At 30.8% G+C, this 57,084-nt stretch carries 60 protein-coding genes and 3 pseudogenes; 46 read left to right on the forward strand and 17 right to left on the reverse strand.

Annotated features, from left to right (window positions below; translation table 11 throughout):
• Window positions 1–553 precede the first annotated feature (553 nt).
• From rpsF to B5E79_RS07100, 4 genes are all read left to right on the forward strand, one after another.
• Window positions 554–841, forward strand: coding sequence for a 30S ribosomal protein S6 (gene rpsF, locus B5E79_RS07085; RefSeq protein ID WP_087244235.1), 288 nt, complete (start codon window positions 554–556; stop codon window positions 839–841).
• Window positions 842–855: 14 nt separating this feature from the next.
• On the forward strand, window positions 856–1,311 hold the full coding sequence (gene ssb / locus B5E79_RS07090) for a single-stranded DNA-binding protein (RefSeq protein WP_087297482.1): 456 nt from the start codon (window positions 856–858) through the stop codon (window positions 1,309–1,311).
• Between the two features lie 14 nt (window positions 1,312–1,325).
• A complete protein-coding gene (rpsR, locus tag B5E79_RS07095; RefSeq protein ID WP_087244237.1) occupies window positions 1,326–1,553 on the forward strand; it encodes a 30S ribosomal protein S18 in 228 nt (75 codons plus the stop codon).
• A gap of 338 nt (window positions 1,554–1,891) precedes the next feature.
• Window positions 1,892–3,535, forward strand: a complete 1,644-nt coding sequence (locus tag B5E79_RS07100; protein WP_087297483.1) for an RNA-binding domain-containing protein — start codon at window positions 1,892–1,894, stop codon at window positions 3,533–3,535.
• Between the two features lie 49 nt (window positions 3,536–3,584).
• Here B5E79_RS07100 and B5E79_RS07105 read toward each other — a convergent pair whose 3' ends face one another.
• Entirely contained in the window at window positions 3,585–4,670 is a 1,086-nt protein-coding gene (locus B5E79_RS07105; RefSeq protein ID WP_087297484.1) for a tyrosine-type recombinase/integrase, read from the reverse strand.
• A 106-nt stretch (window positions 4,671–4,776) separates the two neighbouring features.
• Window positions 4,777–5,463 carry a helix-turn-helix domain-containing protein gene (locus B5E79_RS07110; protein ID WP_087297485.1) on the reverse strand — a complete coding sequence of 229 codons (687 nt, stop codon included), beginning with the start codon at window positions 5,461–5,463 and terminating at the stop codon, window positions 4,777–4,779.
• A 189-nt stretch (window positions 5,464–5,652) separates the two neighbouring features.
• Here B5E79_RS07110 and B5E79_RS07115 point away from each other — a divergent pair, with 189 nt between their 5' ends.
• The 9 genes from B5E79_RS07115 (at window position 5,653) to B5E79_RS07155 (ending at window position 12,576) form a co-directional block, all read left to right on the forward strand.
• Window positions 5,653–5,856 (forward strand): helix-turn-helix domain-containing protein, encoded by a 204-nt coding sequence (locus B5E79_RS07115; protein WP_087297486.1) that lies wholly within the window; start codon window positions 5,653–5,655, stop codon window positions 5,854–5,856.
• 5 nt (window positions 5,857–5,861) lie between these two features.
• Complete coding sequence (locus B5E79_RS07120; RefSeq protein WP_029482170.1) at window positions 5,862–6,050, forward strand: hypothetical protein; 189 nt, start codon at window positions 5,862–5,864, stop codon at window positions 6,048–6,050.
• Window positions 6,043–7,749, forward strand: a complete 1,707-nt coding sequence (locus tag B5E79_RS07125) for a bifunctional DNA primase/polymerase (protein ID WP_087297487.1) — start codon at window positions 6,043–6,045, stop codon at window positions 7,747–7,749. Before B5E79_RS07120 ends, B5E79_RS07125 begins: the two co-directional genes overlap by 8 nt.
• A gap of 156 nt (window positions 7,750–7,905) precedes the next feature.
• Window positions 7,906–8,217 carry a plasmid mobilization protein gene (locus B5E79_RS07130; protein ID WP_087297488.1) on the forward strand — a complete coding sequence of 104 codons (312 nt, stop codon included), beginning with the start codon at window positions 7,906–7,908 and terminating at the stop codon, window positions 8,215–8,217.
• Complete coding sequence (locus B5E79_RS07135; protein ID WP_241147468.1) at window positions 8,214–9,485, forward strand: relaxase/mobilization nuclease domain-containing protein; 1,272 nt, start codon at window positions 8,214–8,216, stop codon at window positions 9,483–9,485. Before B5E79_RS07130 ends, B5E79_RS07135 begins: the two co-directional genes overlap by 4 nt.
• A 12-nt stretch (window positions 9,486–9,497) precedes the next feature.
• Window positions 9,498–9,842 carry a TnpV protein gene (locus B5E79_RS07140; protein ID WP_087297489.1) on the forward strand — a complete coding sequence of 115 codons (345 nt, stop codon included), beginning with the start codon at window positions 9,498–9,500 and terminating at the stop codon, window positions 9,840–9,842.
• A gap of 195 nt (window positions 9,843–10,037) precedes the next feature.
• Window positions 10,038–10,253, forward strand: coding sequence for a helix-turn-helix domain-containing protein (locus B5E79_RS07145; protein ID WP_002606573.1), 216 nt, complete (start codon window positions 10,038–10,040; stop codon window positions 10,251–10,253).
• A 2-nt stretch (window positions 10,254–10,255) separates the two neighbouring features.
• Entirely contained in the window at window positions 10,256–11,761 is a 1,506-nt protein-coding gene (locus B5E79_RS07150) for a type I restriction-modification system subunit M (protein ID WP_206393144.1), read from the forward strand.
• 257 nt (window positions 11,762–12,018) lie between these two features.
• Window positions 12,019–12,576 (forward strand): restriction endonuclease subunit S, encoded by a 558-nt coding sequence (locus tag B5E79_RS07155; RefSeq protein WP_087297491.1) that lies wholly within the window; start codon window positions 12,019–12,021, stop codon window positions 12,574–12,576.
• On the opposite strand, the gene B5E79_RS07160 is transcribed toward B5E79_RS07155, so the two are convergent.
• The gene (locus B5E79_RS07160) at window positions 12,573–13,205 is read right to left on the reverse strand and encodes a restriction endonuclease subunit S (protein WP_087297492.1); all 633 of its coding nucleotides are present in this window, start codon (window positions 13,203–13,205) and stop codon (window positions 12,573–12,575) included. The two genes, B5E79_RS07155 and B5E79_RS07160, sit on opposite strands and share 4 nt — an antisense overlap.
• Before the next feature lie 120 nt (window positions 13,206–13,325).
• Here B5E79_RS07160 and xerA point away from each other — a divergent pair, with 120 nt between their 5' ends.
• From xerA to B5E79_RS07210, 10 genes are all read left to right on the forward strand, one after another.
• Window positions 13,326–14,309, forward strand: a complete 984-nt coding sequence (gene xerA, locus B5E79_RS07165) for a site-specific tyrosine recombinase/integron integrase (protein WP_087297493.1) — start codon at window positions 13,326–13,328, stop codon at window positions 14,307–14,309.
• 13 nt (window positions 14,310–14,322) lie between these two features.
• Window positions 14,323–15,498 (forward strand): restriction endonuclease subunit S, encoded by a 1,176-nt coding sequence (locus B5E79_RS13830; RefSeq protein ID WP_241147469.1) that lies wholly within the window; start codon window positions 14,323–14,325, stop codon window positions 15,496–15,498.
• Window positions 15,499–15,538: 40 nt separating this feature from the next.
• Entirely contained in the window at window positions 15,539–16,420 is an 882-nt protein-coding gene (locus B5E79_RS07175) for a hypothetical protein (RefSeq protein ID WP_087297494.1), read from the forward strand.
• An 85-nt stretch (window positions 16,421–16,505) separates the two neighbouring features.
• Entirely contained in the window at window positions 16,506–17,324 is an 819-nt protein-coding gene (locus tag B5E79_RS07180) for a hypothetical protein (RefSeq protein ID WP_143746771.1), read from the forward strand.
• 5 nt (window positions 17,325–17,329) lie between these two features.
• Window positions 17,330–20,392, forward strand: a complete 3,063-nt coding sequence (locus B5E79_RS07185) for a type I restriction endonuclease subunit R (RefSeq protein WP_087297496.1) — start codon at window positions 17,330–17,332, stop codon at window positions 20,390–20,392.
• 19 nt (window positions 20,393–20,411) lie between these two features.
• Complete coding sequence (locus tag B5E79_RS07190) at window positions 20,412–21,251, forward strand: GIY-YIG nuclease family protein (RefSeq protein ID WP_087297497.1); 840 nt, start codon at window positions 20,412–20,414, stop codon at window positions 21,249–21,251.
• A 351-nt stretch (window positions 21,252–21,602) separates the two neighbouring features.
• The gene (locus tag B5E79_RS07195; RefSeq protein WP_143746772.1) at window positions 21,603–24,074 is read left to right on the forward strand and encodes a hypothetical protein; all 2,472 of its coding nucleotides are present in this window, start codon (window positions 21,603–21,605) and stop codon (window positions 24,072–24,074) included.
• On the forward strand, window positions 24,064–24,318 hold the full coding sequence (locus B5E79_RS07200; RefSeq protein ID WP_087297499.1) for a hypothetical protein: 255 nt from the start codon (window positions 24,064–24,066) through the stop codon (window positions 24,316–24,318). Before B5E79_RS07195 ends, B5E79_RS07200 begins: the two co-directional genes overlap by 11 nt.
• Before the next feature lie 573 nt (window positions 24,319–24,891).
• Window positions 24,892–26,211, forward strand: a complete 1,320-nt coding sequence (locus B5E79_RS07205; protein WP_087297500.1) for an AAA family ATPase — start codon at window positions 24,892–24,894, stop codon at window positions 26,209–26,211.
• Window positions 26,212–27,045, forward strand: a complete 834-nt coding sequence (locus tag B5E79_RS07210; protein ID WP_087297501.1) for a hypothetical protein — start codon at window positions 26,212–26,214, stop codon at window positions 27,043–27,045. It begins immediately after the preceding gene.
• Window positions 27,046–28,017: 972 nt separating this feature from the next.
• Here B5E79_RS07210 and B5E79_RS07215 read toward each other — a convergent pair.
• Both B5E79_RS07215 and B5E79_RS07220 read right to left on the reverse strand, forming a co-directional pair.
• Complete coding sequence (locus tag B5E79_RS07215) at window positions 28,018–28,290, reverse strand: type II toxin-antitoxin system YafQ family toxin (RefSeq protein ID WP_087297502.1); 273 nt, start codon at window positions 28,288–28,290, stop codon at window positions 28,018–28,020.
• Window positions 28,283–28,537: a type II toxin-antitoxin system RelB/DinJ family antitoxin gene (locus B5E79_RS07220; RefSeq protein WP_087244239.1), complete on the reverse strand. Its 255-nt coding sequence runs from the start codon at window positions 28,535–28,537 to the stop codon at window positions 28,283–28,285. The genes B5E79_RS07215 and B5E79_RS07220 overlap by 8 nt, the downstream gene beginning before the upstream one ends.
• A 405-nt stretch (window positions 28,538–28,942) precedes the next feature.
• Here B5E79_RS07220 and B5E79_RS13665 point away from each other — a divergent pair, with 405 nt between their 5' ends.
• Together B5E79_RS13665 and B5E79_RS07225 are read left to right on the forward strand one after the other, a co-directional pair.
• The gene (locus B5E79_RS13665) at window positions 28,943–29,614 is read left to right on the forward strand and encodes a hypothetical protein (protein ID WP_206393146.1); all 672 of its coding nucleotides are present in this window, start codon (window positions 28,943–28,945) and stop codon (window positions 29,612–29,614) included.
• 12 nt (window positions 29,615–29,626) lie between these two features.
• Window positions 29,627–30,364: pseudogene (locus tag B5E79_RS07225) on the forward strand (aldo/keto reductase); the annotation flags it as partial.
• Between the two features lie 636 nt (window positions 30,365–31,000).
• Here the strand turns inward: B5E79_RS07225 and B5E79_RS07235 are convergent.
• From B5E79_RS07235 to B5E79_RS13925, 6 genes and pseudogenes are all read right to left on the reverse strand, one after another.
• Complete coding sequence (locus tag B5E79_RS07235; RefSeq protein ID WP_087297504.1) at window positions 31,001–31,426, reverse strand: HEPN domain-containing protein; 426 nt, start codon at window positions 31,424–31,426, stop codon at window positions 31,001–31,003.
• Complete coding sequence (locus B5E79_RS07240) at window positions 31,416–31,733, reverse strand: nucleotidyltransferase family protein (protein WP_158093979.1); 318 nt, start codon at window positions 31,731–31,733, stop codon at window positions 31,416–31,418. Before B5E79_RS07240 ends, B5E79_RS07235 begins: the two co-directional genes overlap by 11 nt.
• Window positions 31,734–32,396: 663 nt before the next feature.
• Window positions 32,397–33,017 (reverse strand): annotated as a pseudogene (locus B5E79_RS07250) (alpha/beta hydrolase family protein); the annotation flags it as partial.
• Window positions 33,018–33,032: 15 nt separating this feature from the next.
• A complete protein-coding gene (locus tag B5E79_RS07255) occupies window positions 33,033–33,302 on the reverse strand; it encodes a hypothetical protein (protein ID WP_087297507.1) in 270 nt (89 codons plus the stop codon).
• An 8-nt stretch (window positions 33,303–33,310) separates the two neighbouring features.
• Complete coding sequence (locus tag B5E79_RS07260; RefSeq protein ID WP_087297527.1) at window positions 33,311–34,279, reverse strand: alpha/beta hydrolase fold domain-containing protein; 969 nt, start codon at window positions 34,277–34,279, stop codon at window positions 33,311–33,313.
• Window positions 34,280–34,302: 23 nt separating this feature from the next.
• Window positions 34,303–34,437 (reverse strand): hypothetical protein, encoded by a 135-nt coding sequence (locus tag B5E79_RS13925; protein ID WP_255374748.1) that lies wholly within the window; start codon window positions 34,435–34,437, stop codon window positions 34,303–34,305.
• Window positions 34,438–34,594: 157 nt separating this feature from the next.
• On the opposite strand from B5E79_RS13925, the gene B5E79_RS07265 reads away from it, so the two are divergent.
• Complete coding sequence (locus B5E79_RS07265) at window positions 34,595–35,101, forward strand: TetR/AcrR family transcriptional regulator (protein ID WP_158093978.1); 507 nt, start codon at window positions 34,595–34,597, stop codon at window positions 35,099–35,101.
• A gap of 42 nt (window positions 35,102–35,143) precedes the next feature.
• Here B5E79_RS07265 and B5E79_RS07270 read toward each other — a convergent pair whose 3' ends face one another.
• Window positions 35,144–35,473 carry a winged helix-turn-helix transcriptional regulator gene (locus B5E79_RS07270; protein WP_087244251.1) on the reverse strand — a complete coding sequence of 110 codons (330 nt, stop codon included), beginning with the start codon at window positions 35,471–35,473 and terminating at the stop codon, window positions 35,144–35,146.
• 318 nt (window positions 35,474–35,791) lie between these two features.
• Here B5E79_RS07270 and B5E79_RS07275 point away from each other — a divergent pair, with 318 nt between their 5' ends.
• Window positions 35,792–36,292 (forward strand): family 16 glycoside hydrolase, encoded by a 501-nt coding sequence (locus tag B5E79_RS07275; protein ID WP_241147470.1) that lies wholly within the window; start codon window positions 35,792–35,794, stop codon window positions 36,290–36,292.
• Between the two features lie 31 nt (window positions 36,293–36,323).
• Here B5E79_RS07275 and B5E79_RS07280 read toward each other — a convergent pair whose 3' ends face one another.
• Window positions 36,324–37,154: a histidinol-phosphatase HisJ family protein gene (locus tag B5E79_RS07280; protein WP_087297510.1), complete on the reverse strand. Its 831-nt coding sequence runs from the start codon at window positions 37,152–37,154 to the stop codon at window positions 36,324–36,326.
• A 250-nt stretch (window positions 37,155–37,404) separates the two neighbouring features.
• Between B5E79_RS07280 and B5E79_RS07285 the strand changes: the two genes are divergently transcribed.
• Window positions 37,405–38,586, forward strand: a complete 1,182-nt coding sequence (locus B5E79_RS07285; RefSeq protein WP_087297511.1) for an MFS transporter — start codon at window positions 37,405–37,407, stop codon at window positions 38,584–38,586.
• A gap of 10 nt (window positions 38,587–38,596) precedes the next feature.
• The gene (locus B5E79_RS07290) at window positions 38,597–39,310 is read left to right on the forward strand and encodes an SDR family NAD(P)-dependent oxidoreductase (RefSeq protein WP_087297512.1); all 714 of its coding nucleotides are present in this window, start codon (window positions 38,597–38,599) and stop codon (window positions 39,308–39,310) included.
• 30 nt (window positions 39,311–39,340) lie between these two features.
• Here the strand turns inward: B5E79_RS07290 and B5E79_RS07295 are convergent, their stop codons facing one another.
• The gene (locus B5E79_RS07295) at window positions 39,341–40,225 is read right to left on the reverse strand and encodes a MurR/RpiR family transcriptional regulator (protein WP_087297513.1); all 885 of its coding nucleotides are present in this window, start codon (window positions 40,223–40,225) and stop codon (window positions 39,341–39,343) included.
• Between the two features lie 199 nt (window positions 40,226–40,424).
• Here B5E79_RS07295 and B5E79_RS07300 point away from each other — a divergent pair, with 199 nt between their 5' ends.
• The 7 genes from B5E79_RS07300 (at window position 40,425) to B5E79_RS07330 (ending at window position 48,148) form a co-directional block, all read left to right on the forward strand.
• Window positions 40,425–41,531: an aldo/keto reductase gene (locus B5E79_RS07300; RefSeq protein ID WP_087297514.1), complete on the forward strand. Its 1,107-nt coding sequence runs from the start codon at window positions 40,425–40,427 to the stop codon at window positions 41,529–41,531.
• A 16-nt stretch (window positions 41,532–41,547) separates the two neighbouring features.
• Window positions 41,548–42,129 (forward strand): PTS sugar transporter subunit IIB, encoded by a 582-nt coding sequence (locus B5E79_RS07305; RefSeq protein WP_087297515.1) that lies wholly within the window; start codon window positions 41,548–41,550, stop codon window positions 42,127–42,129.
• Between the two features lie 221 nt (window positions 42,130–42,350).
• Window positions 42,351–43,787, forward strand: coding sequence for a 6-phospho-beta-glucosidase (locus B5E79_RS07310; protein ID WP_087297516.1), 1,437 nt, complete (start codon window positions 42,351–42,353; stop codon window positions 43,785–43,787).
• Between the two features lie 144 nt (window positions 43,788–43,931).
• Window positions 43,932–44,885, forward strand: a complete 954-nt coding sequence (locus tag B5E79_RS07315; protein WP_087244260.1) for a sugar ABC transporter substrate-binding protein — start codon at window positions 43,932–43,934, stop codon at window positions 44,883–44,885.
• Window positions 44,885–46,174, forward strand: coding sequence for a sensor histidine kinase (locus B5E79_RS07320; RefSeq protein WP_087244261.1), 1,290 nt, complete (start codon window positions 44,885–44,887; stop codon window positions 46,172–46,174). The genes B5E79_RS07315 and B5E79_RS07320 overlap by 1 nt, the downstream gene beginning before the upstream one ends.
• Window positions 46,175–46,194: 20 nt before the next feature.
• The gene (locus B5E79_RS07325) at window positions 46,195–46,869 is read left to right on the forward strand and encodes a response regulator transcription factor (protein ID WP_087297517.1); all 675 of its coding nucleotides are present in this window, start codon (window positions 46,195–46,197) and stop codon (window positions 46,867–46,869) included.
• On the forward strand, window positions 46,862–48,148 hold the full coding sequence (locus tag B5E79_RS07330; RefSeq protein ID WP_206393149.1) for an ABC transporter substrate-binding protein: 1,287 nt from the start codon (window positions 46,862–46,864) through the stop codon (window positions 48,146–48,148). Before B5E79_RS07325 ends, B5E79_RS07330 begins: the two co-directional genes overlap by 8 nt.
• Before the next feature lie 194 nt (window positions 48,149–48,342).
• Here the strand turns inward: B5E79_RS07330 and B5E79_RS07335 are convergent, their stop codons facing one another.
• Window positions 48,343–48,777 carry an NADAR family protein gene (locus B5E79_RS07335; RefSeq protein WP_087297518.1) on the reverse strand — a complete coding sequence of 145 codons (435 nt, stop codon included), beginning with the start codon at window positions 48,775–48,777 and terminating at the stop codon, window positions 48,343–48,345.
• Between the two features lie 45 nt (window positions 48,778–48,822).
• Complete coding sequence (locus B5E79_RS13345; protein ID WP_143746597.1) at window positions 48,823–48,927, reverse strand: DUF3990 domain-containing protein; 105 nt, start codon at window positions 48,925–48,927, stop codon at window positions 48,823–48,825.
• Between the two features lie 410 nt (window positions 48,928–49,337).
• Here B5E79_RS13345 and B5E79_RS07340 point away from each other — a divergent pair, with 410 nt between their 5' ends.
• The 8 genes and pseudogenes from B5E79_RS07340 to B5E79_RS13835 all read left to right on the forward strand — a co-directional run bounded on the left by B5E79_RS07340 (window position 49,338) and on the right by B5E79_RS13835 (window position 54,978).
• The gene (locus B5E79_RS07340; RefSeq protein ID WP_087244266.1) at window positions 49,338–49,760 is read left to right on the forward strand and encodes a PTS sugar transporter subunit IIA; all 423 of its coding nucleotides are present in this window, start codon (window positions 49,338–49,340) and stop codon (window positions 49,758–49,760) included.
• Between the two features lie 14 nt (window positions 49,761–49,774).
• Entirely contained in the window at window positions 49,775–50,266 is a 492-nt protein-coding gene (locus B5E79_RS07345; protein ID WP_087244267.1) for a PTS sugar transporter subunit IIB, read from the forward strand.
• Between the two features lie 25 nt (window positions 50,267–50,291).
• Window positions 50,292–51,134: a PTS mannose/fructose/sorbose/N-acetylgalactosamine transporter subunit IIC gene (locus B5E79_RS07350; protein WP_087297519.1), complete on the forward strand. Its 843-nt coding sequence runs from the start codon at window positions 50,292–50,294 to the stop codon at window positions 51,132–51,134.
• 1 nt (window position 51,135) lies between these two features.
• Entirely contained in the window at window positions 51,136–51,969 is an 834-nt protein-coding gene (locus tag B5E79_RS07355) for a PTS system mannose/fructose/sorbose family transporter subunit IID (protein WP_087297520.1), read from the forward strand.
• A 17-nt stretch (window positions 51,970–51,986) separates the two neighbouring features.
• Window positions 51,987–52,253 carry a hypothetical protein gene (locus B5E79_RS07360; protein ID WP_087297521.1) on the forward strand — a complete coding sequence of 89 codons (267 nt, stop codon included), beginning with the start codon at window positions 51,987–51,989 and terminating at the stop codon, window positions 52,251–52,253.
• 45 nt (window positions 52,254–52,298) lie between these two features.
• Entirely contained in the window at window positions 52,299–53,105 is an 807-nt protein-coding gene (locus B5E79_RS07365) for a Cof-type HAD-IIB family hydrolase (protein ID WP_087297522.1), read from the forward strand.
• Window positions 53,106–53,234: 129 nt separating this feature from the next.
• The gene (locus B5E79_RS07370; RefSeq protein ID WP_087297523.1) at window positions 53,235–53,864 is read left to right on the forward strand and encodes an NAD(P)-dependent oxidoreductase; all 630 of its coding nucleotides are present in this window, start codon (window positions 53,235–53,237) and stop codon (window positions 53,862–53,864) included.
• A gap of 112 nt (window positions 53,865–53,976) precedes the next feature.
• Window positions 53,977–54,978: pseudogene (locus tag B5E79_RS13835) on the forward strand (DUF362 domain-containing protein).
• Window positions 54,979–55,011: 33 nt separating this feature from the next.
• Here B5E79_RS13835 and B5E79_RS07380 read toward each other — a convergent pair.
• A complete protein-coding gene (locus B5E79_RS07380; protein ID WP_087244274.1) occupies window positions 55,012–55,305 on the reverse strand; it encodes a hypothetical protein in 294 nt (97 codons plus the stop codon).
• Window positions 55,306–55,491: 186 nt separating this feature from the next.
• Between B5E79_RS07380 and B5E79_RS07385 the strand changes: the two genes are divergently transcribed.
• Window positions 55,492–56,517, forward strand: coding sequence for an amidase domain-containing protein (locus tag B5E79_RS07385; protein WP_087297524.1), 1,026 nt, complete (start codon window positions 55,492–55,494; stop codon window positions 56,515–56,517).
• A 1-nt stretch (window position 56,518) separates the two neighbouring features.
• Complete coding sequence (locus B5E79_RS07390; protein ID WP_087297525.1) at window positions 56,519–56,926, forward strand: hypothetical protein; 408 nt, start codon at window positions 56,519–56,521, stop codon at window positions 56,924–56,926.
• The last annotated feature ends 158 nt before the right edge of the window (window positions 56,927–57,084 follow it).

The following is a 57,084-nucleotide window of genomic DNA, read 5'->3' on the forward strand; positions in this document are numbered from 1 at the left end:
TGACAAAACCCCACTCTTTGTCTTCGCTTTGCTGTTTTCCAAAGAAGTTGCAAGCTACTTTGGAATCGAACATATTGACCCAGATAAGATCAATCTGACTCAGTCGCTCTTATCTCAAAAATAAAGCATAAACAAAACACAGGGATACCCATAATGTACAGATAAATAAGACCATCAGGGGGTGGAATTTTGCTTTGCAAAAAAAACAGAAAATTTGACCCTGGCTTTACTATACTCTCAAAAACAAGTCAAATTGCTTCTTACAAGTTCATTTTAAGACCTGATGTGTCAAAAATCAATATCTGAAGGTGATTTTTATAATACAAAAAATCACTTTGCAATTTGAAATTCAACTCTCACAAGAAGAGTTGAATTTAAATATACAAAGTGGAATTTAGTTTTTCATTTCACCAGTATTGATTTTATGAGGTTTTTATATATGTCTGGATTGACAAAAGGGCGTATATGTGGTATATTACGTGAGCATGTAATAAATTTACTGCCTGTCTATATTTAAGATATAGACCATTAGACCATAGGAGGAGGTAAAAAGATGAATAAGTACGAAATCATGTTTATTGTAAAACCTGATGTTGAAGAAGAAACAAGAAATGCATTAATCGAAAACTTCAAAAACATTTTAACAAATGGTGAAGGAACTGTAGATAATGTTAATGAATGGGGATTACGTGATTTTGCTTATGAAATTCAGGATTACAAAAAAGGATATTATGTTGTCGTAGATACAACAACTACTCCTGAAAATATTTCTGAATTTGAACGTATTTCACGTATCAATGCAAACGTTATCCGTCATATGACTCTTAGAAGATCTAAATAAGAAGGTGAATTCTGATGATTAATCGTGTTGTATTAGTTGGAAGAATGACGAGAGATCCTGAGTTAAGAAGAACAAATAGTGGTGCTGCAGTTACAAGCTTTACTTTAGCATTAAATCGTAACTATAATTCAGCAGATGGACAACAGGCTGATTATATCAATTGTGTTGTTTGGAATAAAGTTGCTGAAAATGTAGAAAAATATTGTTCAAAAGGTTCATTGGTAGGTGTCGAAGGAAGACTTCGTTCACGTAGCTATGATAATGCTCAGGGACAAAAAGTGTATGTTGTTGAAGTTGTTTGTGATAGTGTACAGTTCTTAGAAACAAGAGCTGCTAGAGAAAGAGCACAGCAACAACAACCACAAGTATCACAAGATAACTTCTATGATATGAAAACAGTAGAATTAGAAAAGGATTTTGATAATTCTTTTGATTCATTTGATATCATGGAAGATGATATTCAATTTTAAGGAGGAAAAGGTTTATGGCATTCAAAAGACAAAGACCAAGAAAAAAAGTTTGCTATTTTACAAAAAACAAGATTGATTACATCGATTACAAAGATGTTGAATTATTAAAAAGATTTGTTTCTGCTAACGGTAAAATCATTCCTAGACGTGTAACTGGAACAAGTGCTAAATATCAAAGACAATTAGCAGTTGCTATTAAACGTGCTAGACAAATGGCTTTATTACCATACGTTGGTGAATAATAATGATTAAAAAACCTTGATAAAATCAAGGTTTTTTTATTTCTTGAGGAGTTTCTGGTACTAATTTGGTACTATTAGGAAATAGAACTTAATATTAAATAAATTGAATAATCTAGCAAGAAGCGATAATACTAACGTTAATTAATTAAAAAATTTTTATAGTTTAAGCAAATATTTTATATTGAGCATCTGTTAAAAGCGTTCCGTGGAACGCTTCTGGAACGCCTTTGAAACGCTTTTTAAATATTATCTTAAATTATAACTTAAGTAATATATATGATAATGTTTTAACTGACTTCATAGTTTGATATAATAGAATAATCGAGGGAGTGATTATAATGAGAATGGAAGAATTACAAGATTTAATTAATGGTGGAGAAAATTTAAAAGTTGAGTTTAAATCTTGGATTGAAACTCCTAATTTTAAAAGTCTTATTAAGTTATGTGTAAAAGAAGTAGTGGCACTCGCTAATTCAGACGGGGGATATTTATTATTAGGAGTAGAGGATGATGGAACTATTACTGGATGTGAAAAATATGATTTACAGAATATAATAGAAAGTATTTATGATAGAACAGTTCCAAAATTATTTACACGAGTAGAGAGTCAAAAAATCGAAGATAAAGATGTTATTATTATATATGTAGATAAAAGCAAAAGACTTTGTGGAACTTCTTCAGGTGAATATTATAAACGATTAGGTAAAAATTCTAAACCATACACTCCTGAAAAAATGAAAGCTGTGTTTGATGAAGATACTGATTATTCATCTCAGATAATTGATTCGACTTCGGAAGATGATATAAATTTGTTGGAAGTATATAAATTAAAAGAGAAATTAAAAACTAGAGATAGAGAATCAACTCTGGCAGAATTAGATGACATGTCTTTTTTGAAAAATCTTTCTTTAATCAAGGAAACTGATGAAGGAATTAAGCTTACTGTTGCAGGATTGCTTTTTGTTGGAAAAGAATTATCTATTCAAAAATTAATGCCTCAAGCTGAATGTATTTATTTACATTATAGTGATAATAATACAGAAGAATATGACAGTAGATTAGATTTAAAGTTGCCTATTATTTCTGTTTTAGATCGTCTAACAGAGAAAATTCAAAATTTTAATCACCTCATTAATATTCAAGTTGGATTATTTAGATTAGAAATTTATGATTTTTCTGAAAAAGTTTTTCAAGAAGCATTACTAAATGCATATACACATCGTCGTTATGATAGCCCTGGATCGATTTATGTTAAACATTATTCAGATAAATTAGTAATTGAAAGTCCTGGTGGTTTTTTGGCTGATATTAATGAAAATAATATTATTACTCACCCTTCTTTACCAAGAAATAAATTGATTGCAGAAACATTGCAAAGATTAAGGTATGTACAAAGGTCTGGACAAGGTATCGATATTATATTTAAAGAAATGTTGTCAATGGGAAAACCATATCCTGAGTATACGGTATATAACGATGCAATACGTTTAACGTTATATAGTGCGACTGAGGATACGGAATTTGTAAAGTTTATTGCTGAAACACAAGATAAGCGTTTGCAACAATTCAGTTTGTCAGAATTAATGATAATGCGTTATTTATATGAGAATAAAGAAATTTCTTTATCGCAGGCAGCTAAACTAACTCAATTATCTATAAATGATGTAAGGCATAGTTTAAGAACTTTGGAAAATGAAACTTTGATTGAAGTGTCAGGAAAAGTTTATATGTTAACAGCGCAAACATACGATAGGGTAAAATCTGATGTTAAATATGTACAGGATAAAGCTATTACATATTTGAAAGCTAAAAGTTTAATACTAGATTATTTAGAAACACATGAAAGTATCAATAATGAAAAGATACGTATGTTATGTCGTTGTTCAAAAAAACAAGCTAGCACATATACAAAAAAAATGCGTGATGAGAATATTCTTGAAATGATTGGGAAGAGTATAAACACGAAATATGTAAAAAAATAAATTGCGTTCCAAAAAGCGTTCCTGGAACGCTTTTAATTTTAAGAGTATTTTATTTATTATCTATTAATGGTACTAATTTGGTACTATTGTTTAATTCATCAAGCTTGTTTACAAGCTGAATTTGCTTATCAGGGTATAAATGACTGTAAGTTTTTAATGTTGTTTCAACGGTATCACCTATACGTTCTGCTATCATGAGTGCACTATAACCCAATTCAATAAGCATAGAAACATGACTATGTCTAAAGGAATGGAGAGTAAACTCAGGATTAAGATTGGCTCTGCTTTGTGCGTATTTCAATCGCCCTCTTGCTTTTGTGTAATGATTCATAAAAATATAATCATCATCTTTTGGCTTATAGAGATTATCGATATATTTCTTAATAATTTCTACAAGGAATTGAGGAATACCAACATCCCTATAGCTATTGTGTGTTTTCGGAGATGTAATGACATCCTTTTTATTAATACGTTGATATGATTTTGTAATGTGAATAACTCCTTTATCTAAATCTATATCCTTTTTTTGTAATGCAAATAATTCACCTTTTCTCATACCTGTGTAAAAAAGAGTAGAGAATATAGTGTAATCATTATAGTCCTGTACGTTTTCTAATAAAGTTTTCATCTCATCAATAGTATAAATTTGCATCTTTTTGCTTTTATGGCTACCAATACTTCCGGCTTTAGTACAAGGATTCGTTTTTAGATCATAATATTTTGTAGCGTGATTAAAAATAGCATTTAGTATTCCATTCACCTTTTTTAAATATGCTTCAGAATAGTTTTGGCTTATAAGCACATTTTGCCATCGTCTTATTATTATGGCAGTAATCTCATTCATTTGATATTGTTTAAAAAAAGGAAGAATCCTTTTCTCGATAATATTGTTTTTAACAAGTAATGTCTTTGGTTTTAGTCGAGGTGACATATCATCTTGATAAAGTTTAACAAAGTTTTCAAATGACATATTAAGATCTGTACTTTGTTGTTCTAGAAAATGTCGTTCAAACTCTTTAGCTTCACGTTGTAATTTGAATCCTCTTTTTTTCTTTTGTTTCTTCTCACCTTTATAATCAGTATAATAAAACTTACAAAACCAAGTTTTGGTTTTCTTATCATAATATGTTGGCATTGTATTTCGCTCCTTTTCATGTTAAAATTGGAGCATGAAAAATGATTGCTGTGGTAGGTAATTCTTTTTCATGCTGTGCACTCTAGTTGGCGCTGGAGTGCTTTTTTTATTTATTGTAATATTTTTTTAATGCGACACGATACATCGTATCAATTGATTGATCATCTTCAAAATCAAGGTCTAATTCTTTGTTTGTAAAGAGAACTTTGTAAATAATATCTTTCTTATAATTTGGATTATTTGCTTTATATTGATTAATTGTTTCTTCATTCATAAATTGAGATTCATATACAACTTTTTGATATTGGTATTGAGCATCTTGTAAACTTCTATTAATGAGAAGATAAGCATCATTACGCAATTGTTCAAATTGAGACTGATCAACAGAAACAAAGAAAAGTTTACGAAAAGCCTTTAGTAATGTATAGAATTCATCGAAAAGTGTATAAATTTTTATTTCATAATTTCCAAACTTTTCATGTTCCTTATCAAAGTTTTCTTTCATATCAAAGAACTTACCAGAATCATATAATAAAATATCTTTTAATTCATCGTGTTGTACAGGATAGTAGTTATGATCAAAAAGAAAATCTTCGTTATCTAAGTCAAAAAACACGCTTGGGCAAATAGAGAGTTCATCAGATATTTGTTTGATGACATCTATTTTAGGTTCACGACCATTTTCGTAATTTTGATAAGTTGTATATGGGATATTGAGCCGTCTGGCTAACTCGGCTTTAGATAGACCTTTTTTCTTACGTTCTCTTGCTAATATTTCTGAAAAAGTAGCCATATATATGTATTTAACCTCCTTTCTTGAGTTAATTATATCAAATTTGTACAACTTGTAAATAAATATAACTCATTTTGAATAAAAATATATGAAAATTATTTAAAATGAGTTATTTATATTGACAACAACCTAATATATGCTATTATTTAATTGAAAATAACTCAAATTGAGTATAAAGGAGGTGGAAATATGAAGGTTGACTCAACAAAAATTAAAATCTTACTGATAGAACGTCAATTATCAGTAAAGGAGTTTTGTAAAATCAACAACTTGTCTTATAGTACAATCTCTGCAATATTAAGAGGTCAAAGGATTGGGCAACTCAAAACTATCGGACAAATTGCTGATGCGTTAGATGTAAGTATTGATAGTATATTAAAAGAAGGAGAATAGAAATTATGGAAATTGAAAAAAGTTATTATGATGTATACGATGTAATTAAATTATTAGGAGTTAGTAAAAGTAAAGCTTATGCAGTGATGAGAGAGATGAATGATTATTTAGAAGAACAAGGATATTTAGTTATTTCTGGTAAAGTCCCTGCAAGATATTTTAATGAAAAGTGGTATGGTGGAACACATGCCTAGTTTAAAAGAAAGTGCACTAGCCTATGCTAAAGAAGGGCTACGAGTCTTTCCACTGGCACCAAACAGTAAAGGAAAGCAAGTTCTTCATTCATGGATAAAAGAAGCAACCACGAATCCAGATACTATTGAATATTGGTGGGATACAAATCCACAATATAATATTGGTATCGTAACGGGCGAAAAACTATTTGTTATAGATGTTGATATAAAAAATCAACATAATGGAATTGAATCTTTAAAACAATATGGAAAAGAATTACCTACCACAAAAATGGTGAAATCTCCCTCAAGGGGATTTCATCTTTACTATTATGATGATCGCCAAGAAGTTAAAACATGTACAGGATTGTATGATGGTATTGATATACGAGGAAAAGGTGGCTACATTGTAGCACCACCTAGTATGATAAATGGCAATAAATATCAGTTTATTAATAAAGAACCGGTTGCTAAAATAAATGATGCAGTACGAAACTTTTTAAATAGACATAAAGAAAATCGAGAGAGTTCATTTACAAGTCAAGATATCGTTAATGAAGGATATAGGAACGATTATCTATTTCGTATGGCGTGTTTCTTGCAACAAAAAGGATTTAGTGATGTGGCTATCAATGAATGTATTAAAAAAGAGAATGAAGAAAAATGCCAGCCACCATTAGAAATTCAAGAAATTGAACGTATTGTTCAAAGTACACTAAAATATAAAAAAGGTTCAGTTCAATTACGAAACGAAATTGAGTATGAAAGATCGTTTACTTTAACACAACTTTATGCTTCTAAAGATGATGATGAAGATGATATTGTTGAAAATATGATATCGGTAGGCCTAACTCTTTTAGGTGCACCACAAAAATCAGGAAAAACTTTTTTTGGATTGCAGCTATGTGATGCTATTGTAGAAGGTAAAAATTTCTTAGGAAGGAAAGTACAAAAAGGAACAGCGGTCTATCTTGCTTTTGAAGATAAAAAGACAAAAATCAAAAAAAGATTGCAAAGAATGCAAGTAGACCCCAATGATAAATTTGTTATTGATATTCTTAAGCCGAATCATTTGTATGATTTAGAATTAAGAATTGAACAAGAGCTTCAAAGAAATGCAGATTTAAAACTTGTAGTGGTTGATACATTCCATAAGATAAGAAAATCAAAAGATCGAGATTATGATAGTGAGTATGCCGAAGCGACAATGTATCATGAATTAGCTTGTAAATATCATATTGCGATTATCTTAATAACACATGTAAAAAAAGAGATAGATGTCAATCATCCATTTGATTCAATCTATGGAAGTAGAGGTTTAACAGCTGGGTCTGATTCAATCCTTGTTATGTATAAGAAGAACCATTTATCCAAGACACGACAGTTAGCAATACAAGGGAAAGATATACCGGATGATGAAATGACACTATTACAAAATGATAGTATGAATTTAGAAATTACTGAAAATGAGGATGATGGTGATGTTGATGAAAATGTTATGAAAGTTATTAATTTTATCATTCGAAAAAAAGAATTTATTGGTTCTCATGAAGATTTGTCATCCATTCTTTCACTTTCACTGACAGGAAGACAGCTTCAAGCTTTACTAGCAAAAAACAGTAATATCCTAGAGTCAACATTTATCTCTTACGAGAAGCAACCACGACAAAATAAAGCAAGACCTATTTGTTTAATATATCATGGAAATGAGGAAATTTAGTGACAGTGTGACAGTTATAAGGCAATACTTTTTGACCGTCACACCGTCACTCCTTAAATAAGTTAAATTTAAGATTTTATGTATTAGCAAGCAACGTATTTTGTCCCCAAAATACAAAATCAAAAGCTGGTACGACCAGCAAGATTGGAGGTTCATATGAAAAGAAATCATGAAATTAAGATACGATTTAATGATGATGAATTTAAAATCTTAAACAATAAATTAGAAAGAACGAGCTTAAGTAGAGAAGCATTTTCTAGAGCTTGTATATTAGGTAAAGAGATAAAAGTACCACCTGATCTAGATTATTATAAGTTAAAAAATGAGTTCAATCATATTGGTAATAACCTAAATCAGATAGCAAGAGCATTGAATAATAGACAAGACATATCACTAAAAACCATCATGGAAACCATCAAAGAATTACGACAAATGATTAAAAATCTTGATGAAAAAGTAAGGGGTTGATTAAAGCAGTAACGTCAATTTGGGCTATCCGAGATCGTTTGGATAATGTCATCAAATATGTCGAAGATGAAAAAAAGACGATGCAAACGGTCTTGGATTACATCAGCCAAGATAATAAAGTCAAACAAAAAAAGTATGTAACTTGTCTTAATTGTGATGCATTTGCCCCATTAAAATCGATGCAGATGACTAAAAAATTGTTCCATGATCATAAAAAAATCGTAGCATTTCATGGTTATCAGTCATTTAAAATCGGTGAGGTCGATGCAAATATTGCACATGAAATTGGTGTAAAGTTTGCACAAAAAGTGTTTGGAAATCGTTATGAAGTTGTCGTTAGCACACACCTAGACAAAGATCATATCCATAATCATATCTTGATAAATTCAACTTCATTCATTGATGGAAAACGATTCTGTAATACAAAAAAAGATTACTGGAACATGAGAAATACGTCTGATGAATTATGCAAAGAATATGGATTATCTATCATTGAAGATCCATCATACGATTCAAAAAAGTTGAATTATCATATCATGAAAACCTATATGAATGACATAAAAAAGGATATAGATGCTCTTGTAAAAGAGAGTAATTGTATTAAAGATTTAAAGGGTAATATGAAAAAGAAAGGGTATGAGTTCGAAAGAATCGATGGAGAAGATGTCGTTTATCATCCATATTGTAATGAACCAATCTATCTAAAATTGTTAGGAGAAAAGTATCATCTTGATGAAATTGAAGAAAGATTGACTGACAAATGGATCCTTCCTCAAAACGTTGAACATACACAAAGTTATTATCGTTGTAAGGAATATTATCAACTTTATAAAAGAAAACAGTTACCTAAGCTAGCAGGAATCCATGTTGCTTATCTTATTTCAATTAATATCTTACCTACAAGAAAGCAACATATCTCTAAAGAAGCAAGACAAGCACTCAAGAAAATGGATCAATACTCTAGAGAAATCGAACTTCTTGCCAAGAACAAGATAGAAGATATTGATCAATTAAATAATTATCAACAACAAAAACAAGATGAACTCAATGACTTATTAAAACAAAGACAAGGTTGTTATTATCAACGACAACGATCAAGAACGATGGGTGAAAAAGAAGAATGGTCAGCAAAAGCAAAGTTATTTACACCAGAAATAAAGAAACTAAGGCTTCAAATCAAAGCGTGTGAGAACATCAGGAATCGTAGTTTTGATAAAGATATCGAAAGAATAGCACAAAAGAAAATTAAACAAAGAGGTGCAAGATAGGAGGATAAAATCATGAAAGAAATCAAGTATAACACAGTAGGGGATTATGAATTTCCGTCATTAAAAGAAGAAAGACCTTTACCAAATTTATCTAGATTTGGAAGAGAATATTTAAGAATATTAAAGGAAAAACATCCAGGGCATTACCTAGCCTTACGAGCAAGAGATGAGCTAAATGAAGAACTGATTCGTATGGATAAAGAGTTAAACCAGCGATATGAAACCCTTGTTGAACAATACAAAGTATCAAAAAACATAACTGAAGAATTGAAAGAACAAGACCAAATGAAATGGGTTCAAGAGATGAATAATATCAAAAATTGTGTGGAAGAAATTATCTGGAATGAAATGGATTGAAGTAGGGGAACCTACTTCTTTTAATTTAATCATTTTGGTCTTCAATTTAGTCATTTGTCTCAGAATTGACTAAATTAAAGTGTAGTAATGGTAATTATATTATCGAAATTGATAAAAAACTTGTAAAAGTGCAAGAAAACTATATAAATGATTGCAAATAAAATATATAATTATAAATAGTATGGAGGATAGTCTATGAAAGTATGTTACAACAAATTTTTTAAATTATTGATTGATAGAGGAATTAGAAAAATGGAATTTGCTAAGATGGCAGGTATTAGTCAAAATACGATGGCGAGACTTTCTCGAAATCAGAATGTTTCATTAGATGTACTAGGAAAAATATGTTGTACTTTAGATTGTAAGATAGATGATATTCTTGAATTTATATCAGAAGATAAGGAGAAATAGTGATGGCAAAAGACAATACAAAAATAGGATTTGAAAAACAAATATGGGATGCAGCCTGTGTTCTTTGGGGGCATATTCCAGCAGCAGATTATCGTAAAGTGATTGTTGGCTTGATATTTTTAAGATACATTTCTAGTGCATTTGAAAAACGATACAATGAACTAGTAGAAGAAGGTTATGGTTTTGAAAATGATAAAGATGCATATATAGAAGAAAATATATTTTATGTACCTGAAAAAGCACGTTGGAATGTAATTGCTTCTGCAGCACATACGCCTGAAATTGGAACTGTATTAGATGATGCAATGAGAGCAATCGAAGATGAAAATAAGAGCCTTAAAAATGTATTACCAAAGATATATGGTAGCCCTGATTTAGATAAACGAGTATTAGGCGAAGTTGTTGATTTATTCACAAACGAAGTTAATATGGAAGATATTGATGGAGATCGAGATATATTAGGTCGTACATATGAATATTGCATAGCACAGTTTGCAGCATATGAAGGAACAAAAGGTGGAGAGTTCTATACACCTTCTAGTATTGTTAAAACAATTGTTGAAATATTGAAACCTTTTGAAGATTGTCGAGTGTATGATCCATGTTGTGGGTCTGGAGGAATGTTTGTACAAAGTGTAAAATTTCTACAAGCACATTCTGGCAATAGAAATAGAATATCTGTTTATGGTCAAGAATCAAATGCTGATACATGGAAAATGGCTAAGATGAATATGGCAATTAGAGGCATTGATGCAGATTTTGGACCATATCAAGCAGATACATTCTTTAATGATTTACACAAAACATTAAAAGCAGACTTTATCATGGCAAATCCACCATTCAATTTAAAAAACTGGGGGCAGGATAAATTAAAGGATGATGTTCGTTGGAAATATGGGTTACCACCTGAAGGAAATGCGAACTTTGCATGGATTCAGCACATGATTCACCATTTGGCACCAAATGGAAAAATAGGTTTAGTATTAGCTAATGGTGCATTATCATCTCAAACATCAGGAGAAGGAGAAATTCGAAAAAATATTATAGAAGCAGATCTAATCGAAGGAATTGTAGCATTACCAACACAATTATTCTATAGTGTTACAATCCCTGTAACATTATGGTTTATTAGTAAAAATAAAAAACAAAAAGGAAGAACTCTCTTCATTGATGCACGCAAAATGGGATATATGGTAGATCGTAAACATAGAGACTTTACTACTGAAGATATTAAAAAGCTAGCTGACACGTTTGAATTATTTCAAAGTGGTACCTTAGAAGAGGTAAAAGGATTTTGTGCCATTGCGACCACAGAAGATATAGCAAAACAAGACTATATTTTAACTCCAGGAAGATATGTAGGTATTGCGGAACAAGAAGATGATGGAGAGCTATTTGATGATAAGATGAAACGTCTAACTTCTGAATTGTCAGACATGTTTAAAAAGTCTCGTGAGTTAGAGGATGAGATACGCAAAAAATTGAGTGCAATTGGATATGAAATATAACTTTGCTATATTATTTAAATGTGCTGTGAGTAAATTCATTTGTGTGAAATTAAATATTGGTTAAGGATACTAATCGGATATTTTATTAACTTAAGAACATATTTAAAATATTTTAACAGGTATAGAAAAGTTCATCGAGTAGCTTTAGCAACTCTTAGATCATGGGAAAATAGATACAACTTTTCAGTACGCAATGGAAAAACAGAGCAATGTTAAGATTGTTCACTTAAAATACATTAGATAAAGAGGAAAAGATTATGGTTGAATGGATTGAGAAAAGTCTTGGAGAAATTGCAGAAGTAACAAAACTGGCTGGTTTCGAGTTTACTAAGCATATAAAATACAACAGTGATGGAGAAATTATAGCGTTGAGAGCTCTAAATTTGAGAAACGGAGAACTAGATTTAACTGATATCAAAAGAATATCAAGAGAAGTGTCAGAAAGATTGACTAGAAGTAAAATTTATAAAGACGACATATTGTTAACTTATACAGGAAATGGGTATGGCGATTGTGCAATAATAGAAGATAATGATAAGTACCATTTAGCACCCAATATTTGCAAAATTGTACCTAATAATAAAGAAGTTTTCCCATATTATTTATATTGCTATATTCGTTCCAAAGCCTTTTATAATCAAATGTCTAACAATATGACGGGATCTGGACAACCTACCATTCCAATGAAAACAATAAGGCTGCTAAAAGTACCAGTACCAGAAATGAGTGTGCAAATAAATGTTGCTAATATGATATGGTTGCTCAATCAAAAAATACGCAATAACAGAGCGATAAACAATAATTTAGCGGCTTAAAGCTCAATGCCTGACACATCAATCTCGCCGGACATTAAACGAGGTAAAAGAGTATCTCGAAGCTTTGCTAAGCGTTTGTTTTCTAAACGGTTATTAACAATCTGTTCTATCATCGGCGCTGTTATTTCGTCGAACTTGTTGAGCGTACTCTCATCAGGTAGCAAGATTTCAAAAGAGTCGTAATCTTTTTTGCCTATATGAATTACAGTTGTAGCAACCTGTGTTTGCTCAATATGATTCAGTAAAGGCTTAATACTGTAAAGAACAAACGCTTTTCTCTTTGGTTGTTTATTTTCAAAAATACATACTCGTTGGTTAAGCCAAGCTTCTTCATTACCCCAAATGTATGGACGGAATTCTCCATCCATACCAACTACAATGTCACCGGGATGAATTAAATGACCTTTTGGATGTATTTCTGTTGTAAAGGTTACAAATTCTTGTTCCTTTAGGTCACGAATACGAATGATAGGTTTACCAAATCCTTCCGTATTGAACATTTTTGAAGCAAAAGGAGCACCATAGATAATGTTTGCAACAGAATATATATCTGTAAGTTTCCAGTTAGCTGGCTTTGTCCCATTAAATGGCTCATAATCAACAAACCAAGATTTGTAGAGCGCTTGCATTTGTTCATCTAAATTATTGTTTATAATATATCCGATAACTCCCGTGGGTGGCGGGAGTTAATATCAGGGGACTTCCGCCTCATTGTCGTTCTCTAAGATTTATTCAAAGGAGAATTGACTGTGAAACAAAATTTAATTAAAGACGTTGTTCAGGAAATGTTACCTTTCTTAAACAATGCACAAAGCGAAAAATTGCAAGAAGTTTTGAAATATGCTCTTGGAAAATACGAGGTAACAGAAAATAAAGAGACAGAGATAATCTTGGAGCAGGACTTTGTTGAACTGTTCTTATCTGCAAAACGAATAGAGGGCTGCTCTGAGAAATCTCTAAAATATTATAAAGCAACCATTGAAGCTATGATTGCGGAATTACAAAAAAACGTTAAGCATATTGTAACAGATGATATTCGCAATTATCTTACTCACTATCAAGAGAAAAATGGTTCAAGTAAAGTTACAATAGATAATATTCGCCGTATTTTATCAAGCTTCTTTTCTTGGTTGGAGGATGAGGATTATATACTGAAAAGCCCCGTCAGACGCATATACAGAGTGAAAACTGGAACAAATATCAAGGAAACATATTCCGATGAGGCGTTAGAACTTATGAGAGATAATTGTACGGAATTAAGAGATTTGGCGATGATAGATATGCTTGCGTCAACAGGTATGCGTGTCGGCGAAATGGTATTGCTAAATCGAAATGATATTGATTTCAATGAAAGAGAATGTATTGTGTTCGGTAAAGGAAGCAAAGAGCGTGTGGTCTACTTTGATGCTCGAACTAAGATACATTTACAGAATTATTTAGAAAGCAGAACAGATGATAATCCGGCGTTGTTTGTATCGCTTAAGTCACCTCACGAAAGGCTAAAAATCGGCGGTGTTGAAGTCCGTCTGCGTGAATACGGAAAACGATTAGGTTTGCAAAAAGTACACCCACACAAGTTTAGGCGTACACTTGCAACTATGGCAATAGATAAAGGAATGCCTACTGAGCAGCTTCAGCAGCTCTTGGGACATAGGAAGATAGATACAACCTTGCAGTATGCAATGGTAAAACAGAGCAATGTTAAAATTGCTCACCGAAAATACATTGGATAGAGAGGAAAAGATTATGGCTGAACAAATCACAACGTTAGCTTCACTAACGGTAAACGGAAAAGGTTCATACGGAATTGGTGCAAGTGCCGTTCCTTTCTCAAGAGATTTATATACCTATTTGAGAATTACAGATATAAAAGATGACGGAACACTCAATCTACAAGATTTGAAATCGGTTGATGATGATAAAGCTTCGGAATATCTTTTAAAACCGAACGATATTGTATTTGCAAGAACAGGAGCAAGTACTGGAAGAAATTATTTTTACGATGGAACAGACGGGGAGTTTGTATATGCAGGATTTCTTATTAAATTCAGTATTGATGAGAAAAAAGTAAATCCTAAATATATAAAGTATTTCTGTCAATCTAAACAGTATAAGGACTGGATTAACTCCTTTAATACTGGTAGCACACGTGGAAACATAAATGCTCAAACTCTTGGAAAAATGCCGATTCCTCTAATTGAGAGAAAGAAACAAGATGCTTTGGTAAGTATTCTTTCAAGTATAGACGAAAAAATTAAGAAGAATGAAGCAATAAACAATAATTTAGAGCAGCAAGCACAGACTTTGTTTGAAAATACTTTTTGTAAACCCGCAGATTTTGCTACAAAACGAATTTCATTGTCGAACTTAATGGACTATGCCGGTGGAAGCCAACCACCTGCTTCCGAATTCATTTTTAGCCCGCAAGAGGGTTACATTCGTTTTGTTCAAATTAGAGATTACGATACTGACAGTCACATTACATATATACCTGTTTCTTCCAAAAACAAGCTTTGTGAAGAACACGATATAATGATTGCCCGATATGGTGCATCTTTGGGGCGAATCTGCTTCGGAATTAACGGAGCTTATAATGTTGCTCTTGCTAAGGTTTTTCCAAAGAAAACCTTTTACAGAGAGTTTCTTCGATGCTACTTATCCTCTCGCACATTTTATGAAGGGATAAACAATAAAGGTGGAAGAAGCGCACAATCAGGGTTCAATCAAAGTGATATAAACTCTTTTGAGATAGAATTTCCGCTTGATGAGGCCATCGTAAAGAACTTTGAAGATATTATTGCGCCAATGTTTGAGCAACGTTTGCAACTTAAAAAAGAAAACCAATACCTTTCTTCTTTGCGTGATACCCTTTTACCAAAACTGATGTCTGGTGAGATTGATGTGTCTAACATCGAGCTTTAAGCTACTAAATTATTGTTTATAAAAACAAAAGGAGTTTATAATGATTGAATGGGTAGATAAATATAGTAATGTAATACAAATTATAATAGGTTTACTTTCTTTAGGTGCAACATTTTTTGTTTCGTTTAGAATATATCAGTTACAAAAAAGACATGAACAAGAAATAGAAATGATGGAAGAAAATGAACAAAAAAGAAAATTAGAGGAAGAAGCACATAGGTTTTTAATAGATAATGCAGAAGAGATTGATTATTTGCCTTGGTGTGTTATTGCTAGTAACTTATCTAGACATCAAAAACATACTCGTAAAATATACACGAATTTTTGTAAATGTTCTATAGAATTACAAAATGAAATAATGCGTGTTGAACAATACAATATACGTACTATTGATGATATAAATTGGATAGATAAAGCCATAGAGTCACTAAGAAACGATATTAAAAAATTTCAATTGGCTCAACGTGATTATTTGTATGATAACGCAAAATATTTTCATAGAGCTTTTGAACATTATAAGGAAAAGAAATGGGAAAGAACTCCACGAATTTTTGAACCGATCAATAAATTTAAACAATTTTCAAAGATATGTTTTACAGATGGCAAGTTAAATATTGGAAATTATATTAATGAGTATCTTAATTTGTATATAGATAATTCAGATTTATGTATTGGTAAACCAAAACCACCATTTGATTATGTATGGCAAGATCAAAAGTTATCTTCTATAGATACAGATGAAGAAATAGTTTGTTGGTGGATAATGGATTTGGTTTTTTATACTGTAATGAATCTTTATAACCATGATATCTATGATTCAAAAATATTAATAAACGATATAACGGATGCACAAGTTAATACATTTGAAGATAAATACTTTCAAACAATGTTTGTATTATATTGTATATACTGCAATTCATAAAATATTAATTAGAAAATCAAGAAGAGAAAAAAATAATTTTGAGTATAAAGCAAAACACATCATTGATGTAAAAATGGGGGAATATATGAAAAAGAAAATAATTGAATCTATATTTATGATAGTTTTAGTAATAATAATAGGAATAATTATATCATATATTTTTGGCTTTCAAATTACATATAATCCTTCTTTAGATAATAATTGGGATGCTCTTTCAGTATGTGCTTCTTGGACTGGAGTTTTTACTTCTTTAATAGCGATTATTGTTGCTATTAAAGTTCCTGAAAAAATTGCTAAAAATCAAAATGATATTTCCTTATTTGAAAAACGTTGGGAATTGCGTGAAATAGTATCTGAATTGAAAGATTTTGGGAATGCACTTTCAAAAATAAAAAAATCAGATATTGACGAATTAAGTATTATAACAAAATCTAGACATTATTTAATTGTTTTTATGTATAGCGGTGATCGTGATGAAGAAATACAAAAGAAAATTGGATTAAATATAAAGAATATCTATGATGAACATAAACAGTTGATAGGGTATCAGATTATTGATTGTAAAGATAGTGATTTAGACGAGTATGAAAGAAATTTTAAAACTTATATTGGTAGACAAAAAAGAATTATCAAACAGTATTCATTATTGCTTGATCGAGATAGTGAATATATATTAACGAGAATAGCTGATGTGTATTATAAATTGATGATAGAAATATTAATGGGCAGTGATTTGAAAAATAATGATATTTTATCATTTAAAAGTAATCCTGAATTTGAAAAATATTTTTTTGATGCAGATAGTACTGAAAAAGTAAAAAATGAATTTTTAAATATGATTAAAGAAATGGAAGAGAAGCTCGTCTTTGAAAAAATTGAAGAATATCTGAGAATAAAGGAGTGAGAATCATGCATCAAGTATACAATGAAGAAAGTTACGAAAATTCAATAGTAGATTTATTTGAAAATGACTTACAATATCAACGTGTTTATGGTCCTGATATTGTAAGAGATTTTTATAACCCTTTATATGAAGATGTTTTACTAGAATCGATTGAACGAATTAATAGAAGATTACCTCGTAGTGCTATAGATGATGCGCTATATAAATTGAAAAACTTCGAAAATGGTGAATTGGTTCAAAAGAATATGGTTTTTATGGATTATCTTCAAAATGGAGTACCTGTTCGTTATTTTGATGGTAGTGAAGAAAAGTCTTCGATTGTTTATTTGATTGATTATGATAATGTAAATAATAATTCATTTATTGTGGCTAACCAATGGACGTTTATTGAAAGTAGTAATAAAAGACCAGATATCATATTGTTTATTAATGGATTGCCACTAGTATTAATGGAATTAAAATCTCCTTCTAGAGAAGAAACAGATGCTTCAGAGGCTTATCGTCAATTACGGAATTATATGCATGAGATTCCATCGATGTTTATTTATAATGCCATCTGTGTGATGAGTGATCATCTTGTATCAAAAGCTGGAACGATTACTTCAGGTGAAGATCGCTTTATGGAATGGAAGAGTAAAGATGGAAATCGAGTAAATGACAAGTTTGCTCAATTCGATACTTTTTTTGAAGGAATTTTTGAAAAAGAAAGATTGTTAGATATTATTAAAAATTTTATTTGTTTTTCAAATGAAGGAATTAAAACTTTTAAAATATTAGCAGGGTATCATCAATATTTCGCAGTAAAAAAAGCCATTGTTTCGACAAAAAATGCAACACAAACAGATGGAAAAGCAGGAGTATTTTGGCATACACAAGGAAGTGGAAAATCATTATCCATGGTGTTCTATGCTCATTTGTTACAAAAAGCATTAAATAGTCCAACTATTGTTGTTATTACTGATAGAAATGATTTAGATGATCAGTTATATGGACAATTTAGTAAATGCAAAGATTTTTTAAGACAGACTCCTATTCAAGCAGAAAGTAGAGATCATTTAAAACAATTATTAGAAGGTAGACAAGCCAATGGTATCATCTTTACAACAATGCAAAAGTTTGAAGAATATGGTGTTGCATTGTCTGATAGAAGAAATATTGTTGTAATGGCAGATGAAGCACATCGTGGGCAATATGGATTAACTGAAAAAATAAAAATGACTAAAAATGAACAAGGCGAAGAAATAGCAAAACGTACAGTAGGGATTGCTAGAATTATTCGTGATAGTTTACCTAATGCGACTTTTATTGGATTTACTGGAACGCCTATTTCTTCAGCAGACCGTAATACTACGGAAGTTTTTGGTAAATATATAGATATATATGACATGACACAAGCGGTAGAAGATGGGGCAACAAGACCAGTGTATTATGAAAGTCGTGTTGTAAAATTAAATTTGGACGAAGAAACTTTAAAAATCATCGATGACGAATATGATTTAATGGCTAGTAATGCTGACGAAGCAGTTATCGAAAAGAGTAAGAAAAAACTAGGACAAATGGAGGCTATTCTGGGTAATAATAGCACGATAGATTCTTTGGTAAATGATATCATCTATCATTATGAAGAAAATCGTGAACACTTATTAACAGGTAAAGCCATGATTGTTGCATATTCTAGACCGATTGCAATGAAGATTTATGAAAAGATACTTGAATTAAGACCTCATTGGAAACAAGAAGAAAAGGTTGCTGTAGTAATGACTTCCGGGAATAAAGATCCTGAAGAATGGCATGAAATTATTGGGAATAAAGCGCATAAAGAAGAACTAGCTAAGAAGTTTAAAGATAATAGTAGTTCTTTAAAAATAACAATTGTTGTGGATATGTGGTTGACAGGATTTGATGTACCATCATTAGCAACAATGTATGTTTATAAACCAATGCGTGGACATAATTTGATGCAGGCCATTGCACGAGTTAATCGTGTCTTCGGAGATAAAGAAGGTGGACTTGTTGTTGATTATATTGGTATTGCAGGAGCTTTAAAACAAGCGATGAATGATTATACAACAAGAGATAAAAAGAATTATGGAGATATGAATATCGTAGATATAGCATATCCTAAATTCTTGGAAAAATTATCAGTTTGCCAAGATTTGTTCTATGGTTATGATTATAGTTTATTTAAAACCGGAACAGAATTACAAAGAGCAAAAGTAATTTCTGGTGCAGTAAACTTCATTATTGATCCAGTAAGAGAAGAAGATAAAGATATTTTTGTGAAGGAAGCATTATTAATGCATCAAGCATTATCATTGTGTTCATCTATTGTGAATGAAGAAAATCGTTTTGAGGCAGCCTTTTTTGAAACAATTCGTGTCATGGTAAATCGATTAATGAATAATGGTAATGGTCAGAAGCTATCCTTGCCAGATATTAATGAAAGAATAAATGAATTATTAAAGCAAAGCATTAAAAGTGATGGAGTAATCAATCTTTTCTCATCGATCAAGGAAGAGTTCTCATTGTTTGATCCTAAATTTCTTGAAGATGTCGCAAAAATGAAAGAAAAAAATCTAGCTATTGAGTTGTTAAAACGATTAATAGCAGATCAAGTAGCTGTATATAAGAGAACCAATGTTGTAAAATCTGCAAAATTTAGCGAAATTATAAAAGCGACACTTAATCGTTATATTAACGGAATGATTACAAATGAGGAAGTAATACAAGAACTTTTAACATTAGCAAAACAAATTACTGATGCACAAAATGAAGGTAATAAGTTAGGTCTTACAGCTGATGAATTAGCTTTTTATGATGCATTAACAAAGCCACAAGCAATTAAAGATTTTTATGAGAATGAAGAGTTAATTGCAATAACTAAGGAACTAGCAGATACACTTCGTAAAAACAGTACTATTGATTGGCAGAAGAGAGAATCAGCAAGAGCAAATATGAGGATGAAGATTAAGAGATTATTAAAGATACATAGATATCCACCTGATGGAATGGATGATGCAGTTCAAACTGTCATGATGCAATGTGAGATGTGGGCTGATAACCAATGATTGATAGGAGTGTAATATTATGGTTCATGGAAAAGCAATAGAGTTATTTTTAGTAAATGGGACCGCAGAGAGTTTAGTAACTGCTGAATTATCAAATTGGAATGGTAAAGCAATTAAAATCCCTAGAACAGAAGTTCAACAATGTAATCGTGAGGATCTTAGAAATGCGGGAGTATATTTCTTATTTTGTAAGGAAGATTCTGATATAGATTCTGTTTACATAGGAGAAGCTGAAAATGTGTTGGATAGACTAAATCAACATTTAAGAGATTATAATTCTGATAAAGAAAAATACTATTGGAATTCAGCTGTTGTTTTTACAGGAAGGGATTTAAATAAAGCTTTGATACGTTATTTAGAAAATAGATTTGTTGAGATAGCAAGAGAATGTGGTCGTTATCAGATATTAACTAAAAATACATATAAGAATACAGTGATGAAAGAATCTCAGATTGCTTCTATGGAAGAGTTTATTGATAATGTAAAGATAATTATTAATACATTAGGATATAAAGTTCTTGAACCAGTTCCACATGCAGACGAAAAAACAGTGTATTTGTATTGTAAAGGAAGTGGAGCAAATGCTAAAGGATTTGTTAGTTCTGGTGGATTTACAGTTTTAAAAGGATCGAAAGTATCTGATCACATGGTTTCTTCGTTTGAATTAAGAGGAAGATCTTATTTCAATTTAACGAATAAATTAGTGGATGATGGAATTATTGTAAATGATATTTTTGAAAAAGATTATGAATTTAATGCACCTTCAGCCGCCTCTGCAGTGATTCTTGGCCGTACAAGTAACGGGAATATCGATTGGAAAAATGACTCTGGTATATCTTTAAAAGATATTAATGAGTGATTGGATGAACGAACTAACTCTAAGGTATCTTTGTCGATTAAATTACAAAAAATTACTGAACTTCTCGGCATAGGATTAACAATATATAGAATAGATTTTGATGAGATAAAAAAACATAAATTATTGGATTGGAAATATTAAAAAAGTAATTAATGAAATTTGTTAAAATGAGAGTGTTTCTTAACAAACGGATTAGATAGCGGTTTGTTTTTGTAACAATGATGTACTGTTTTGATAATATAAGAAACATTCCATGAAGTTTGTACAATAGATTAATTTATTATTTGAAGGAAATAATACAGAATGGTGATATACCGTTATATTATTAGAAAATGAATTTCATAATTAAAAATGATAATGTTTTTAAGGGGTGAAAAAATGAAAGGATGGCACAAAATAGATTTACATCAACATACACTACATGAGATTACATATGATGGTAAAGAACCTAAAAGTTTGTATACTCATGAAAAATTTGAAAATGTTTTGATAGAAGAAGGTGTTGAGTTAAAAGCGGTGACTAATCATAATACTTTGAATATTGTTGATCACATTAAACATGCATTAATATGTAAGAAAAACAATGTTAACTATTTACCAGGAGTGGAAATAGATTATTTATTTGATACAAAAGATGTGCATGCAATTACAATCTTGAATCCACAAAATGATATAGTATGTTTTTCATATAGACTAAATGAAATTATTACTAATAAATCTAAAAAAAAATTTTTAGATAAAGATGAGTTTGCGAGATTACATGAAAATATGGAATTTATTTTTATTCCTCATGTAATGAAAAACAAAGGGATTTATCCGTCAAAAGATATAGAACCAGTGGAAGAAGCGGAAGACTGGGTGATTAATATGATAAAAAATGGAATTTCTGTTCCAGTCATATTTGAGAACACACAGAATTATAATAAATATTCAATTTATGGTAAAATCGAAGAACTTTTATTAGATGATTATCAGTATCCCGCTTGTTATGTTGGGTCAGATTATAAGTTTGATAATGATGTGCAACGAAGAAAAGTTGCTATTGATAGAGTTAAACATTATATTTTTTCGGAGCCAACATATAGAGGGTTAGAGATTTCTGTTAGAAATCATAAAACAAGAATGGCGCATGAATCTGAACTAATATCCAGAGGTAAATATTTAGAATCAATTAAGATACATAATAATAAGAATTTTAGAAACGATATGACATTAGAGTTATCTCCAGCATTAAATGTTATTATTGGTGGATCAGGATCTGGAAAAACATTATTACTTAATGAAATATTCAGGAGCATTACAGGAAATGATTTAAAAGATGTCAAAAATAACAGCAAGAAAAAGGGAGAAAGTGCATATTTTTCTAAAGTTGGGAAGGGGGCTCTTTTAGAAATTAAATCAGTTCCCAATAATTATAAAGAATTCAAAGTTGTAGAAATACCAAATATTTATACTGAAATAATGAAATATGTAAATAATCATGAGAAATTAGGAGATGTGTTCAAAATCTCTAATAGATCTTATGTGAATTCATTGATTAGTGACTTCATTTTAGATTGTAATAAATATAGTGAATTAATGTCTGATTTGGAAGATGAGAAAAAATTAGGAAGCGAAAGTTTAAGAAATATTTTCACAAGTATTGAATTTTTAAATGCTAATCCAGTTAAAAAGAGCATGTTTAAATTAAAACCCAAGAATATGACGAATCCAAATTCATTAAAAACACATTTAATTATAGAAAATGATAGAAAAATAATTTTAAAAAAAGATGAAATTTTAAAATATTTTAATGACATTGATAAAACGCTGGATTTTGAATTTAAAGAAATAGTAGAAGAAATTATTAATAAATATTTGTTTTTATTAGATAGGATAAATGATAAAATTGATGCTTTTGAAGAAAGAGAGATTAAAGAAAAAGTACTGGAGCAGATACAAAATTTATTAAATATAGCTATCCGCAACTCTTCAACCAAACTAGGTCAAAAAGAAAAAATCTTCAAAGAGAGAGAAGAATTATTATCTAATAATCAGTCAACTTTGATTAATTGTATAAAAAATGTTTTGAAAATTAATAAAGAACTTGAAAGTGTTCATTTGAAATATCCTTTTGATAAAATAAAAAATACAATTGAAACAAAGAATGCAAATGAATTGGCTAGATTTACATTATCTTTTGATAAAGAAAGTTTAAAACATGTTTTAACTGATGATAGTGATTTTATTGAAACAAAAAATGTTTCTACAAAGTTACGAAAATTACCAATAAAATATATTGACTTTTTAGATGATCAATCAATTAAATTGTTTATAAATGAACTTAAAAAAGTAAATTTGGATATTAATAATATCATCAAAAATGAGTTGCCATTATCTCTTGAATTAAATGTAAATGGGAATTGGAAAGAAGCTACAGCAATTAATCAAGGAACAATAGCAAAAGTATCTATGGAACATTATTTTAACGATATTATAAAAACTGAGCAACCAGATATTATTTTCATTGATCAACCTGAAAATGATGTAGATAAAGAATTTTTAACCCAAACATTAGCTAAATTTTTAATAGATAAGAAAATGGTATCACAGATTTTTATTACTTCACATGATGCAATATTAACAGTGAATGCAGATGCGAATATGATAATACAAGCAGATGTTGATGAAGATAATAAAATTAGTTATATGTCATATCCATTAGAATATACAGAATGCAATAAAGTAGGAACTGATGAAGTTGCACGAATATTGGATGGAGGAAAACAAAATATTGAGAAGAGATATCAAATTTATGGAGGTATTTTGAAATATGGAGATTAATATTTTAAAAGAAAAAGAGAATGTTTTCTTTAATGTAGATGGATCAGAAAATCAACTAATGAATTTTGATAATTTAGTTACTTTGTCAGAGAAAATAGTTGATATGAAAGATGATTTTGAATATCAAATTAATTGTTCTGATAGTTCGTTAGAATTATATAGATCAACATTAGTTGAATTGATAGAAAGCTTGAGAAACGACACTGATTTGCTGGAATTACTCTCTAAAAAGGATGGAGTATAAAAAACCTGATACCGTTATGCTACCAACATAAAGTGTTTATTGTAAAAATTGAAATAATCTGATAGAAAAATGAGATTTTACGCTTTTAATGTTAACAAATATGTTCATTATAATCATTTTATTTCGGAGTTCGAATAGTATCAGGCAATTAGTAGGTGTCATTCAATGAATTATACTTACATCACACATATAAAAAAGTTATATTTTTTGTTAAACAAGACATATGGAGACGGCAGTGTTTTTTTCGCCGAAAACTAGATGGATACAACAATACAAAAGGTGATTTTAGAGAATATTAAGATGAAATTTTGTCAGATAAGATTATGAAGAGAGTGGAATGTTACAAGTTAAAAGAGTGACTTATATATGATGATTATGAATTAAAGAGAAGAAAAATATGATTTTAGGGTACATATACTGCATATATAGAATCAGTAACGAGATAATTTGATTTATCGATGTATGTTGTTTTTAATACGGTAGAAGAATTGAAACATAGGGAATCAGCGCAGTTAGAAATGATTGTTGATGTTTTGAAATAGTTTGAAAATATATAAATTAAAGGAGATTGTTATGTTAGAAAAACTTTTTGTAAAGAAACTGTTTGGTTTATTTGATAATGAGATAAATTTCAGAGATGGTGGAATTACGGTTGTTGTTGGACAAAATGGTTGTGGGAAAACTACAATGTTGAATATTCTAAATGCAATTTTTTCCAAGAATCATAGCCATCTTTTTCAATATCAATTTGATTATATCGAATTAATAATATCAAGTCATGTATTAAAAATCGAAGTAATTAATGAATATCTTGAAGATGAAGAAATAACAATAAAAAGTTTGAAATATCATGTGGATTCACAAGTATTAGAAAAATGTTATAGAGAAAATAGTAAAATAAATTCCCCTATATTTTGGATAAGAGCCATTCCTTCATTAAGAAGAAGACCAGGAAATATGATTTACGATATGAGAGGGGGAGAAGTGCTAACTTTATCTGAAGTAATAGATACATATTTTGATGAACTACCAGAAGAAGTAAAGAATGACCTTGTTACAATACCTCATGAAGTGCAAGAATTAATTTCTGATATACAGATAGAGTTAATAACAACTGAACGATTGAAAAGAATTTATCCATATGATGAAGATAGAAGAAGTGAATTTGTACAGAAATTTGCAGTAGAGTATTGTTCTGAAGAATTGCGTAATAATATTAAAAACATTTTGTCAGAGTATGCCAATACTTCCCAAAAACTTGACGAACAATTTCCATCCAAGATTTTAAAGGCAATAGAGAAACACAAACAATTTTCAGTAGAAGAATTAAAAAATAATATGCAGAAAATAGATGAGTTAAGAAAAAAGCATGTAGAGGCAGGGGTATTGGAAGAGAGTAATGACAAAATTCTCAATGTTAATGTAAATCCTAAAAGTTTGGATGAAAGTACAGCTGCAATTTTATCAGTATATTATCAAGATACGAAAATAAAACTCGAATCACTTAATAGTATATCGGATAGGATTGTATTATTTAAAAATATGATAACCAATAAATTTGGCATTAATAAGGAGATTTTTATTAGTAAAGATAATGGAATTGTCGTATTACAAAAACAGTCAAATAAAAATTTAGAGTTGAGATTGTTATCTTCAGGGGAACAACAGGAATTAGTTCTACTATATAATCTTATTTTTAAGGGTGAAAAAGAAAAATTAATTTTAATTGATGAACCAGAAATTTCATTGAATGTTTGTTGGCAAAGAGAATTCTTGGATGATATGAAAAAAATTGTTCAAATGAATGGATTTTCTATTTTAATTGCAACTCATTCTCCACAGATAATCAATGATAATTGGGAGTTAGTGGATACTTTAGGAGATTATGAATAAATGAAAGAAAGTACTAAAGAAAAAATGAGTTTGTCTCCTGATGAATTGGCAACCGAGCTTTCTATGATAAGCAAAGAGTATTTAATTGTTGAAGGACAAAGTGATAAATATTTTTGGGAACATTTACATTGTGGTGGGTTAAAAAAAAGACTGGTTAGAGTAGCAAATAAAAAACAATGTTCAGGAAATAAGGAGTATGTAAAGCAAGTTATTTCTATAATGAATGGAAGGCAGAAAAATAATGTAGTTGGTGTGATAGATTTAGATTATGATTTTGTCAGGGATAAAATAGAGAGCATTGATAATTTGTACTATTATAAATATATTGATTTAGAAAATGTTTTGATTCAATCCTCTGTATTTTCTGAGGTGAATACGTTAATTTCTTCTGAAAATAAGAAATTAGAAGATGATGTATTAAAAAATATTTTATATAAAAAAGCGTATATTTTAGGAATTCTAAGATTACTAAATGATATTGAAAAATATAATTTTTGTTTTGAAGGCCTCGATTATAAGAAATTGTTAAATAATGATGATGAAAAGTTTTTGGAGTATTTTGTGGCAAGAATGAATCTTAATAAAGAAAGAGAAGATATTTATTCAAAAGTTAAATTGTTACTTGAAAAAAAATATGCCAGCGAATATATTTGTAATGGTCATGATTTAATAAATATTTTTAGCGAGTTAACGAGAAAAATAATTTCAACTGACAATCCAATAAAATATACGGAAGAAGTATTGGGTAAAATGTTAATTTTGGGTTATAGAATAACAGATAATTCCTCGGATGTACAAGACTGTACAGATATTATATTAATCGAAGATGTATGAAAATATAGTTTATGTATATAGTAACACTATATACAACTGTAAGACACATAACTGTATTTCCAATTTAAATTTTTCTTTAAAAATAAATGTGAAAAGATAGCGTGTTATTGTAAATCTACTGGAAATTCTTTTCTCAAAAACAGTTGAAAAATTTGATTGTACAATTTTTACACATCGTAAGATTTTAGAGTGTTGTTTTAATGTTATCATTATTAACTTTATAATGGATGCTGAATTATATACTCGATCTGAGTATATTTTGAGTACATTATGTAATTTAAAAAATCAAAAATGGGTATAATCTGCTAATATTGGATAAAATTAACAAAATGCAATATGATATAAGAAGGAACGATTTGCAAAAGTTGAGTTCGGATAAGATAAAAAGTTTTAAAGTTGTATTAGTTATTGGGTAATTTCTGGTCTAAAGAATTAATGATATATCTAGCAACTAATACTATATTAATTAATGGTACTATTTTGGTACTAAGATGTTCTGTAAATAAAAATAATCTGCAGAAACTAAGATAAAATTACACTAAATACAGCCATAAAAATACTTAATAAAACTAAAATATTTTAAAGCTTATCATACGTTGGTGAATAGAAAGAAAAAAAGCCCATATAATCAGGGAATTTTGAAGTTAAAATGTAAGCTGGTGGCAAACTGGTGGCACTTTTAAAGTGATTTTTAACTTAATATGATATGTTTTTTTAGAAACTACGGAAGCTATTTCGTAGTTTTTTTGTTGTTTCTTACACCATTACCTCAATATGTCGTAGGAAAGGACTTATTTTGTTATCGGAGCGTATAAAGTCAGCTTGAAACTTTATATAACATATGTGATCATAGATGGGAATTTATACTATGATAAATGACAATATTATGTCGATATGGATGAATATAAGAAATATCATCAATAAAGAAGATTTTTTCATGAAAAAAGGAGTCCAGATTGTCTGGCTTCCTTTTTAGAACAAATCAGAATGTGTACCTGTTCTAACCAATGCAAGTGTCAATTCACCTTTTTCTATTCTATAAATGAGAAGCCAATCAGGCTCAATATGGCATTCTCTAAAGTTTCTATAATTGCCTGTCAATTCGTGGTCACGATATTTTTCATCAAGTGGACGCTGATTAGCCAGTTCATTAACAACGTATTTCAGCTTTTCCAAATCTTTTCCACGTTTCTTCATCAGCTTATAGTCTTTTTTGAAGGTATGATGATACCTGATTTTAAGCATCTAAATCATCGAATAATTCATCCACAGTATCAAATGATTTGCTGAGATTCTGATTGTTTGCTGTTTCATCAAGAATCTTAAGAGTATCACTGTTATATAGAGAAACATCAAAAGGTATTCTGCGTTCTCTACACATTTTTTTAATAAAGATTGTCAATGCAGTCGTTGGATTCAAACCTAGTTCTTCACATATCTTTTCGAAATCTTTCTTGACTGAATCATTGATTCTGAAGCTCATCTGTGCCATGTTTCATTCGCCTCCTTCTCTCACCATCATTATACCAAAATGTAATTCGTTGTCAATACATTGAACTACATTGATAGTATACGCAGTTTCAACCATTTTATGCACTATCTCATATCACTATTCATTATGGTAGTATATCTTTAATTGTTTATATACATGATTCATTTATTTTTGTTATAGTGTAAATAATTATATTATAAAAAGGTGATGAAAATCAATTAATGATAATCATTGCTTTTTTTGGGTATAATAAAATTATCGAGCGATTAGATTTACATAATCTCTTTAAAATAATAAATATAACGTATTTCAGTTATCATTGTAGTATAAAATAATCGAATAAATGAATTGTTCAAAGCATATGGAAATAAATTGAATATAAGAAATTTGAGTTGTTTAAAGGGAATGATTAAATTGATAATTCATATTGACAATAAAGATTTATCAGAAAAACTTCAATTTGCAAAAAAGTTAAATGAAATAGTTCCAGACAATGAGATGATTTTTGATTTTACAAAAATGCATAAATTTGATCCTCTTCCTATGTTGTTTATGGGAGCTATCATACGTCATTATATAAACAAGTTTCCACAAATATCCTTTGACTTTACTGGTGTTGATAATGGTGGAAAGAATTATGCAGGCACAATGGGTTTCTTTAAATATATTTCATCATCATTAGAAATTGGAAAGAAACCTGGTGAAGCAAACGGGAGTCAAAATTATATACCCATAACACCAATAGTTATAGATGAATTACAGAAAAAAGAATATGCGAAAGGGAACTATATGGTTCTTGGTGAGTTAATTGCAGCTGAAGCGAGTCGATTAGCACGTGTTGTAGATAGAGGAAATAAAGAATTGCATAGATTACTTACATTTTTAATTCGTGAGATTTTACGAAATACACCAGAACATGCTAAAACAAATACTGTTTGGATATGTGGGCAATATTGGCCAACTTACGAACTTGCAGAAATAGCAATTTTAGATGAAGGAATTGGCATTTATAACAGTTTGGTACAAAATGCTGCACATAAAGAATATATTACGAATAATCAAGAAGCATTATATTAGGCGTTAAAAGCCGGATATCGTCATATTGATACAGCAGCAGCTTATTTTAATGAGGAGGATGTAGGAAGAGCAGTCAAAGATAGTGGTATTCCTAGAGAAGACATCTTTATTACAAGCAAACTATGGTTACAGGATTATGGTTATGAACAAGCAAAAATAGGTATTGCAAGATCACTGAGAAAACTTGATTTAGGATATATTGATTTATATTTGATTCATCAACCCTATGGTGATGTTACAGGAGCTTGGAAAGCTATGGAAGAAGCTAAAGAAGCTGGACAAATCAAATCAATAGGTGTCAGCAATATGACACCTAAGATTTGGAATCAGTATGTTCCTCAATTCAAAACAAAACCAGCTGTTAATCAGGTTGAATGTAATCCATTCTGTCAACAAAGAGAACTTCGTCAAATTTTAGATAAAGATGATGTTAAATTAGAATGTTATTATCCATTGGGACATGGTAATACTGATTTATTAGGACATCCATTAGTCACTTCATTAGCACAAAAATATAACAAGGATGCAGGACAGATTTTATTACGTTTTGAAACACAGGATGGGCTTATTGTTTTACCTAAGTCTACCAATCCCCAAAGAATTCAAGGTAATATACAAATTTTTGATTTTCAATTAACTGAACAAGAAATGGAAGCTATGAGAGCATTGGATACTGGTAAAACCACACATGATCCAGAAGCTGATGGTGTGGAAGATATGTTACGTAATGCTTTTGTGATAGAAGATTAAATAAAAATATATGATAGCACTTCAGGTTTTAAAGTGTACCCCATGTCAAGGACAATTAAATAAAAAGGTATATTTTATAAAAAAATTATCTTATATGATTATGTCAAGGAGGAATGACACAGTCTTAAGCCACTGGTCAAGATCAGTGGCTTTGTGTCTAAGATGATTATGTATATTTTTAATGATTATAAAAAATTTAAACTTGTTTGTGTTAAGTATGACAAATGTATTGAATTCAAGACCAACAGAAATGGTAATATCATTGAAGGAATCCTTTTCAAAGGAATTTATTATCATTGGATTGCCTTCCCATCTCTTAATGCTTCCTGTCAGCTTACTGTTTTTTTTAGATTCTTTTTGGAATGAGGAATAGCTTTTCAATCAGAATTATCAATCCTACACTGATGGCTATAAGTTCATCTCCACTCGAGAATATATTTTCCAGCTTGAAAATCAATGCGAGATTTTATCAGTTGATTGAGAAGCAGACTCGTTTTGAATATGAGCTTGTGTTTATTGGGTATATATCTGCCATTCTTCTATGTAGATTGGCTTTCCTTAATCTCATACTAACATTAAGTAAAAAAGAAAAGACGGCAACTTGCCGTCAATATATTATATCAATATGATTGTTTATCATATTTCCAAGCCTTCATCATTGTCGAGATGATGACTTATCATCTTCTCTATAACATCCAAATATGATTTTGTTTCTGTTAATGAACGCTCTATTTTTCTTTTTTCAAGTCTATAATTCAAAATATAACGTGTTCGAGCTTCCCACAATGAAAACATCTCACTATGATCATCAATATACTCATTAAGATACAATTCAACATTATTGATGTTTGCTAATCTTATTAATTGGTCAATATCGTGGGTTTTTGGATAGTTGACTCCATTCATTTCAAGCATATACTTGATGGATAGCTCCAGTGCCTGCTGGATATGATATCCGACATAATTAAGATAAGCTTCATCATTTATGGCAATGGTTGAGTAAATACTTTCTGCAACCTTTAAATTCTGCTTTGCCTTGTCAAAAAGAGTTTCATTGTTCATATATGACCACTCCTTTCTTTTTTATTTCTTTCTTAAGACGTTCATCAGCAGTGAAATTAGTCCATAAGTCAAATACAAAATCAAAATACCTATTGATTACTTTTTTATCCTTCTTCAATTCTACATATAGGTCAATGTCAGAATCATTATGACAATTTGAAGTGATGCTTGAGCCAAATAATGTTATAGACTTTATGTCGGCATCCTGTTTGAGATAATCAAGCATTTCTTTTACTTTCCTTTGTTGTGTTGGATATACTTTCTCGCAGAATGGAAATGGATTTTGAATGCAAATTTTATATTTCAACTTAGACCACCACCTTATATTATAAGTATACCATATATAAACAAATATTTTCCAGTAAATTAACGACCGCAACTTGCCATCATTATAGTTCCATATCATTTTCTTCTTGTAGCTCATCATTAATCAATTGATTATTGGTAAGCACGGTAGATGTTAAATCGGATTGAATTTCATATGATTGAGTTGCTGCGATTTTTCGATAAAGGCGTTCGTTGCACCCAATTCCTGTTCCACAGATTCTTTATTTCTCATCATGATTGACAGATGGGCTTTTCCTTATCTTAGTGCTCTTTTTTGTTGACGCTTATTGTAGCTATTTTTCTAGCTTCTGATAGGCAATCTTTTCTTCAGGAGACATTTTCCTTGTCTTGAGGCGACCATCATTGTATTTTCTAGTATCTTCAAATCTTTCCAAGTGCGGTGCTTCCTTTTTTGTTCGTTGGACAATGTTACTTATATGTTTTGGCCCAAGATTATGTGAATCAATATCAAAGGAAGAAAGTGTGAAAGAAAGGGTATCACTCTTTGAATAGCAAGTCCAGAATTCCATTTTAAACTTTTGAGAATTTTGTGAGATATCTTTTTAATATATGGATTATCCCTGAGTATTTTCATTTGTATGTTATAAAAGAAATCTGTTTTATATAGTTTTTTATTAGTAAGTTACTTATCATAGTGAACATCTTGATATAAATCATTATGATATATTTCAGCATTGTTACCTAGAAAAGCCTGGCTTGCATAAATGTCATCTTGTAATTGCCACATTAACCATGCTGTAACATATCCATCTGCTGAATATAACATCTCTCCGTGATCAGCCTCTTTTCTTCGCATCATGACTTTTGGTGAAGGAATTTTATCATACATTTGTTGCATGGCTTCTAAAGGAATAACAGCTTTGGTTTCAAAATCACCTTCTGTTCCTGCAATCATGAATAGGGGAATAGAAATTTGAGTGAGATCATAGAACCATCCCAAATCATGAGCCATTTTTTCATGAGTGGGTGATAAAGCAATAGCTGTTTTATAAATCTGTTGATGTTTTGTATGAGATATAGCAGTCAATACACCAGCACCACCTTGAGAATGACCCGTTAGACCAATGTGTTTCAAATCAATATGATGGTGGAGAATATGATTTTGATTTTCATTAATTTTTATTAAGTAGTCAATTGTTTCATCAGCTGATAAACCAAATCCTGTGCTTGGATCATCATTGCCAATGACAATAAATCCCCATGAAGCCAAATGCTGAAACAAAGCAGGATATTTTTTAGGTAAAACACCAGTTCCGTTTCATATAACAACAACAGGATATTGTTTTTGTGTCTTTTTTAATTCTTGAGGATAATAGATATGGAAATACTTTGTGAGTTCTGTTCCATTTTCTTTTTGATATGAGATATCATTTGGACCTAATTGAAGATACTGAACTTCTATTGAGCCACCTGTTTTAATAGTCTTTGTATAATTGGTTGGAACAGATGGAATTGTAGACATTAATAAAAGTAAACAACCAACAAGCAATATTAAAATCAAAAGAATTATAGCTATTATTTTTATCATATTTTTAATCACTTATTTACTGATTCCTCTACAGGTATATATTTATCTAAATAAGCTTCTACTGTTTGCATATATTGATAATAGATTTTATTGTCATTTTGTAAGCCATGTCCGGAATGTTCAGCTACAAAGTATTGATAATCAACATGATGATCTTGATAGGCTTTTAATAAACGTTGTGAACCTTTAAAAGGTTGTACTTTATCATATTTTCCATAAGCAACAATACTTGGTACGGTTTCTTCGTTAATCCACATGAGAGCTGAAATAGGTTTGACTTTTTCAAGATATGTCTGATCTTGAATCATTTCAGATGTGATTTGTGTCCCAGACATGACACTGAATAAGCCGGCTGCACCTTGTCTGGCTTCATCTGTATTTTGATCAAATCCATATATATTCCAATCTTCTTTGTAAAAGCTTGATGGACCTACAGCACCAAAGAGCAACTGAATGGGAACAGGGGATGTTTTGGCATCACGATAAGCATAAATCATCGCAAGAGTATGTCCTGCTGATCCCCCGGCAATTGCCATTTGATCAATGGAATAACCATATTGTTTGGCTTGTTCAATGATATGAGGAATAGCGTCTTTGATTTCTAGAGATTGTGTATAGACATTGGCATCAGGATTGTCTTCATTAAAAAGTGTATAATTAATCCCAACAGCAACATATCCTTTGAAACGAAGCCATGATAATATATCTTTATCTCCTGATTTGTCTCCATAGGTAAACCCTCCAGCATGGAGATAAACAACCAATCCATAATGTTTTTTTGTCTGATCATGAGGTAAATACATATCAAATCGGTTTGATTCTTTTTCGCCATAAGATAAATCAGTATACAATGTTCCAACTTCTGGTGTCATTTTCACTTCATCATTTTTGGCCCATGAAGGTTTTAACACAACTTTTGAACCTATTCCTAGTAAAAAACAAACGACAAATGTCATTATGCATATAAATATAAACATTTTGCGGTCTCCCTTTTTTAAACTCATAAAAAGTTTCCTCCAAATAATGTACCACCTAAAAGTAAGTTTAAAATAGTTCTCAATGCTAATCTTCCTAATACAAAAGCCATAATAGCAATAATCAAAAGAATCATTATACGTGTTTTTGTTAAAGTCATATTTTCTCCTTTCGTTTCTATCTTGACAAGATCGTTTGTATTTTGTTAAAATTCTGATGAAACATATGTATCATCGGATGAAACAAGTGTATCATGGTTGGTTGGCTTATTCAAGTTATTTAAAAAAATGATACGAAAAGGAGGATTGTGTTACATCATGGATAATGATGAAAGAAATCAATATGTCAAAGTGGCAATGACAAAAGCATTATTAGAACTTTTAAATACAAAAAATTTAAAGGATATAAAGATTAGTGAAATTACTGAAAAAGCTCAAGTTGGGAGAGTTTCTTTTTATCGTAACTATAAAGATAAAGAAGATATTTTAAAACAATATCTTGACAAAATTATCAAAGAATGGAAACTTCAAGATCAGATGCCCTTTGAATTGATTATGAAAACTTTATTTGAACATTTGGTAGCTTATAAAGATTTTTATATTTTACTTTATCAAAAAGATTTATTTTATTTATTTAGAAATACTTTAAAAAAATTAATGATTCAAGATAATCAATTATCTAATCCAGAAGCCTATGCAGTCGCTTATATGACTTATGGCATTTATGGCTGGATTAAAGAGTGGATTGCACGAGGCATGCAAGAAAGTCCGGATGATATTTATGCTTTTATGGAAGCACAAAAAACAGATAAATCTCATATATAAAAGGAAAGTTCTTATGTTATTTTCAACATTTGAACTTTTCTTTTATTCTTGCAAAGTTTCTTTATAATGTGTTCCCCATTGTCCCATAATATCAATAATAGGACGAAGCGATTCACCTATTTCACTTAAACTATATTCAACTCTTGGTGGTACTTCAGGATAAGCCGTTCTAATGACGATACCATCTTCTACCATGGATTTAAGCGTAGCAGTTAAAACTTTTTGAGAAATTCCATCTAATGATCTCCTTAGTTCATTATAACGTTTTTTTTCAGTCATCAAATCTCTTAAAATGAGTAGTTTCCACTTACTTCCTATAAGTTGAACAGTTGTCGCAACAGGACATTCAGGTAAATTTTCTTTTTTGATCATTTTAAACACTCCTTATAGTCAATTTTTATGATATATGCCAAAAGTTATGTATATAAGAATTATATGATATAAGCATATCATGATGCAAATCATAAAATCAATTTTTTTTATAATTCCTACTTTTTGGTAACTATAGCACAAAAAAGTGCCTACTTACAAATTTATCAAATTTGGAGTATATTATGATAGAGGAGAGAAGAACAATGGAAAAACAAATGGATTTAAATAAAAAAGTCTTTTATACCTGTTCATACAAATATTGAAAATGTAGAACTTGATGGTGAAAAAGTATTAAGAGTTATCAAAGTTGAAAAAATCATGGAATTTGATGAAAATACTTATGCAAAATTAAAAGATTTTTCATTTCACAATGGAACAATCGAAGTAAAAATGTTAAGTCGTCTATTGCCTGATGCACCAGATTTCGCAAGAGGATTTATAGGTATTGCTTATCGTATTACAGATGATGACAAGCAATTTGAGTCATTTTATGTACGACCAACAAATGGTAAACAATGTCAAGATCCTATGAGAAAAACGCATGGATGTCAGTATTTTTCATATCCAAAATATACTTTTGAATATTTTAGAAATCATCAGATTGCACAATATGAAGCACCTGTTGATATTGATTTGAATGAATGGATTCAATTAAAAGCAGTTATCGAAGATGAACATGCTTCATTTTATATCAATGATAAGCTGATTCTTGTTGTAGAAGATATGAAACATGGAAAAGATTTGAAAGGTTCAGTTGGATTTTTTGTAGATATTGGAACAGAAGCCTTCTTTAAAGATTTAAAAATTGATATCAAATAGTTATTTGAAATGCTAACCCTGGGGTTAGCTTTTAAAGTTCATGAAATATAGGTTGCATCTTATCAAAAGTACAATAATGTTGAAATCCTAATTTTTTAAGTTCTTCTTTGGCTTCTTCAATATAAGCACCGAGATGATCGGGTTGATGTGAATCACTACCAATTGTAATAATTTGACCACCCAGTTCTTTATAAAGCTTTAAAATATTTCGAGATGGGGTCATATCTTTTAAGCCATAACGATGATATGAAGTATTGATTTCAATGCCTTTACCATCTTTGATAACAATCTCTAAAATGTCTTTGACAATATCTTGAATATAAGCAAAATCAATAACACCATTTAAATCATAACGTGTAATCAAATCCATATGTCCTAAAACACTATAATCTTTATATGTTTTTACAACTTCAAGCATTTCCTGATAATAGCGCATATTATATTCAAGCTGTGTTTTGCCTTTTTGAAAATCCTGTGTCCAAAATTCTTGATCTTCTACCTGATGAATAGAAAGAATAATAAAATCAAAAGGATATTCATGAAATAATTTTTGATATTTTTCAATTGTATGTGTCTGAATACCAAATTCCAGTCCCATTTTTAGTGTCATCTGATCTTTATATTTTTCTTTTAACTCATCAATTTCTTTTTCATATTCAGGATAATTGACATTTGCTAAAAGTGTTTCATATCTTTTTTGAAAAGCACGTGGATCATCCCAGTCATATTTGATTCCATAATCCACATGATCAGTAAAACAGATTTCTGATAATCCTTTATTAATTCCATCTTTCACAACATCTTCCATGAGATATTCACTATCATCACTATAGTGAGTATGTACATGATAATCACAAAGCATAATATTCCTCCTATCTTTATTTCTAGTTTATCAAAAAAACATAAAATAGAAAGCTAAAAACATCTTCCTGACAAATATTTTTCAATAAAACAAGATTATTTCTTTATTTTCAGAATATATTTTGTAAATCCTATTTACAAAATATAAGCTTATACATTTTATTTTTTAAAACAGGTTTTGAAACTTTCGTTCAAGTCTTTTATCATGAAATCCTTTTTGTTAAATTAAAAAAGCAGAAAGGAGAAAAGTTATGGAAAGTATCAGAAATTATAAAAGTGTAAATCTTTGGCAACGTTATCAGAATAGTTATTTAAGTTACTTTTTCATGTATAATTTTTATTATTTATCATGGGCATTATTTAGTGCTTTGATTTCAGTTTATTTGATGGGCATGGGATTTAAAGCCAGTGAGGTTTCATTGGTTGTGTCTGCATCATTTTTAACATCTTTAATCACACAACCCATCATTGGTAAATGGAATGATCAGTATAATCTCAAAAAAGTGAATACTGTTTTATTTGTCATTGCGATTGTGGGTGGTCTTGTTTTTATGTTATCACGTCATCTTATCATGATTATGATCAGTTACAGTGTTGTCTTGATGAGCATTAATGGTGTCAATCCTATCATGGAAAAAATTGCGACTGCATCCCCTTATCAATATGGAAAAATAAGAATTTGGGGAACGATTGGTTATGCGGTTGCATCTAAGATATCAGGTATTGTTTATGATGATGTTTCACCAGAAGCTATGTATGCATTCTTTACGATAGGATTGATTGTATGTGTCATAGGTATTTATGGCACACAAAATGTAAAACAGGTCAAAACGCAAAAGAAAGAAAAATCTACAGGCCTTTTACAAAAAAACTTTATTATCTATTTAGTGATTGTTTGCCTGTTTTATGCTATCACAAATACCAATACAACCTATTTACCAGCTATGTTTCAAAATCTGGGATTATCAATGAATATAATATCGACAGTGATTTTTATTTTAACTCTTTCAGAACTACCGATTATTTATTTTTCACAGTATTATATGAATAGATTAACTAATAAACAGTTACTTGTCGGTATATTTTTATTACTAACGATACAGTTTTTTACTTATTCCTTTATAAAACAGGCAATGATTGTGATCATTGTATCAATATGTACAAAAGCAGTTTCCACAATGTTATTTATCATGTTGAATTTAAAAATCGTCGCAACGATTGTGGATATGAAACATCAGATGAGTGCCTTAGCCCTTGTTCAGACATGTCGTAATTTTGGCTCTATTGTATTTCAGTTTGTTGCTGGATATTTGATTGATTTTTATTCATATGATATATTTTATTTAATTCTATGTTTATTATCTATAGTGGGTATGGTGATTTGTATCTTTTATAGAATACCAAGTGGAAATCATCAACATTTATTTGATTAGGAGGTTTTTTATGGAATTTCAAGATAAGGTTGTGGTTGTGACAGGTGGCGCTAAAGGTATTGGGAAATGCATTGCTGAAATGTTTCAAAAAGAAGGGGCACATGTTTGCATTATTGATGGTGAAAAGAATGATTATTTTCAGGGTGATGTTGGCAGTCAAGATATTTTAGAACAGTTTCATCAAAAAGTGATTGATGATTATGGGCATATAGATTATTTGATTCATAACGCAAAACCACTGTTTAAAGGAATTGAAGAATGTAGTTATGATGAATTTCAATATGCTTTATCTGTTGGTGTCACTGCTCCGTTTTATTTGACGAAATTGTTTCAAGATGATTTTCGTAAAGGAGGTTGTATTATCAATATTTCTTCATCAAGAGATGGGATGAGTCAGCCTCAAAGTGAAAGCTATAGTGCGGCTAAAGGTGGTATTCATGCCTTAACGCATAGTTTAGCCATGTCCTTAGCTGGAAAAGTGCGTGTGAATTCTATTTCACCTGGATGGATTCAAACAGAATCAGACCAGACAGTTTATCAGGGAGCAGATGTTTTACAACATCCTGTTAAACGTATTGGCAAAGTTGAAGATATTGCTCATATGGTTTTATTTTTATGTAGTGATAAAGCTAGTTTTATCACTGGTGAAAACATTTGTATTGATGGTGGTATGACAAAGCAGATGATTTATCATGGAGAACATGGATGGGAATATAAGGGATAGAAAAGATATAGCGCAATGGCTATATCTTTTTTAAAATTCATCTTCTTTTATAATATCAATGGTTGAAAAACGTCCTTTTTCAATCATTGAAGAAATCTTTGTTTTTCTTTCTACGTTTTGATCATAGTTTAATGCAAAGATGCAGGAATAAAGTAAATCTAATATATATTCAAAAGAAATATCAGTAGAAAAAGTCGCAATCTTTGAATAAAGCTTTTCTCTTGTACAAATTCTTAAAACCACATCTGCATGTTTAGAAACAGTGTTTTCACCAATGTTTGTTAAAGCGATGATGGGAATGCCATTGGCTTTTAAAGCTTGAATGACCCTTGAAAGAATGGGTGTTTCGCCTGAATAGGAAACAATAATAGCACAAGAATGAGGTTCAGCATTCATGGCACTATAAACCAGTTCTCCTTGCAGATGACAGATCGTGACTTTCTTTTGAATTCTAGACATATTATGTGCAAACTCCTGTGAAATTAGACCATTATTACTAACTGCAAAAACATAAATAGAAGATGCTTTACGAATGATTTGAACAGCTTTTTGTAAATCATCATGAGTCACAAGTGATAATGTATCATCAATGGCTTCTTTCTTTAAAGTCGCAAGTTTGGAAGCAATAGACATAATTGTATCATCATTGGTAAATGGAAAGTTTGCATCTACATCTAAAAAATGTGTTTCCAGATATTCTTCCTCTTTTAAATAAGCTTCTTTTAATTCATTCCATCCTTTGAATTTCATCTTATGTGCAATTCTGATTAAAGTAGAAGGTGAAGTATATGTAGCGTTTGCTATATCCTTGGTTGTCATATCCTTAATTTTCATTTTTTCTTTTAAAATAAAATCAATAATGACTCTTTCGCTATGAGAAAAGTCACATCTTTCTAATCGTTCTCTAATTAACATGGATATCACCTCATTTTTATCATAGCATAATTTTTTTAAGGACTCTAGAATCACCCAAAGATTCAAAATGAATTTACAGAATTGTATATAAAAAACAACTTATTTGTAAATGGAGTTTTATTTCAATGAAATACCATTGTTTAATGAATCTAAAATCAATATGATAAAAGTGCTTATAAAAATGATAAGGAGGAATCGTATGTTATCAAATTCAAAATTAGGTTTTGGGTTAATGAGATTACCAAAAGACAAGCAAGGTCAAATCAAGTTAGATGAAGTCCAGAGAATGGTTGATTCTTATATGGAAAGAGGATTTAACTATTTTGATACGGCTTATGTGTATGAAGGAAGTGAAGAAGCTATTCGTCAAACTTTAGTTGAAAAGTATCCTAGAGATGTTTATACATTAGCAGATAAGCTTCCTGCATGGAAATTAACTTGTCAGGAAGATGTTGAAAGGATTTTTCAGGAATCATTAAATAGAACGGGTGTTGATTATTTTGATTTCTATCTATTGCATAGTGTTGAAAAGAGTCATTATCCAACATATGAAAAATATCAATGTTTTGATTTTATTCAAGAAATGAAAAAGCAGGGAAAAATCAAATATATGGGATTCTCATTTCATGATGATGCTGATTTTTTAGACAAAGTTTTAACAGAACATCCTGAAGTAGATTTTGTACAGCTACAACTTAATTATTTGGACTGGGAAAATGGCGTGATTCAATCAAGAAAGAATTATGAAGTGGCCAGAAAACACAATAAACCGATTGTTGTGATGGAACCTATTAAAGGTGGAACACTGGCAAGTTTTTCTGAGGATATTGAAAAAATATATAAAGATTATGCTCCTAACAAATCTATCGCTTCATGGGCTTTGCGCTATATTGCCTCATTGGATGGCGTAATGACGATTTTATCAGGAATGTCAAATATCGAACAAATGAATGATAATTTGGATACGATGACTCATTTTGAAAAAATCAATAATGAAGAAGCCAAATTGATCAAGCAAGTTACAGATCAAGTCTTATCATATCCAACTATTCCATGTACAAAATGTCGTTACTGTACATCAGGCTGTCCAATGCATATTCAAATACCGGATTTATTTACAGCTTATAACAGTGCCAAAATGTATGGCGAAAATAGACGCTATCAGACTTATTATAAAGATCATAGCACAGGAGATTATCAACCCGCTAAAGCTTGCATTGCATGTGGACAATGTGAAAGTGTCTGTCCACAGCACTTAGAGATTATATCTTTACTCAAAGAAGTATCAGAAGTTTTTGATTCATAGAAAAGGAGATGGAATCATGAGTCGTGATTATTTATTTCGTTATTTTTATCGCTGGGTGAGCACAATGAAAAATGCACATGTCTGTCATGACAAGAGTATTGTGTGTTTTTGTAATGATAAGTATCATGCTCATATCATATTTTATAAAGAGTTTAACATGATGGAATTATCTATTGAGGATAAATGGACTGAAAAGAATGTGTTTTATTTACATTTTGAAATGATGGATATTTTATCAACCAGAAAAAACATTCTCTCTTTCTTCCAATTTCTAAAAGATGAAAATCATCACAATAAAGTAAATTCCTCTTTAAAACTTTCTTCTTTAAAAATATTAATCTGTTGTACATCAGGTTTAACAAGTCATTATTATGCTTCTTTAATGCAACAGGCTCAACAAAATATCATTGTGGATGCTTATCCAATAATGAATGTAGAAGGTGTAGCAAATGATTATGATCTCATTTTATTAGCACCTCAAGTGGCTTATATGTATCCAAATTTAAAAAGAAAGTTTGGCAAAAAGGTTATGGAAGTAGAAGCCTTAGATTTTGCGACAGGAAATGTTAATCATACTTTAGAAAGTATTTTTGTATAGATGTTTTTAACGATGCGTAATAATCATAATTGAATATATGTTTATATGATTTTCTTCTGTTATTTTGTTAAAATTATGTGTTCATCTTATCAAATATTTCCATTATAGATGGTTTTGTTGGGTTTAAAAAACTAATAAGATGAAAAGATATTGATATCAATAGAAATATACTTATAATAAAATTATAAGCTTATATTTTATATGAGGAAAGGAGAAAGAAGATGGTATTAAGTAAAGATTTTTTATGGGGTGGAGCTTTAGCTGCCCATCAATTTGAAGGTGGTGTTTTAGAAACATCAAAAGGTTTAAGTGTCGCAGATGTCATGACAGCAGGAGCACATGGCGTACCTAGAGAAATTACGGATGGTGTGATTGAAGGAAAATACTATCCTAATCATGTTGGGATTGATTTCTATCATCATTATAAAGAAGATATTGCCATGTTTGCTGATATGGGCTTTAAATGTTTTAGAACATCTATTGCCTGGACACGTATCTTTCCATTGGGTGATGAAGAAGAACCTAATGAAGAAGGATTACAGTTCTATGATGATGTTTTTGATGAATTATTAAAATATGGTATTGAACCAGTCATTACTTTATCTCATTTTGAAATGCCATATCATTTAGCTAAAGAATATGGTGGGTTCATGAACAGAAAGACAATTGATTTCTTTGTGAAATTCGCAAAGGTCTGCTTTGAAAGATATAAAGATAAAGTCAAATATTGGATGACTTTCAATGAGATCAACAATCAGATGAATTATAAGAATGATATCTTCGGATGGACAAACAGCGGAGCTCATTTTGGAGATTATGATAATCCAGAGGAAGCCATGTATAAATGCGCTCATCATACCCTAGTTGCCAGTGCTCTAGCTGTCAAAGCAGGTAAGGAAATCAATCCTGATTTCAAGATTGGAAACATGATAGCCATGGTTCCTATTTATCCATACTCTTGTCGTCCTGCGGATATGGTGTTATCAGTACAAATGATGCATGATCGCTGGTTCTTCTGTGATGTCCAATGTCGAGGACATTATCCAGCTTATGCTTTAAAGATGTTTGAAAGAAAAGGATTTGATATTGATATTACAGAAGAGGATAAAAAAATCTTAGCAGAGGGAACAGTGGATTATATTGGATTCAGTTATTATATGACAAACACTGTAGATTCAACAGCGCATAAAGATGTTTCTAAGGCAACAGATGGTTCTAGTGAATACAGTGTAGAAAATCCATATGTCAAAGTTTCTGACTGGGGATGGGCTATTGATCCAGAAGGATTAAGATATGCCTTGAATATTTTCTATGAAAGATATGAAAAACCATTATTCATTGTAGAAAATGGATTTGGCGCAATAGATGTTAAAGAAGTAGATGGTTCATGCCATGATCCATACCGTATTGATTATCTAAGAGCACATATTGAAGAAATGAAGAAAGCAGTAGAAGAAGATGGAGTAGATTTAATGGGATATACACCATGGGGATGTATTGACTGTATTTCATTTACAACAGGAGAAATGAAAAAACGTTATGGATTTATTTATGTTGATAGAGATAATGAAGGACATGGAACATTGGAAAGAAGCAAAAAAGATTCTTATGACTGGTATAAGAAAGTCATTGCTTCTAATGGTGAAGATTTAGATTAATCAAAAAGAGAATACAATATTAAAAAGAGGTTCCAAGATTTTCTTGGAGCTTTTTTTGTAAAAAATCATAGACTTGAAAATATTTATTATTGAGAATATTTAAAAAAATAGATAAGATAGAATTATGGGAAAAGTGGTGAAATCATGGTTAAAAACAATTTAAAATCATTAATAGTGATATTAGGCATCATTGGAGCATTGATGATAGGCATTATTTATTATCATTATCAATATCCTAATACACAAAATCGCATATTTGGTGTGACATACATGACAATGAATAATCCTTTTTATGAAGTTATCAACAATGAGTTATTGAAAGCAATAGAAGACAATGGCGATCAGCTTCTTGTCAGAGATCCTGCTTTAGATGTGGATAAACAAATAGAACAGATATACTCATTTATTGATTATCATGTAGATGGTATTTTTATTAATCCCATTGATTCTGAGAAAATTACACCAGCATTAGAAGCGGCTCATCAAGCTGGAATACCTGTTATTGTTGTGGATGCACCTGTTAAAAATGAAGAACTTGTGAATTGTACAATTGTTTCAGATAATTATGATGCAGGGGTACAATGTGCCAATGATATGATGAAAAGATTTGATTCTGCGCGCATTGTTTTGTTGAAACATACAAATGTCAAATCTGCGAAAGATCGTATAGATGGTTTTTTAGATACAATAGATGGATTATCACAATATCAAGTTGTAGATGAAGGTGAGTGTGAAGGACAGGTAGAACTGGCGATGCCTTTAATGGAAGATATATTACAGCGTCAATCAAATATTGATGTTGTCATGGCATTGAATGATCCAAGTGCTTTAGGAGCTTTGGCTGCATTGGAAGCACATCATCAGGAAAATACAGTTGTTTATGGAGTTGATGGAACACCTGATATGAAAACACTTATAGGTGGTCATGCAATGATAGCTGGAACAGTCGCTCAATCACCTATTTCTATTGGGCATCTGGCAGCAGAAAAAATGTATGAATACTTAGCAGGAAAAGATATTGAAAATGAAGTTGTCATACCTGTTCAACTGATTAATGAAGATAATATTGAAATGTATGATGAAACGGGGTGGCAATAATGCAATATTCTTATCAGCGTTTATTATCATTTTTAAGAAATGCAATGACGATATTGAATATGTTGATTGTTGTTTTTTATGGCAGTGTTATTCTTTTGACAACGCAATATATTGTTTCCACACGTTTGGCTAGGGATTTTTTAGATCGGATTACGCATCTTCCACATCAGCCCATTGTTGCATTTTTTGGTTCATTGATGTTGTATGGTATATTTATCTTTATTATGTATAGTCGTAGTGAAAAAGTAATTGCGCATAAAAGACTCAATTTTATTTATAGTTTTATTGAAATGATTGTTAGTTTTACTTTGATTTATTTTTTGTATATGGAATATAATGGTATCTTGTTGCTTGTTTTTTGTGATTGTATATTTCATTTAAGAGATGGAAGATATTCTAAGTGGTTTATTTGGGTTTTGGTTGTGGCTTATTTAATATCTAGTTATGATGTTTTTTCGGCTATTTTTCCATTGACAAGTATAAATGAATATTTTCAAATCTATGGATCACAAATTAATGGTATCTTTATGATGAGTAAGTCATGTTTAGAAACGCTCAATATGATATTGTTTATTGCTTTTATGATTGTTTATCTGGTAGATGAAATACAAAAGAATCAGCATATTTCTCAAGAATTGGATATGGTGCATCAGGTGAATAAAGAATTAGAAAATTATGCAGCCATTACCGAAAAAATTGGAGAAAACAATGAAAGAAAACGTCTGGCTAGAGAAATTCATGATACTTTAGGTCATGCCTTGACGGGAATAGCAGCAGGAGTGGATGCTTGTATTGCGATGATTGATCAAAATCCTAAAGCAACGAAAGCGCAGCTACAAGTTATTTCAAAAGTTGTCAGGCAGGGCATTAAAGATGTTCGTAATTCTTTAAATAAGTTAAGACCAGGAGCTTTAGAAGAACATAGTTTAAAAGAAGCTATAGAACGTATGATAGGAGAATTTTCCAGTGTAAGTGATCTGACGATTGCATTAGAGTATGAACTAGAAAATATAGATCTGGAAAAAACAAAAGAAGAAATTTTATTTAGAATTATACAGGAATCTATTACGAATGCTTTGCGTCATGGACATGCGACAGAAGTTCATATTCATCTTTATCAGGAAAATCATTTCTTATATCTCAAAATACAGGATAATGGAATTGGTTGTGATCATGTCCATTATGGATTTGGCTTAACACAAATGAGAGAACGTCTTGCGGTTATTAATGGTCAGGTAGAGTTTGATGGTCATCATGGCTTTTTGACAATCGCTAAAATACCAGTATAAGTAAGAGGAGAGGACAGATAATGATTAAAGTGATTATTGCAGATGATCAGGAATTGATTAGAGAATCTTTAAAAATTGTATTAGGGACACATGAAGATATCCAGGTTGTAGATGTTGCATCGGATGGGTTTGAAGTGATTCATATTCTTGAACAAGAAACAGCTGATGTCATTTTGATGGATATTCGTATGCCAGGAATGGATGGTGTTCACTGTACAAAAATTGTGAAGGAAAAATATCCTCAAACAAAAATTATTATTTTGACAACATTTGATGATGACGATTTCGTATTTAGTGCGCTTAAATATGGAGCGAGTGGTTATTTATTGAAAGGTGTAGGAATGGATGAGCTTTATCAGGCTATTATCACTGTGAATAGTGGTGGAGCTATGATTAATCCCGATATTGCCACGAAAGTTTTCAGCATGTTTTCTAAAATGACACAAAATAATTATGCAATTCAGGTTGATGAAGAGGCTATTCAAGATATTAGTCATCCTGAATGGCGAGTGATTCAGCAAGTTGCATTTGGATTATCCAATAAAGAAATAGCACAAAAGCTTTTTCTATCAGAAGGAACAGTAAGAAATTATTTAAGTTCGATTTTATCTAAATTAAATTTAAGAGATCGTACACAACTGGCAATATGGGCGGTACAAACAGGTATTACGACAAAGGATTTTAGCGATGAGTAGAAAAAAGATAGTCTGTATACTGGTTGTATTGGGATGTCTTTTATGTGTTGTTTGGCGCCCTCAACGCATAACTTTAAAAGTTGGTATTTTTGCTGGAAGTAACTGGGATGTACCTAATGGTGATTGTTATAAAATTATTGATCAGGCTATTGAAAGATATGAAGAGGAAAATCCTGATATTCATATTGAATATGAAAGTGGTATTTTAAAAGATGATTATTCAGAATGGTTATCTGCTCAATATTTAAAAGGAGAAGAACCAGACATCTTTATGGTCTTAAGTGAAGATTTTAATACTTTAAGTGCGCTAGGTGCATTAAAGAACTTAGATGATTTTATGCAAAAAGATAGTCAGTTTCATAGCGATGATTACTATGAAAACGCCTTGCTTGCAGGGCAATATCAGCATCATCAGTATGCTTTGCCTTATGAAAGTAATCCAACATTAATGTTTGTGAATCAAACATTACTGCAAAAAGAAAATATAGATCTTCCAAGTAATGACTGGACTTTAGATGATTTTTATAATATCTGTCAACAAGTAACAAAAGATACGAATAATGATGGACAGATTGACCAATATGGTTGTTATAATTATGATTGGTTAGACTCTGTTTATAGTCATGAAGTGAGTTTGTTTGATGAAACAGGTCAGACATGTTATTTAAACCAGGAACCTGTAAAAAATGCGATTGCTTTCATTCAGAGATTGAATCAATTGAATAAAGGCTATACAGTGACTTCTCAGGATTTTGATACAGGGAAGGTGGCATTTTCTCCGATGCCTTTTGCACAATATCGTACTTATAAGCCTTATCCTTATCGTGTTCAAAAATATTCTCAGTTTGAATGGGATTGTGTTCCTATGCCTGGGATGACAGAAAGTCGTAGTGAAGTGTCTTCATTATTGATGGGTATTTCTGCTCGTACATCTTATGGACAGCAGGCCTGGGATTTTTTAAAACTACTAACATATGATCAAGAAACGCAAGAAAGTCTTTTTCGCTATTCACAGGGAATATCATCTTTAAAAACTGTTATTCAATCAACTGAAGCATTAAGTCTACTCAACGAAGAATCCTTAGGAGATACGCAAGTTGATTTAAGCTTGTTGAATGATGTTATGGAAAATGCTATGAATCAAAATCAATTTCGAAAATATAATGCCACTCTAACAATGATGGATACACAGATACAACAGATGATACAAAATAATGAAGATTTAGATTTATCATTAATGTCTTTACAAAATGAAGTTAATGAATATTTAAGAGAATAAAGCATCAAAAATTGTATATTTTTCTAACTTGTTTATGATTTATAATGAGTCATGAAAAAATAAGAGATTTCAACAATGATTTTACGCTATCATTTAAGAAATCTCTTTTTATATTTCATTATTATATTCTTTTGTATCTGTAATTAGAGGCTTTCTCTTATTTTGTTTCTCACCATCATAAGACTATATCCTAGTCAATTTTTACCCTTCCAATAAGACATATCATATCTTTTTTTATCATTCATTGACAAACCAATACCCCAGATTTTATCGCCAACAGCGCATTCAGCCAATATAGTTTCTTGTGTGTTTAATAATTCTATTTTTAATTGTTCATTTTGTGAAAATTTAGCTAATAAACCTTCATAAATAATAATTTGCCTGATACCATTCCAATAAGATTCATTATAATTGGAAACTTCTCTTCCTAACGCTTTGATAGTGGCAGGATTATCAGTAGATAGTATTTTTTCAGCAATTTCATGATCATGAAAATATTTAGCTTTCATATACATCATGTATTGTTCCATAGAAGAAAAGGACATATCATGTATAGTAAACTGTGATATGTACCAATTACTTAAATATCCATTTTCTTCATCTGGGTTATGAAAGAAAACAAGATCCATATTAGTATTCACCCACTTTCTTGACTGCCAATTCTAAATTATCAGTTAGGTAAAAAATCCTCTACCATAATCATGCTTATCTTCTCCATAGCCATAAGTAGGTTTAATCATTTTATGAGGACTTCCATGATATAAAATAATTTTCGTCATATGATCTGTTCCTTTCTTTTCAACTGAGTTAATAATAATAAAACTATACTGAAAACTTATCTATGTGGAAAGTCATTGATGACAGCAATAACATAGCTCCATCCTGTTGTATAAATATGAGTGTTTTCTCATCTTTCTTGTTAATTACTTTGAATATTTCATGATGAGATTTATATTGATAAAATATCCCATTCTATAATAACAATTCATTCTTCTTATGGATAATTTTGCTATATGTTTTTATTGAGTACAAGAGTTAATTGTTAAGAAAAGAAATTTATTAAAAAAGCATGACAAATGTCATATTTGTTTCTATCATCTGTCATGATAAAAATGTGACAATAGACAGATGGAATGAAAGGGCTTAATTGATACAATAATGGTGTCAAAAAGAGGAGGGGAAAAAAGAAATGAAATACTTAGTCTTGGTAAGTCATGGACAATTTGCTGATGGATTAAAAGATGCACTTTCCATGTTAGCAGGAGAACGTGATGATGTTTTATCAGCTGGTTTAAAAAATGGAAAAAGTGCTGATGAATTCGCTGAAGAATTTTCACATGTTATTGAGGGTATTCATCAAGATGATGAAATCATTTTATTAGGTGATTTGATTGGTGGATCTCCACTGACAACAGCTATGAATGTAATCGCTGAAAAAGGATTAAGTGAACATTGTACAACAATAGGTGGAATGAATTTACCACTTGCTTTAACAACAGTATTGATGAAAGATACAATGGCACGTGATGACCTTGTTGTACAAGTTTTAAATGAAGCACAAAGTGCTTTAAAAGAATTTAAAGTTGTTAATGATGATGAAGATGATATTTAAAGGAGGAGAATAATATGTCAGTTTCATTTATTCGTATTGATGATCGTATGATTCATGGGCAAACATGTACACGTTGGGCTCGTGAATATCCATGTGATGGATTGATTGCTGTGAATGATAAAGCAGCTAAAAATGATGTGTTAAAAGCTGCTTATAAAGCTGCCAGTGGAAAGAAAACATTTGTTTGGACATTGGATGACTTTCAAAAAAAGGCACAAAAGGTTTTAGATAGTGATACAAGATATTTCTTGATTACTAAAAACCCAGTTGATATGTGTAAAATTTTAGTGGATCAAGGGTTCAAATGTGGTATTGATACAGTCATTGTTGGACCATGTAATGATCGAGAAGGGGCAGTCAAATTAGGAAATAACCAGTCTATTACACAAGAAGAAGCAGATGCTTTCGAGAAAATTGCTAAAGCTGGTTATAAAATCAAATTTGCCTTATTACCAGATGTTTCTATTGGAACATGGGATGATTTTAAAGGAAAATTTGGATATTAAAAAATAAAGGGGAGGTTTCATTATTATGGAAATTAGTTGGATTCAAGCTGCCTTACTTGGACTCTTTGCCTGTTTATCAAGTATGCCAGGTTTAGGTGGAACATCAATTGGTAACTACACTTTAGGTAGACCATTAATTGGTGGATTGGTATGTGGTATTATTTTAGGAGATATTTATTCAGGTATTTTAGTTGGGGTAGCGATGCAAGTTGTTTATATTGCTTTAGTTACACCTGGAGGAACTGTTTCAGCTGACGTTCGTGCTGTAAGTTACATTGGAATTCCACTAGCTATGATTGCATTAAAGAGCTATGGTTTAGATGCCGGAAGTGCAGATGGACAAGCTATGGCAACTTCATTTGGAACAATGGTTGGAACTTTAGGAACTGTTTTGTTTTATGGAACAGCAACAATCAATCTTGTATGGCAACATATAGGATGGCGTGCTGTAGAAAAAGGTGATTTCAATAAATTATATGTTGTCAATATGGGATTACCTTGGATTTCACATATTCTTTGTTCATTTATCCCAACTTTGATTATGTGTAAGATGGGAGCTCCAATGGTAGAATTAATTAAAAATTATTTACCAATGGATGGTATTGCAATGATGACATTATTTACTGTTGGATCATTACTTCCATGTGTTGGAATTGCGATTTTATTGAAACAGATTGCAACAAAAGCAGTTGACTTTATTCCATTCTTCTTTGGATTTACTCTAGCAGCAGCATTGGGTATTAACCTTGTATCTGCAACAGTGATTGCCGGAATGTTTGCTTTAATTAACTATCGTATTAAAATGTTAGCAATCAATAAGCCAGCAGCTGCATCAGAAACTGATGATGATGACGAGGAGGATATTTAAGATGGAAAAGAAATTAACAAAAAAGACTCTGACAAAGTCATTTCATAATTGGTATTATGGAAACTTAACATGTTTCTCTCAGGAACATATGCAAACTTTTGGATATTTATGTTCAATGCTTCCTGTTGTTAATGAATTGTATGACAAACAGGAAGATAAAGCCAAAGCTATGCAAACTTATACAGCTTTCTTTAATACAGAACCACAAATTGGTTCAGTCATTGTTGGTATGACAGCTGGTTTGGAAGAAGCACGTGCCAATGGTGATGATGTAGATGATGAAACAATTAATGGTTTACGTGCTGGGTTAATGGGACCTTTAGCTGGAATTGGAGATTCATTAGTTGTTGGTACAGTCATTCCTATTTTATTAGGCGTTGCATTAGGAATGTCTGATGGGGGATCACCTTTAGGAGCTATCTTCTATATCATTGTTTGGAACTTATTTGCTTACTTTGGAATGAAATTCTTATATTTCAAAGGATATGAATTAGGTGGGAAAGCCGTTGATTTCTTAGTTGGACCTCAAGGAGAGGCTTTAAGAGAGTCAATTACAATGTTAGGTGGTATTGTTATTGGGGCTGTCGCAGCAACTTGGGTATCAGTTACAACAAAGTTTACTTTGACAGCTGAAGGGGCCACAGAACCATACTTGAATTTACAAAGCACTTTGGATAGTGTTTATCCAGGATTTTTAACGGCAGCATTTGTTATGCTTTGCTGGTATTTACTTGCTAAAAGAAAAATGTCACCAATCAAAGTTATGTTATTACTTGTTGTGATTGCATTTGTTGGTGTATTAGTTGGATTCTTTAATCCAGGTTTACAATATTAATCAAAGGAGACGATATCATGGATGCCAAACTGAAAAAAGCATATATAGCAGAAGTACAATATCAAACAAAAATGTTAAATCATTTAAAAAAATGGTTAAGAAATCTTATTATATTTTCTTCAATTTCTTTCGTTCTTGTTCTATTTGGTTCATCCATTCATCCATTTATACAAGTTCTAGGAGTTATACTTTTGATTATCAGCATCCTCTCTTGTGCTCTTGTAGGACTTGGCTATAAAAACGGATATGATAACGTTCAAAAAATCATTAATCAGATCAAATAGTGGATTGTTATTAAACAATCCCTTTTTGTATAAAGGAGAAATATTATGTATCAGGCTATTTTTAGTGATGTTGATGGAACACTTTTAAATCAAAATCATCAAGTCACACCATTGACACAAAAAGCACTTCATCAATTGATGGAAAGAAATATTCCTTTTGTTGTGGTTTCAGCACGTAGTCCATCAGGTATTTTCCCTATACTTAAAGATTATCAATTGAAAGCATCAATTATTGCCTATAATGGAGCTTTGGTTATGGATCAGCAGCGATATATTTTAGCAGAAAAAGGTATGGTCACGACAACAGCATTACAAGTTTTAAAAGAACTGGAAACATTTGATGTCGCATGGTGTGTTTATTCTTTTGATCAATGGTTTGTTAAAAGTCGTCATGATGAGCGTATTTTAAGAGAAGAAAGTATAGTGAAAGCACAATCTTTAGAAGCCACTCTAGAAGACTTACAGACATTATCAACAGTTCATAAAATTCTTTGCATTTGTCATTCATCAGATATTTTCACCATCGAACAACATCTCCAACAAGCTTTTCCTCAATGTACGATTGTTCGATCTTCTGATATTCTGATTGAAATTGTAGATTTAGGAATTAATAAAGCCAAAGCAGTTCAAAAGCTTTGTCAATTATGGCGTATACCATTAAAAAATGTTGTTGCATTTGGCGACCAGTATAATGATTTAGATATGTTGATGGAAGTTGGCTATGGCTGGGCAATGGGGAATGCTCCTGTAGATATTCAAAAGAAAGTCGGAAGAGTCACTCAGGATAATAATCATGATGGCATTTATCATGCTTTAAAAAGTTTAGATAAAAAGGAAGAACATGGGATGTAATACATTTCATGTTTTTTTGACGGGAAAAATAATAAAATTATTTTATTGTAACTATTGACGTTACAACAAAGCAGATATATAATAAAGCTGTAATAACAAAGGTTACAACAAAACAAAGGAGGAAAACTTATGAAAATTGCAGTTGTTTGTGCCAACGGAAGAGTTGGAAGATTAGTTGTTAAGGAAGCGGTAGAAAGAGGATTGGATGTAACAGCCGTTGTTAGAGAAGATAATCAAAGTGTTGCCCCTCATGTGATTAAAAAAGATTTATATGATTTAACAAAGGAAGATTTAGCAAGTTTTGATGTTGTGGTGGATGCATTTGGTGCATGGGCTCCAGAAGAACTTCCAGGACATAGTACGTCATTAAAACATTTATGTGATATTTTATCTGGAACAGACATCAGATTATGTATTGTTGGTGGCGCAGGAAGTTTATATGTGAATAAAGAGCATACATTACAGGTTATGGATGGTGAAGATTTCCCTGCAGAATTCAAACCATTAGCTTCTGCACAAGGAAAAGCTTTAGATGAATTAAGAGAAAGATATGATGTCAAATGGACATTTATCAGTCCAGCAGGAGATTTCCAGGCTGAAGGAGAAAGAACAGGTCAATATATTTTAGGTGGAGAAGAATTGACATTGAATGAAAAAGGAGAAAGCATTATTTCATATGCTGACTATGCTATTGCAATGGTAGATGAAATCACAAAAGGAAATCATATCCAACAAAGAATCAGTGTTGTGAGAAAATAAGTCCGATCATTTCGGACTTTTTTCGTATCTTGTTTATCTTTTTTATGAGTGCTATAATTTGATTAATGGAAATAGAATTTTAAGAATATCCATATTGAGAGGAGGAAAGAAGATGTCAAATCAAAAACCTATTCCAGGAACAAATGGAAACCATTATGTACCTTATGATGAAAGAAGTGGAAAAGAATCTATCGTTTATTTTACAAGAGATCTTTCAGCAAAAGGATTATTAAAAGTTTATAATCGTATTCAGGAACATTTAAATGGAAAAGTTGCAGTGAAACTTCATACAGGAGAACAACATGGACCTAATATTATTCCTCGTCCATGGGTAGAAGAGCTAATCAAAGCACAATTACCAGATGCAACAATTGTGGAAACAAATACGTATTATGAAGGAGATCGTTATACAACAGATCAGCATCTTGAAACATTAAAAGTGAATGGATGGACATTCTGTCCAGTTGATATTATGGATGCTGATGGAACAGTCGATTTACCGGTGAAAGATGGAAAATGGTTTGATCATATGACAATGGGAAAGAACATTGTGAACTATGATTCTATGCTTGTTTTAACGCATTTTAAAGGACATACACAAGGTGGTTTTGGAGGATCCAATAAAAATATTGGTATTGGCTGTGCTGATGGACGTATTGGAAAAGCCATGATTCATACCACACCTGGTTCTGATGATATGTGGGATATTGCGAAAGAATAATTTATGGAACGTATGACAGAATCAGCAAAAGCTGTTGTTGATCACTTTGGAGATCAGATTGTCTTTATCAATGTGATGCGTAATATGTCTGTTTCTTGCGACTGTGAAGGAACAGCTGCAGCACCAGTTGTCACACCAAATGTTGGTATCTTAGCTTCATTAGATATCCTTGCGATTGATCAGGCATCAGTAGATTTAGTCTATGCCATGAAAGAAGAAGACCATCATGATTTGGTTGAAAGAATAGAAACACGTCATGGTTTACGTCAATTATCATATATGAAAGAATTACACATGGGAAATGATAAATATCTTCTTATTGATGTGGATCATGATGATCAACAAATCTCTTTAGAAGATGCTGTTAAAGATGTTGTTCCTTTTACAAAGTAATATAAGTTCAGGGAGTTTTTCCTTGAACTTTTTTTATGCACAGGCAATCAATGACAGAACATCATCAAAGGACATATTATTCATATCGTTGACATATCTTTCCATACGTTGAGCATAATCTTCTTCGCTCATATTATCCGGATTATCCAAGTGTATAGTCTTCTCTATGACAGGACTATATTTTCCTTCATCGGTTCCATATCCTAGATAGTCTGTATAATAGACAAAGTGCTGTTTATTGTCTTTATCTGTATGTAAATATAATGAAAGTCCTAGATTGATATTATTCTTTTCTACCATAATAGAATTAATAAGTTTAACTGACAATATTTTCCCTCCGCCAACAACAAAAGGAGTCTATGAGACTCCTGTGGCAAGGAATAGTATATCACATTAAATGCTTGTTGGATGAAATTTATCAAAAAAATTGTTCATAAAACTTTCATATTTTTTCCATCTATTATCCACATTTTTATAATAATATGAATTTATAAAGTGGAAAGGAGAAAAACAATGAAGAAAGTATTTACGATGATTTTATCAGGTATCATGGTGTTTTCAATAACAATCGGAAACGTTATGGCTTCAAATGAAAATCCTGCCATACAGTATACAGAAAACACCATAAATAATCCATATTTAGAATTGAATGAGATTATTCCTGTAATCAATGAAAAAAGTATTGAATTGAAGGGAACGACGAATCCATTATATTGGGAGTTTAAGAATTTTGATAACGCTATTGATATCATGAAATCCTATAATCAGGATAAAATCGACTTATCAGAATTAACGATTCATAATTGTGAAAAATATGCAGAGGAATTCGAAAAGTTATATACAATAGATGAAGTGGCTCAAGATAAACAGCTTAAGATTTTAAGTCAATTTTTTACAGTCTGTAGAAATCATATTATGAACAAAGAAATATTAAGTCTATATAATCAAAAAGATTATCAATTTGATGAATTAGTGATATTGTTACCATACACGAGTCCAGTCATTGAAAAGGTTATAAATTCAAATGCAACTTTAAGAATGGCTCCAAGAAGTATAAGTGCAAGAGATAGAAGAATCATGCAGCAAAATAGATACGCAAGGGTATATGGCGATAAACCAAATACAAAAAAGTATAAGTATTATCAAGGAGATAATAGGGGAGATTGTACAAACTTTGTTTCACAGATTTTAGTTGCTGGAGGAATAAAAACAAATAACACATGGAAACCTTATACAAGAACCTGGGTAAATGCACATGCTTTTGTTTTATACTGGTATATGAAAACAGGAGCTAAAAATGGATATTCTAACTTTGCTTCAATATCTAAGAGTCTTAAAGCAGGAGATATTATAGGAGCTGATTGGGGTGGAGATGGCCATTATGACCATTGTGCATATGTTGTTGCTGACGGACCTAAAACATCAGCCGGATATTATGATGTGACGATTGCACAACATACTCCAAATTATGTTGCAAAAGCTTCTCAGAAAGGTTGGAAGGATTTAAAGAAAGGATTATATGTAAGATTAAGAATATAGTATGAAAAATAAAACAAAAGGAATCATATTAGGACTGATTGTCGCTATATCACTTGTTGCTATGTTTTTGAATCAACCCATCAAAACAAAAAAAGAAATTCGTTATAACGAAACACATAAAGAAGAAGATGTCCATATGATTATGGACGACGCCATCAAAAGTTATAAGAACGATAATTCAAAAGTCTATAGCGTGTATTATGACGAGAATAAAAGCAAAGAAATGGAAGCTGAGTATGTCAAAAAAGGCAGTTATCGAGAAGTGATAATCGTCTATGTGGAATTTAAGACTTCGTTTTTCAATGCTCCTGAGCAATTAGGCAATAATCACTATTATTTTGATTATATGTATATAGCCGGAAAGACTGCAGAGGCGACTTGGGAATGGATTGATGGTGGATATGTTTAATAGTTTCAAAAAATCAATTGGTAGTTATTTCTAACTACCTTTTTTATATTATAGGAATTTGGTTTCGTTTGGTTGATAAACGCTTAAAGCAAATATTAACAATGAGCAAAATAAAAAGTAATGCACCAGCATTACTCTATTTTTCTGCATGCAAAAAC

The sequence above is a fragment of the Massilimicrobiota sp. An134 genome, assembly GCF_002160815.1.
Lineage (GTDB): Bacteria > Bacillota_I > Bacilli_A > Erysipelotrichales > Coprobacillaceae > Allocoprobacillus > Allocoprobacillus merdigallinarum.

Bases quoted from the DNA above. Each gene is read 5' to 3' on its own strand.
- B5E79_RS07330 (WP_206393149.1), top strand. From the start codon at position 46,862: ATGAGTAGAAAAAAGATAGTCTGTATACTGGTTGTATTGGGATGTCTT.
- B5E79_RS07190 (WP_087297497.1), top strand. From the start codon at position 20,412: ATGGTTCATGGAAAAGCAATAGAGTTATTTTTAGTAAATGGGACCGCA.
- B5E79_RS07285 (WP_087297511.1), top strand. From the start codon at position 37,405: ATGGAAAGTATCAGAAATTATAAAAGTGTAAATCTTTGGCAACGTTAT.
- B5E79_RS07145 (WP_002606573.1), top strand. From the start codon at position 10,038: ATGAAAGTATGTTACAACAAATTTTTTAAATTATTGATTGATAGAGGA.
- B5E79_RS07205 (WP_087297500.1), top strand. From the start codon at position 24,892: ATGTTAGAAAAACTTTTTGTAAAGAAACTGTTTGGTTTATTTGATAAT.
- B5E79_RS07370 (WP_087297523.1), top strand. From the start codon at position 53,235: ATGAAAATTGCAGTTGTTTGTGCCAACGGAAGAGTTGGAAGATTAGTT.
- B5E79_RS07280 (WP_087297510.1), bottom strand. From the start codon at position 37,154: ATGCTTTGTGATTATCATGTACATACTCACTATAGTGATGATAGTGAA.
- B5E79_RS07215 (WP_087297502.1), bottom strand. From the start codon at position 28,290: ATGCTTAAAATCAGGTATCATCATACCTTCAAAAAAGACTATAAGCTG.
- B5E79_RS07275 (WP_241147470.1), top strand. From the start codon at position 35,792: ATGGAATTTGATGAAAATACTTATGCAAAATTAAAAGATTTTTCATTT.
- B5E79_RS13665 (WP_206393146.1), top strand. From the start codon at position 28,943: ATGATTAAATTGATAATTCATATTGACAATAAAGATTTATCAGAAAAA.
- B5E79_RS07120 (WP_029482170.1), top strand. From the start codon at position 5,862: ATGGAAATTGAAAAAAGTTATTATGATGTATACGATGTAATTAAATTA.
- B5E79_RS07140 (WP_087297489.1), top strand. From the start codon at position 9,498: ATGAAAGAAATCAAGTATAACACAGTAGGGGATTATGAATTTCCGTCA.
- B5E79_RS07195 (WP_143746772.1), top strand. From the start codon at position 21,603: ATGATAATGTTTTTAAGGGGTGAAAAAATGAAAGGATGGCACAAAATA.
- B5E79_RS07385 (WP_087297524.1), top strand. From the start codon at position 55,492: ATGAAGAAAGTATTTACGATGATTTTATCAGGTATCATGGTGTTTTCA.
- B5E79_RS07365 (WP_087297522.1), top strand. From the start codon at position 52,299: ATGTATCAGGCTATTTTTAGTGATGTTGATGGAACACTTTTAAATCAA.
- B5E79_RS07150 (WP_206393144.1), top strand. From the start codon at position 10,256: ATGGCAAAAGACAATACAAAAATAGGATTTGAAAAACAAATATGGGAT.
- B5E79_RS07390 (WP_087297525.1), top strand. From the start codon at position 56,519: ATGAAAAATAAAACAAAAGGAATCATATTAGGACTGATTGTCGCTATA.
- B5E79_RS07105 (WP_087297484.1), bottom strand. From the start codon at position 4,670: ATGCCAACATATTATGATAAGAAAACCAAAACTTGGTTTTGTAAGTTT.
- B5E79_RS13925 (WP_255374748.1), bottom strand. From the start codon at position 34,437: ATGACTTTAACAAAAACACGTATAATGATTCTTTTGATTATTGCTATT.
- B5E79_RS07200 (WP_087297499.1), top strand. From the start codon at position 24,064: ATGGAGATTAATATTTTAAAAGAAAAAGAGAATGTTTTCTTTAATGTA.
- B5E79_RS07320 (WP_087244261.1), top strand. From the start codon at position 44,885: ATGCAATATTCTTATCAGCGTTTATTATCATTTTTAAGAAATGCAATG.
- B5E79_RS07345 (WP_087244267.1), top strand. From the start codon at position 49,775: ATGTCAGTTTCATTTATTCGTATTGATGATCGTATGATTCATGGGCAA.
- B5E79_RS07310 (WP_087297516.1), top strand. From the start codon at position 42,351: ATGGTATTAAGTAAAGATTTTTTATGGGGTGGAGCTTTAGCTGCCCAT.
- B5E79_RS07340 (WP_087244266.1), top strand. From the start codon at position 49,338: ATGAAATACTTAGTCTTGGTAAGTCATGGACAATTTGCTGATGGATTA.
- B5E79_RS07360 (WP_087297521.1), top strand. From the start codon at position 51,987: ATGGATGCCAAACTGAAAAAAGCATATATAGCAGAAGTACAATATCAA.
- B5E79_RS07315 (WP_087244260.1), top strand. From the start codon at position 43,932: ATGGTTAAAAACAATTTAAAATCATTAATAGTGATATTAGGCATCATT.
- B5E79_RS13830 (WP_241147469.1), top strand. From the start codon at position 14,323: ATGGCTGAACAAATCACAACGTTAGCTTCACTAACGGTAAACGGAAAA.
- B5E79_RS07355 (WP_087297520.1), top strand. From the start codon at position 51,136: ATGGAAAAGAAATTAACAAAAAAGACTCTGACAAAGTCATTTCATAAT.
- B5E79_RS07160 (WP_087297492.1), bottom strand. From the start codon at position 13,205: ATGCAAGCGCTCTACAAATCTTGGTTTGTTGATTATGAGCCATTTAAT.
- ssb (WP_087297482.1), top strand. From the start codon at position 856: ATGATTAATCGTGTTGTATTAGTTGGAAGAATGACGAGAGATCCTGAG.
- B5E79_RS07260 (WP_087297527.1), bottom strand. From the start codon at position 34,279: ATGTTTATATTTATATGCATAATGACATTTGTCGTTTGTTTTTTACTA.
- B5E79_RS13345 (WP_143746597.1), bottom strand. From the start codon at position 48,927: ATGACGAAAATTATTTTATATCATGGAAGTCCTCATAAAATGATTAAA.
- rpsF (WP_087244235.1), top strand. From the start codon at position 554: ATGAATAAGTACGAAATCATGTTTATTGTAAAACCTGATGTTGAAGAA.
- B5E79_RS07175 (WP_087297494.1), top strand. From the start codon at position 15,539: ATGATTGAATGGGTAGATAAATATAGTAATGTAATACAAATTATAATA.
- B5E79_RS07220 (WP_087244239.1), bottom strand. From the start codon at position 28,537: ATGGCACAGATGAGCTTCAGAATCAATGATTCAGTCAAGAAAGATTTC.
- B5E79_RS07155 (WP_087297491.1), top strand. From the start codon at position 12,019: ATGGTTGAATGGATTGAGAAAAGTCTTGGAGAAATTGCAGAAGTAACA.
- B5E79_RS07255 (WP_087297507.1), bottom strand. From the start codon at position 33,302: ATGATAAAAATAATAGCTATAATTCTTTTGATTTTAATATTGCTTGTT.
- B5E79_RS07235 (WP_087297504.1), bottom strand. From the start codon at position 31,426: ATGAACAATGAAACTCTTTTTGACAAGGCAAAGCAGAATTTAAAGGTT.
- rpsR (WP_087244237.1), top strand. From the start codon at position 1,326: ATGGCATTCAAAAGACAAAGACCAAGAAAAAAAGTTTGCTATTTTACA.
- B5E79_RS07265 (WP_158093978.1), top strand. From the start codon at position 34,595: ATGGATAATGATGAAAGAAATCAATATGTCAAAGTGGCAATGACAAAA.
- B5E79_RS07350 (WP_087297519.1), top strand. From the start codon at position 50,292: ATGGAAATTAGTTGGATTCAAGCTGCCTTACTTGGACTCTTTGCCTGT.
- B5E79_RS07185 (WP_087297496.1), top strand. From the start codon at position 17,330: ATGCATCAAGTATACAATGAAGAAAGTTACGAAAATTCAATAGTAGAT.
- B5E79_RS07180 (WP_143746771.1), top strand. From the start codon at position 16,506: ATGAAAAAGAAAATAATTGAATCTATATTTATGATAGTTTTAGTAATA.
- B5E79_RS07210 (WP_087297501.1), top strand. From the start codon at position 26,212: ATGAAAGAAAGTACTAAAGAAAAAATGAGTTTGTCTCCTGATGAATTG.
- B5E79_RS07125 (WP_087297487.1), top strand. From the start codon at position 6,043: ATGCCTAGTTTAAAAGAAAGTGCACTAGCCTATGCTAAAGAAGGGCTA.
- B5E79_RS07300 (WP_087297514.1), top strand. From the start codon at position 40,425: ATGTTATCAAATTCAAAATTAGGTTTTGGGTTAATGAGATTACCAAAA.
- B5E79_RS07305 (WP_087297515.1), top strand. From the start codon at position 41,548: ATGAGTCGTGATTATTTATTTCGTTATTTTTATCGCTGGGTGAGCACA.
- B5E79_RS07335 (WP_087297518.1), bottom strand. From the start codon at position 48,777: ATGGATCTTGTTTTCTTTCATAACCCAGATGAAGAAAATGGATATTTA.
- B5E79_RS07115 (WP_087297486.1), top strand. From the start codon at position 5,653: ATGAAGGTTGACTCAACAAAAATTAAAATCTTACTGATAGAACGTCAA.
- B5E79_RS07110 (WP_087297485.1), bottom strand. From the start codon at position 5,463: ATGGCTACTTTTTCAGAAATATTAGCAAGAGAACGTAAGAAAAAAGGT.
- B5E79_RS07325 (WP_087297517.1), top strand. From the start codon at position 46,195: ATGATTAAAGTGATTATTGCAGATGATCAGGAATTGATTAGAGAATCT.
- B5E79_RS07290 (WP_087297512.1), top strand. From the start codon at position 38,597: ATGGAATTTCAAGATAAGGTTGTGGTTGTGACAGGTGGCGCTAAAGGT.
- B5E79_RS07130 (WP_087297488.1), top strand. From the start codon at position 7,906: ATGAAAAGAAATCATGAAATTAAGATACGATTTAATGATGATGAATTT.
- B5E79_RS07270 (WP_087244251.1), bottom strand. From the start codon at position 35,473: ATGATCAAAAAAGAAAATTTACCTGAATGTCCTGTTGCGACAACTGTT.
- B5E79_RS07295 (WP_087297513.1), bottom strand. From the start codon at position 40,225: ATGTTAATTAGAGAACGATTAGAAAGATGTGACTTTTCTCATAGCGAA.
- B5E79_RS07100 (WP_087297483.1), top strand. From the start codon at position 1,892: ATGAGAATGGAAGAATTACAAGATTTAATTAATGGTGGAGAAAATTTA.